The sequence below is a fragment of the Dyella sp. SG562 genome (assembly GCF_011759495.1).
Taxonomy (GTDB): domain Bacteria; phylum Pseudomonadota; class Gammaproteobacteria; order Xanthomonadales; family Rhodanobacteraceae; genus Dyella_D; species Dyella_D marensis.
The window spans coordinates 173,015-229,478 of record NZ_JAAOYS010000006.1; the positions used below are offsets into that span (position 1 = coordinate 173,015).

Genomic DNA, 56,464 nt, shown 5'->3' on the forward strand with positions numbered 1-56,464 from the left:
TCGAAATCGGGCCAAGCGCCACGGCTTGGCCGGCAGCGTTGAGAATTCGAAATCCCACTCCCGCGACACTGCTGGACTGGGTGTAGACATTGGTCATGTTCGGCACAGCGGTCGCCGTGCCGGAGAAAATCATGGCCATGTTGACTACGTTGCTCGACGTATCGAACGATCCGGCCTTGCAGGTTACTGTGATGTGTAAATTGGTGCGTCCGCCCGGCAATACCGAGCCGATCGGGATGTCCCGCAATGCCGTGATGGGGCCTTGTTGAGTGGTGCCGGGTAACGATCCCAATCCCGATGTCGTGCACAAATCGGTATTGCTGGCCTTGGTCGCCGATGCGATGCCCGGATGAGCTATGACCAGGATCATCAGAAGCCACATCGCCACGGCAGGCATCCATTTACTGGCTTGCATCTGAAAGCTGCCTCGTCTGGATGGGTGAGTCCAGCGATTCTGCGCAGAACCGACCCAGCCAACCACCAGAAATATCCAGGAAGATTCAAGGACTTGCCTCGCGACACATAGCCGAGCCGGCGACATTTCCGCTCACAGAGAGCAAGCGCAGCTGCCGGCGCGCACCTCAATTGCCCCCGTCTATCGGCCAGCAGCGAATCGCTTCCGGCGGCAGCGAAAGCATGGGCTCGGCCGGCAGCGCATATCCCTCTACCGGTTCGACCCAAAGCCGCGCCTGGCCGCAGCGCATGCCCAGATAGCTGCGGTGCGGCGCGGTCTGGCGCAGTTCGAACGCGGCGGGAATGGCATCCGCTGGCGCGACGGACTGATCGTGCAGCCGCACCGCCGCCGGCGCGATATGCCAATCGACCAAGGTGCCATCGGGCAACGGCGTCTCCAGCGGCAGGCTGGCTTCGGCTTCGGGCCAGGACAGGCGCTGCGCCCCGGGCGAGCCGACGACGCGGCCGCGCTGCACGTTGCGCAGCCCCAGCAGCCGCGCCACCGCGCCGCTCGCCGGTTGCGCATGCACCTCTTCGGGCGTGCCGATCTGCACGATGCGGCGGCCGTGCATCAGCACCAGGCGGTCGGCCACCGCGGCGAGCGCAGGATCGTGGCTCACTGCCAGGGCGGGAATGCCGGCCTCGTGCACTTCGGCGATCAGTTCGGCCAGCACTTCGTCGCGCGTGACCGGGTCCAGCGCCGAGGTGGGTTCGTCCAGCAGCAGCAGGCTCGGCTTGCGCGCGAGTGCGCGCGCCAAGGCCACGCGTTGCTGTTGCCCACCGGACAACGAAGCCGGCCAGCGTTCGGCCAGATCGGCCATGCCCACGCGCTCCAGCCACTGGAGCGCCTGCGCTCGCCGCTGCGCGCCGCGCAGGCTGAAAGCCACGTTCTCCCACGCGCGCAGGTGCGGAAACAGCGCGTGGCCCTGCGGCAGATAACCCACCGCACGCTGCTGCGGCGGCAGCCCGTCGAACGGTTCGCCACGCGCCGCGATCAGCCCCGCGATCGCCGACAGCAGCAAGGTCTTGCCCTCGCCGCTCGCACCCAGCAGCACGGTGAAGCCGGCCACCTCGAAGCTGGCGTGCAGCGCCACCGGCTGCTCGATGCGGTAATCGATGCGCATCACGCCAGGCGCCTGCGCACGGCCATGCCCAGCACCAGCGGCAAGGGCAGCGCCGCCAGGAAGAACACCCACAGCAGCGGATACACCGCATCCAGGCCGATGTCCTGCAGGTTCACCCACAGCTTCACCGGGATGCCCTGCGGGTAATACGCCACGATCAGCACCGCGCCGAACTCGCCCAGCGCGCGCACCCACGCCAAGGCCACCGCGGCGGCCAGCCCCAGCCGCGCCAGCGGCAGGCTGACGTGGACGAAGCTGCGCCAGGGCGAATAGCCCAGCGTGAGCGCGATCTGTTCCAGCTCGCGCGGCACGCCTTCGAAAGCGGTGCGCGCGGCCATCACGTAATACGGCAGCGCCGCGTAGAACTGCGCCAGGATGAAGGCCGGCGCCGAATTGGTCAGCAGCACGCCGGCGCGTTCCAGCAGATGGCCGGCCGGGCCATAAGGCCCGTACATCGACGCCAGCAGCAGGCCCATCGCCAGCGGCGGCGTCAGCAACGAGACCAGCAGCAGCGCATCGACCAGCCATTGCCCGCGCACGCGATGCCGCGCCAGCCACCACGCCAGCGGCGTGCCCAGCGCCACGATCGGCACCAGCGCGATCAGGCTGTAGCCCAGCGACACGCGCACCGCGCCGCCGTCGCCATGCGCGAAACCGAAATGCCGCCAGTCCGTGGCCAGCAGCAGGCCGACGAACGGCGTGGCCAGCAGCAGCAAGGCCAGCGCCGCCGGCAGCGCGGAAAGCCGCGGACGATAACGCGCCATGCCGGCCGCTGAGCTCACAGCGCCTCGCCGTGCGGCGGGTCGTAGCCGCGTTCGCGCAGCATCGCCTGCCCCGCGGCCGACTGCAGCAGCTGCACGAAGTCGGCGGCCAGCTGCGCCTGCTTCGCATCGGTCAGCACGGCGGCATAGAACACCAGCGGCTGCGCCTTCAGCACCTTGCGGTCGGCCAGGGTGAGATTGGCCTTGCCGTACCAGGCTTCCTGCAGGGACGGCTGCGCGAGGTTGATCTCGTCGGGCAGATCGATAGTCGGCAGATGATGCGAGAACGCCGCGCTGGCGTAGCCCACGGCGGCATCGATCTGGCCGGCCTCCAGGCGCGACATCAGCGAAGGCTCGGCGAAGATCTGCTGCGGGTTCTGCAGCTCGCCGGCGATGTCCTTCAGCAGACCGGGCTGGTGGTAATAGGTCTCGGCCAGCTGCAAGGTCAGCAAGGCGTTGGCGCCCTGCGGATCGACGGCGGGATCGGTGCGCCCGATGCGCAGTCCGGACTGGCGCAACACTTCGTACCAGGTCTTCCTGCCCTTGGCCGCCGCTTCGAAATCCTTGGCGAAACGGCTCTTGGGGCCATAGATCACCACCATGCGCGTACTCGCCACCGGCACCGCGCGCCCGGCGAGCCCCGCATCGCGCACCACCTTCATCGGCGGCGGCGTGATGGCGACGAACACGTCGGCCTGCATCTGCTTGCCGGCCAGCAGGCGTGCCAGCGCGAAAGAACCCTGCCCCACGCCTTCGAAGCGCGCGCCGTGCGCCTTGGCGAAGGCCGGGCCGAGCGACTGGTCCATCACCACGCCCATCGAACCGGCGTAGGCCACGCGCAGCACCGGCGCGTCCGTTGCCAGCACCGCCGCGGCGGACAGCAACAGCAGCGGCGACAGCCAGCGCGCCAGGAGACGATATCCGCGTTTCATGCCCCCTCCTCCTTCTTGCCGCGGCGCTGCCGCACGCTGTCGCGCACGTCCACGTCGAACAACAGTTGCAGCGGCTCGCCGCCGGGTACCGGCAAGGCAAGCTCCAGACCGTCGCGGCTGGGCAGGCGCGCGGCGAAGGCGCGCACGTCGGCGCCATTCAATGCCACCTGCCAACCGTCGGCATGGCGCTGCCAGCCATGGGCATCGCCCAGGATCAGTTGCTGGCTTTCCAGCCGGCCATCCGGCCAGCGCGTGCGATTGCCCACCGCGGCGCCGCCCAGCAGTTGCGCCAGCTCCGCTTCGTCGATGCGCAGGCGCAATGTCTGGCCCTGCAGCTGCACCTTCATCCGGCCACCTCGTTCCATTGGGTTTCGGTATTGCAGTCGGCCAGCTGCGCGGCTTCGCCGGCACCCAGCGCCAGCTCCACGTGGCCGAGCGCGGACTGCAGGGCGCGCAGCGAGCGCCGGCGCGGGTCGTCGCGCGACATCAGCTCCGCCAAAGCCTCGCGGCTGCGCGTATTCAGGCGCAAGCGCAGCGGCAGCACGTGGCCGGCAAAAGAGACACTGGATGCCTGCGGCTGCTCGCTCCGCAAGCGCTGCAGCAGGTTGGCTTGCAGCAGCGGCATGTCGACTGGAATCACCAGCAGGTCGGCATCGCCGATCACCGCCTGCGCGATGCCAGCCAAGCCGCCCAGTGGCCCCGCCTGCGGCGTGGCATCGGCGACACCCTGGTAATCCGGGCGCATGCCGCTGACGCGCGCTTCGTCCACACCGGCTTCGCGCAACACCTCGAGCTGATGCTCGATCAGCGGCCTGCCGCGCCAGGACAGCAGCGCCTTGTCCCGTCCCATCCGCGAGGACAGCCCGCCCGCCAGCACCACGCCCAGGCAGCGCGGCGGCTCAGTGGGCGTGCCCATGACCGCCATGCCCGGCCGTGTCGTGCGTTTCTTCCGCCGAGGCTTCGCACAGCGAGCAGCCTTCGCTCCAGGCGCTGTCGCCGTCGACGTAATGCTCCTGTTTCCAGATCGGCGCCTCGTGCTTGACCGCTTCGATCGCCAGCCGGCAGGCGCGGAACGCTTCGGCGCGATGCGGCGTGCCCGCGGCAACCACCACGGCGAGGTCGCCCAGGCCCAGGTCGCCCTTGGCGTGGGCGATGTACAGCTTCAGCGGCGCGCCCACCTCGGCGCGCGCGCGTTCGCCGATGGCCTGGAAGGTGCGCAGGGCCAGCGGCACGAACAGGTCGTAGCTGATGCCGACCACGTGGCGGCCGACATTGAAGTCGCGCACCTTGCCGACGAAGACCGCGATGCCGCCGAAGCGCGGGTCCGACACGAAGTCCAGCGCAGCGGCCACGTCCAGCGCGGCCTCGGCGCGTTCGACCACCGCCAGGTGCAGATCGTCCATCACGCTTTCCACGCTCAACCTCCGCTGACCGGCGGCAGCACCGCCAATTCGACACCCTCGGGCACCTCGCGGTGGTTGTGCAGTATCTCCTCCGCGCTGGCGAAGGCCGAGATGCGCACCAGCCCCGAATTCACCTGCGGCGCATGCTCGCGCAGATGCGCCGCCAGCAGCTCGCGCAGCTCGGCGATGCTGCTGCCGGGTGGCACGTCCAGTTCCAGATAGCCGCGAGCGTCCGCTTCGCGCAGCGCGCCGTACAGGGCGATCCGGGTTTTCATGCGCGACCCCACGACGGACTTTCCAGATGGCCCAGCCCATGGACCTCGACCAAGGTGCCAGCAGGCAGCTCGCCGGCATCGAGCGGGATATGCACCCAGGCATTGGCATCCGCCAGCGGGCGGATGCGGTACGACTCCTGGCCGTGCAGCGCGATGGCCGACAGCTGTCCGCGCTCGTCCACCGCCAGTTGCGACTTCAGATAGAAATGCAGGCGCGGCTTCTTGACGAAGGGCGCGGCCAGCGGCACCTGCCAGGGCTGCTCGCGCGCAAGGCCGAGCATCGCGCGCAGCGCCGGCTCCACGAAGAAGCGCAGGCCCACCGCTACCGCGACCGGATTGCCCGGCAGGCCGAAGAACAGCGTGCCGTCCGGCAGCCGCGCGAACAGCAGCGGCTTGCCGGGGCGGATCGCCACCTTGTGGAACAGCACCTGCGCGCCCAGCCGTTCCAGCGCCACCGGCACGAAGTCGTAGCGCCCCATCGACACGGCGCCGGTGGAAATGATGATGCGCGCGCCGGCCGCGCGGGCGCGGTCGACCGCATCGAGAAAGGCGTCGACGTCGTCGCCCACCGTCTCGGCGTGCGCCAGTTCGGCACCGGCCGCGGGTATGCGCGCGGCGAGGAAAGGGCCGTTGGAGTTGCGGATCTGCCCCGGCGCCAATGGCACGGCGGGGTCGTCGACCAGCTCGCGCCCGGTGCACAGCGCCGCTACCCGCGGACGCGCGGTGACGCTGAGCTTCGCCACGCCCAGCGAGGCGAGCAGCATCAGATGCTGCGGCCCCAGCAGCGTACCCGCGGCCAGCACGGTCTCGCCGATGGCGACGTCCGAACCGGCCAGGCGCACGTTCTGCCCCACCGCCACGTCGGCCAGCAGGCGCACGCGGTGGGGCGCTTCCAGCCGTTCGGTCTGCTCGACCGGGATCACGCGGTCCAGCCCCTCGGGCATCGCCGCGCCGGTCATGATTTCCCAGGCGCCGCGCGCGCGGCCGCGCATGGCATCGCCGGCCGCCTGCTCGCCTTCCACCAGCCATTCGCTGCCGGCCGACAAGGGTTCGGCGCCGCCGCCCAGCGCATAGCCGTCCATCGCGGAGTTGTCGAACGGCGGGACCGCGGCGCCGCTGACCACCGGCTCGCGCAGCACGCGCCCCAGCGCCAGTTCGCTCCAGCAATCTTCCGCCGGCGCCTGCGTGCAGTGTTCCAGGACGATGCGCACGGCCTCGTCCGGCTCGAGCAGCTGGTGGCTCATGCGTGGCCTCCGCCGGCCGCCATGTCCAGTGCGTGCTTGAGGATCGGCGCGAGAATGTCCATGCCTTCGGCCACCGCCTTGGCGCTGCCGGGCAGCGCGATCACCAGGGTGCCGCCTACCAGCACCGCGTCGGCGCGGCTCAGCCAGGCCATCGGCGTGTGGCGGCCGCTCTCGCTGCGGAACAGTTCGCCGATGCCGGCGATGTGGCGGTCGGCCACGCGCGCCAGCGCTTCGGGCGTGCGGTCGCGCGGCGCCAGGCCGGTGCCGCCGGTGCACAGCACCAGGCGCGTGCCATCGGCGGCGAGTTCGCGCAGGCGCGCGGCCAGGCCTTCTTCCTCGTCGGGACGCAGTTCGGCGGCGCCGACTTCGGCGCCGAGCGCGCGCAGGCGTTCCACCAGCAAGGGGCCGGAGACGTCTTCGTAATCGCCGCGGCTGGCGCGGTCGCTGAGCGTGATCACGGCAGCGGCTACGCCTTCAAGCCCGGCGGATGCGCGCGGACGATAGTGTTCGCGCTCGGCATCGCTCATGCCGTCCGGATGCAGCCACAGGCCTTTCTTGCCGCCTTCCTTGAACAGCAGGCGCGTGCCGCCCATCGACAAGGCCGGCTGCACCGGCTTGGTCAGGTCGTACAAGGTGAGCAGGGCCGCGCTGACGCCGGCCAGCGCTTCCATCTCCACGCCGGTGCGGGCGAAGGTGGCCACTTCGCAGTACACGCGGATGGACTGGCGTTCCGGCACGCGCTCGCAGCGCAGGTCGATGTATTCCAGCGGCAGCGGATGGCATAGCGGCATCAGCTGCGATGCGTTCTTCGCGCCTTGCAGGCCGGCGATCTGGGCCATGGCGATGGCGTCGCCCTTGGGCAGGCGGCCATGCGCGAGATCTTCATAGGCACTGCCTGCATACAACTCTCCGACAGCCACGGCGCGCCGCGCAGTGGCGCGCTTGCGGCGCACGTCGGCCATATGGAAATTACTCATAAGAGCGGGCACTCATAAGAGCGGGCACTCATAAGAGCGGGGTGACGCGCGTATCGCGTTCGAGCATGGATCAGCCTCCGGTGGATGCCAGATGAGGTGTGATGCCGGTGCGGCCTTCGTGCAGGTGGTGCGTCTCTTCCTTGCGCACCAGCTGGCCGCCGATCGCGCGCACCAGCGCTTCGAGCTGGTCGTCCTGCTGCAGCAGCGGACGCAGCGGAATGCCGAACTCGCCGAACAGGCACAGGCGCAGGTCGCCGGTGGCGGTGACGCGCAGGCGGTTGCAGCCGGCGCAGAAATCCTTGGAATACGGCGCGATGATGCCGATGCGGCCGGCGTAACCGGTGTGGCGGTATTCGCGCGCGGGGCCGGCATCGGCGGCGCGCGGCAGCAGTTCCCAGCCGGCGTCCTGCAGTTGCGTTTCCAGCGTTTCGGCGCGCACGTGGCGTTCGCGGAAGAAGGCCAGCGTGTCGCCGGTCTGCATCAATTCGATAAAGCGCAGGCCCACCGGGCGGTCGCGCAGATAGTCGAGCCACGCGGGCAGCTCATGGTCGTTGACGTCGCGCAGCAGCACGGCGTTGAGCTTCACCGACGGCAGGCCTGCCGCCACGGCCTGGTCGATGCCGGCGAGGATGTCGTCCAGGCGGTCGTGGCCGGTGATGCGCGCGAAACTGGCGCGGTCGAGGCTGTCCACGCTCACGTTGATGGCGTTGAGCCCCGCATCCATCCATTCGCCCAGCCGGCGCGACAGCAAGGTGCCATTGGTGGTCATCGCCAGCTTGCGCACGCCGGGAATGGCGGCGGCGGTACGCAGCACCTCGGTCAGGTCGTGCCGCACCGACGGCTCGCCGCCGGTGATGCGCAGCTTGTGCATGCCCACCGCGGCGAAGCCGCGCAGCAGGCGCGCGATTTCCGCCAAGGTCAGCGGTGCGGTGGCCGCCGGGTCGGCGTGGTAGCCGTTGGGCAGGCAGTAGGTGCAGCGGAAATTGCAGGCGGGGATGATCGACAGGCGCAGATAGGGGAAGTGGCGGCCATAGCGATCGGACAGCACGTTCATGACGCCGCTCCCGCGCCTCGCAAAAGCGCGCGCGTTTTCCCTCGCGGATGGCGCATGGAAGGCATCACGTTCAATTAACAATCATCCCGTCTGGACGCACGAGCCGCAGGCTTCGGCGGTGGCTGATGCACAGGTTGAAGTATGGGCGTTGGAAGGCTGCTACACCAAGCGTTTTATGTCCCGCGCCATGCCGGACGCGCCAGCGTAGGTTTGGGTGAGCCGAGAGGCGAACCCCAACGCAGCGCGCATGATCATCGTGGTGTTGGGGTTCGCCCTTGGCTCACCCCAACCTACGGCGTGCGGCGCTTTGCCACTTCGTCCGCCGTCAGCGTCGCCGGCTTGCCGCCGAAGTGCACCAGCACGAAGTTGCCCAGCGCGGCCACCTCCGCGTCGGTATAGGCCTGGCCGAAGGACGGCATCGAGGTCTCCCCATGCATGGTGCGCAAGGTCGAGCCCTGCAGGATCACCTGGGTGAGGTTGTGCGCTTCCGGATCGTTGGCCGCCTGTGTCCCCAGCAGCGCCGCCGCCTCGACCTGCCGCCCCTGCCCGTTCCACGCATGGCAAGCGGCGCAGGCGCCCTGGAACAGGTGCTGCCCCAGGCCGCCCTGCGCCAGCTCCTCCGCACCCGGAGCGTTGGCCGTCGACGCCAAGGCCAGGGCCGGGCGCTCGTTCACCTCCGCGCCCGCACTGCCCTGTTGCGGTTTTGCCTCGCGCAGATAGGTGACCAGCGCGGCGATGTCTTCCTGGCTGAGGTATTGCAGGCTGTTCTGCACCACTTCGCCCATCGGGCCGGAAGCGGTGCCGCGGCCGCTGGCATGGCCCTTGGACAGATAATCGGCCAGCTGCTGCTCGCTCCAGTTGCCGATGCCATAGGTCTTGTCGGGCGTGATGTTGTAGGCCTTCCAGCCTTGCAGCACTTCGCCGGACAAGGCCTGGCTGCTCTTCAGCGCGTACATGGCATTGCGCGGCGTATGGCATTCGTCGCAATGCCCCAGCGCCGTGGCCAGGTAGGCGCCGCGGTTCCATGCCTCGGATTTGCCCTGCACCGGCTGGAAGCGCTCCTTCTTCAGGAACAGCGCGTTCCACACGCTTAAGCCCCAGCGCTGGTTGAACGGGAACGACAGCTCGTTCGGCGTGGCCGGCGCATGCTTGGGCGGCAGGCTGAATAGATAAGCCTTGATGGCGAGCACGTCGTCGCGGCTGAGCGCCGTATACGAGGTGTACGGGAAAGCCGGATACAGCGGCTGGCCATCCTTGCGCACGCCAGCATGCAGCGCGCGCACGAACTCGTCGTCGCTCCAGTCGCCGATGCCGGTTTCCTTGTCGGCGGTGATATTGGTCGAGTAGATCGTGCCGAACGGCATCTTGAAGGCCAGGCCGCCGGTGAACGGCTGGCCGCCGGGCACGGTGTGGCAGGCCGCGCAATCGGCCGCGCGGGTAAGGTATTCGCCACGCGCGATCGGGTCGGTGATGCTGGCCGGCGCACCGGCAACCGCCGGTTGCGGTGCGCCGGTTTCCTTGCCGTCGCGCACGATGAACCAGGCGTAGGCGGTGAAGGCCACCGCGGCAACGATGACGATGGCGACCAGCGCCAATACAGCGCGCACGAGTTTCATACCTTGCCCTCCTGCGCCTGGCCATGATCGGACGCTTGGGTGACCACCGCCTTGAGCGCCTCGGCGCCCTGCACCAGCGCGGCGCGGTCGATGGGATAGCTGCGCAGCCGCACGCCGGTGGCGGCGAACACGGCATTGAACAGCGCGGGGAAAGCCATCACGGTGCCGGTCTCGCCGATGCCGCCGGGGGTTTCCTTGCTGTCGACCAGATGCACCTCGAGCGCGGGCGTCTCGTTGATGCGCATCATGCGGTAGTCGTTGAAATTGTGCTGCTGCACGGTGCCGTTCTTCAGCGTGATGCCGTTGTACAGCGCGGTGGTCCAGCCGAAGATCAGGCCGCCCTGGATCTGCGCCTCCACCGTATTGGGATTGACCGCGACGCCGCAGTCGACCGCGGCGACCGCGCGGCGCAGCTTCACATCGCCCTGCGGCGAGACCTCCGCCTCGACGATCACGCACAGGTAACTGCCGAACGGCGCCGCCACCGCCACGCCGCGGCCGACGCGCGCCGGCAGGCTGCCCTTGCCCCAGCCGGCTTTTTCGGCAGCCAGGTTCAGCACCGCCAGGGCGCGCGGGTTCTTCTGCAGCAGGTCGCGGCGATAGGCCAGCGGGTCCTTGTTCGCGGCATGCGCGAGCTCGTCGATAAAGCTCTCGATCACGAACACGTTGTGCACGGGACCGACGCCACGCCACCAGCCCAGGTGCAGGCCGTCCGGCGGGTCGTGCCGCACCCATTCCACTTTGACGTTGGGGAATTCGTACGGCAGGTCGGCGGCGCATTCGATCGCGTCCGAGTCCATGCCGTTCTTGGCCATCGCACCCGGCGCGAAGGTGGCGAGCACCGAGCCGCTGGTGATGCGGTGCGTCCACGCCAGCGGCTTGCCGTCGTCGCCGAGGGTGGCGGCGATGCGGTCGTAGTAGGCCGGGCGGAAGCGGTCGTGCGCGATGTCCTCCTCGCGCGTCCACACCACTTTCAGCGGATAGCTCACCTGGCGCGCGAAGGCCACGGCCTGCTCGACCGGATCCTCGAACAGGCGCCGCCCGAAGCCGCCGCCCATGTACTGGTTGTGCACCACGATGGTTTCCGGCTTCAGGCCGGTGAGCTTGGCGGCGACATCGACGCAGCGCGCCGGTACCTGGGTGCCGGTCCAGATATCGCAACCGTCGGGGCGCACGTGCACGATGGCGTTCTGCGGCTCCAGGGTGGCGTGCGCGAGTAAGGGCAATTGGTAGGTGGCTTCCAGCGCCTTGCCTTTGACGCCGTCGACGTTGCCGACCGACTTGCCGGGAATCGGCGTGCCGTTCTTCGAGGCCTCGGCCAGGTCCTTGAACAGCTGCTCGGTGGAGTAATGCGCGTTGGGGCCGTGGTCCCAGGTGATATCCAGCGCTTCCATCGCCTGCTTCGCGGCCCAGAAGTGCTCGCCCACCACGGCCACCGCATCGGCGATCTTTAGCACCGCCACGAAACCCGGTACCTGGCGCGCGCGGCTGTCGTCCACCGCCACCAGCTTGCCGCCGAAGGTGGGACAGGCCTTGACCGTGGCGATCTTCATGTCCGGCACGCGCAGGTCGATGCCGAACTGCAGCGAACCGTCGACCTTGCCGGCGGTGTCGACGCGGCGCAGCGGCTTGCCGATCAGGGCGAAGGCGGAGGGGTCTTTTTCCTGCACCTTTTCCGGCACCGGCAATTGCGCGGCGGCATTGGCCACTTCGCCGTAGCCCACGGTGCGCCCGCTCGCCTCGTGCCTGATCACGCCGCGCGCCACCGTGCATTGCGCGGGGTCCACTTTCCATTTGGCCGCGGCGGCGTTGACCAGCAGGGTGCGCGCGGCCGCGCCGGCCTGGCGCATTGTGGTCCAGCAGTAGCGGATGGTGGTGGAGCCGCCCGTGGCCTGCTCGCCCAGCAGGGGGTTGGCGTAAAGCTTGCGGTTGGCGGGCGCATGCTCCACCACGATCTGGTCCAGCCCCAGGTCCATCTCTTCGGCCAGCAAGGTGGCCTGGCCGGTGTACGCGCCCTGCCCCATTTCGATGCTCGGCATCACCAGATGCACCGAGCCATCCGCGCCGACGCGGATAAACGCATTCGGCGCGAACGCGGGATCGCCCGCCGCCACCGGCCCCTGCGCCACCGCGCGGCCCAGCACCTTGGCGCCGCCGCCCAGCCACAGGAAGGCGACCACGAGTCCGCCCAGCTTCAGCGCTTCGCGGCGCGAGGGGTTGTCGGGCCGGCCTTCGCCCAGGGGGTTGCCGAAGCGCGCGTTCATGCCACGTCCTCCACGCGAACGAAGGAAAGCAGCGCGGCGGCCGCGGCAGCCGGGCTGGCTGTTGGCGCTACGTTGGGAATGGTCTGCGGCGCCACCTTCTGGCCGGTCGCCACCTGCTTGATCGCTTCGCGGATGCGCACATAGGTGCCGCAGCGGCAGATATTGCCGGACATGGCCACGTCGATCTCCGCGTCGCTCGGTTCCGGCGTCGCCGCCAGCAGCGCGGTGGCGGACATGATCTGGCCCGACTGGCAGTAGCCGCATTGCACCACTTCGATATCCAGCCAGGCCTGCTGCACCTTCTTGCCCACCGCGCTGGCGCCGACGCCTTCGATGGTGGTGACGGCCTTGCTGCCCACGGCGGAAACGGGCAGCACGCAGGAGCGCACCGCCGCGCCATCCAGGTGCACTGTGCAGGCGCCGCACTGGGCGATGCCGCAGCCGAACTTGGTGCCGGTCAGGCCGATCACGTCGCGCAGCACCCATAGCAGGGGCATGTCGTCCGGGACGTCGACCGAGCGGGATTCACCGTTGATATTCAGGACGATCATGTTGCCTCCGCGTCTGTGCATGGGCGATGTCGGGGATACGGCTTCGGTCGGGCTATCCGCTGCCCGTGCGCCAACGTTCGTAGTCGTCCGGCGTGTCGATGTCGATACGGGCCTCGGGCATGGGCAGCGCCTGCACCTGGTCCGCATAAGCCATCAGCAGGCTGCGCGCGCCTTCCGGGCCGTGCAGCAGTTCCAGTTCGTGGAAGAAGCGCGCGGGGAACAGGCAGGGCACGCCGAGCACGCCGTCGCCGTAGTCCGCGGCGATGATGCGGTCGGCGGTGGCCGCGTTCGCCAAGGCTTGAAGCTGCGTTGCGCCGAGTGCCGGCTGGTCGCATAAGCACACCATCACGGCGGCCAGCTCCGGATGGCGTTCGCGCAGGCGTCCCAGGCCGAAGGCCAGCGAGCCGCCCATGCCGGAGGGCCAGCCGGCATGGAAGGCCGCATCGAGCGGCAGGCCATCGAGCGCGGCTTCGACGTCGTCTTTATAGGCGCCGACCACCACCGCGACCCGCGGCGACACCTGCAGCGCCGCGCGCGCCATGCGTCGCACCAGCGGCTCGCCGTCGATCGGCAGCAATTGCTTGGCCGAGCCGTAGCGCACCGCGCCGCCGGCGGCGAGCAGGACGATGCCGAGGGTGCGCGCGCCGGTCATGAATGAATCGGCCCGTCAGTGCGGCTGAGTCGCACGCCGGAACGCGCGCGCATCGCGGCCATGATTTCGGCGGCGACGGAGAGGGCGATTTCCTGCGCGGTTTCCGAACCGATATCGAGTCCCGCGGGGGCGTGGATGGCGGTGACGGAAGCGGATACGGCACGGTGGATGCGGGCGGCGCGCTCGCGCGAGCCGATCACGCCGAGATAGGCCAGCGGTACCTGGGCGAGCGCCTGGACGTAGGCCAGGTCGCGTTCGTAGTGATGCGTCATCACCACCACCGCGGTCTGGCGATCGAATGGCAACCGCTCGGGCAAGGTTTCGGGCGCGGCATGGAGCTGCGCACCGACACCTTCCAATGACCCGCGCACCGCGGCGACATGCTCGACCAGCGTGGTCTGCCAACCCAGGCCGTGCGCCAAACGTGACAACGCCAGCGCGCATTCGCTGTAGCCGATCACCACCAGCGCGGGCTTGGGCCGCCAGGCTTCCAGCAGCACGTCCATCTGCGCGCCGTCCATTTCGGCGCGTTCGAGCACGGCGCCGCCGTGGGCCGGCAGGCCGTCGGCCAGCGCATGGATGCGCCGGGCCAGCTGCGGCGCGGGGATATCGGTCCAATGCCCGGCGCCATGGCGGATCAGCCGCCACGGGCGCGGCGTGTGCACCGCGCCGTCGCGCGAGAACACGGTGGCGACGCTGGCCGGCGCGCGTTCGTCGTGCAGCCGGGCCAGCACGTCGAAGAACTGGAAATCGTCCGGCTGCACCAGCGGTTCGATCAGCACGTCCAGTTCGCCGCCGCAGCCGACTTCCATCAGCACGTCCAGATTGGATTCGCGGTTGTACGGCACCAGGGCGGGCGTGCGCTCGGCCATGGCGCGCTGGGCGCGCAGCACGATGTCGCGCTGGGGGCAGCCGCCGGCGAGCGCGCAGGTCACTTCGCCGTCGGCATGCACCAGCATGCGGGCGCCGGCCCTGCGAAAAGTGGAACCGCTGGTGCGGACAATGGTGGCCAGTGCGGCCGGCTCGGGCGTGCTGCGCGCGCGGAGTTGCTGGACCGCCGCAAAGAGTTGGGGGAACTCCTGCGAAGCATTCATGAGGTGTCGCCTGCCATGTCAGCCCGAGCATGCTAGTCGTCCGGTCTAATACTTGGCAACCCGAACGCGGCAAGCCTTGGCGGAGCTGGATCCGAACGATCGGCAACGCTTCGTGGACGCGTTTTGTTGATAATCATTCTCATTAAACCTATGCTTGCGCACCTTCCCACCGGACCTGGGTTCGCATGCCGCGCTCGATTGGACTCCTGCAATCCGTACCCAGCCCCTTGCTGTGCGAAATGCTGGGCCATGCCGGCTACGACTTCGTCCTGCTCGACCTGGAGCACCTGCTGGTCTCCCCCGACCAGCTGCAGCACGCCATCCGCGCCTGCGAGCTGGGCGGTTGCGCACCCTGGGTGCGCGTGCCGGAGGTGGACGAGAAGCTGATCGGCCGCGTGCTCGATGCCGGCGCCAGGGGCGTGGTGATCCCGCGCCTGGAAACGGTCGAGCAGGCCGAACGCGCCGTCGCCGCCGCGCGCTTCCCGCCGCTGGGCCGGCGCGGCATCACCGGCGGCCGCGTCACCGGCTTCGGCAAGACGCCGCTGCCCGATTACATCGAACAGGCCAACCGCGACATCCTGGTGGTGCCGATGATCGAGACCGACGCCGGCGTACGCGCCTTGCCGCGGATCCTCGCCGTCCCCGGCATCTCGCTGGTGATGGAAGGCGCGCTGGATCTCGCGCTCGACCTCGGCCTTGGACCGCAGCCGCTGCACGCCGAAGTGTGGCAACGCCTGCTGCGCATCGCCGAGTGCTGCGACGAAGCCGGCATTCCGTTCTGCCCCAACCCGCGCAACGACGAACAGCTGCGCCATTGGGCCCGCCGCGAAGTGCGCTGGATGCTCGCCGGCGAAGACCGCGGCCTGCTGCTCGCCGCCCTGCGCGAGCGCGCCAGCGCCCTGCGCGAACCCTGATCCCTCACTCCCCGCATTGGAATCGCTACGTGACCGGTCTTCCCCGCCTGCATCTCCTCGGCCTCGCCATCGCCTGCGCGCTGTGCGCCGCCGCCGCGCACGCCGATGACACCACCGCGCCGAACAAGCCGCGCGACCTCGAAGCCGTGCAGGTGCAGGGCAATGTGCTGGGCCAGTCGTCGAAGGAGAACGTGCGCACCTATGCCGGCAGCCGCAAGGTGATCGGCAGCGAGGAACTGGCCACCGGCGCCAACCGCTCGCTGGACGACGCCCTGCAGCAGGTGCCGGGCATCAAGATTTTCGACGAGACCGGCACCGGCGTGCTGCCGCAGATCATGCTGCGCGGCCTGTACGAAAGCCGCAGCGGCCGCGTGCAGGTGCTGGAGGACGGCATTCCGCTGTCGCTGGCGCCGTATGGCCAGACCAGCCTGTCGCTGTTCCCGGTGACCATGAACCAGGTCGACCGCATCGACATCGTGCGCGGCGGCGCGGCGGTGCAGTACGGGCCCAACAATGTGGGCGGCGTGATCAACCTGGTCAGCAAGCCGATCCCCGAGCGCTGGACCACCACGCTGGGCGAGAAGATCACCGCCGGCGGCGCGGGCCGTTACCTGCGCGACACCACGGTAAGCAGCGGCGGCTACCTCACGCCCGACTTCGGCCTGCAGCTGGATGCCGACTGGAACAAGGGCCAGTACTGGCGCGAGCACAGCGGCACCGACGTGAAGAACGTAAGGCTGCGCACCGAATGGTGGCTGGCCGACGACAAGCTGCTGAAGGCCGACGTGCAGCGCTACGTGGCGAACATGGACATGGCCGGCGCGCTGTCGGTGGCCGACTACGAGGAGAACCCGCGCCAGGCCACCCGTCCGCTGGACCGCTTCACCGGCCGCACCACGCGCGCCTCGCTTACCTACCAGCAGGATCTCGGCGCCTGGGGCCCGTTCGACCAGTCGCAGTTCACCTGGAGCAGCTTCAGCGCCAACAGCACACGCAACTTCATCGTGGGCATGCGCCGCCTCGCCAGCGAGACCTGGCGCCCCGACCTGGCGCCGCAGCTGCTGCAGAGCGCGCCGCGCGGCTTCAAGGTCTATGGCAGCGAGCCGCGCATTGCGCTGCATGTGGACTCCGGAAGCGTCACCCAGCAATGGACGGCCGGCGTGCGCGCGGTGCACGAGGACATCGATTTCCTGGTCGGCAACACGGGCCTGGATAATGGCGTCTACACCCTGGTGCGCAACTGGCAGTTCAAGGACCGCGCCTGGTCCGCCTACGTCAGTGACGCGGTCGGCCTGTTCAACGACCGCCTGACCATCACGCCCGGCCTGCGCTACGAGCATCTCGATTCCACCTACCTCAACCGCGCCAACGGCAGCACCACGCAGAACAACGTGCGCAATGCCCTGCCCGGCCTCACCGTCGGCTACAAGGCCAGCTCGCAGTGGTACGTCTATGCCGACGCACAGCGTTCCCTGCGCGCGCCGCAGGTGACGCAGATCATCTACGGCGACAATCTCGACTCCGAGCTGGCCTGGAACTACGAAGCCGGCGCGCGCTATACGCCGGCCGCAGGCACCAGCATCAACCTCGACGTGTACCGCATCGACTTCGACAAGCAGATCCAGCTCGACAACACCACGCGCACCTACGCCAACCTGGGCAAGACCCGCCACCAGGGCGCGGAACTGGAACTGGAATGGAGTCCGCCCGGCCTGCGCGCGCTCAAGCTCAGCGCCGGCTATGCCTATCTCGACGCCAGCCAGGCATCGGGCCAGTACGCCGGCCGGCGCGTGCCGTATACCTCGCGCAACCAGTTGAACCTGGGCGCCAGCTACGGCGCGGGCGACACCGTCGTCGCGCTCACCAGCTACTACTTCAGCCGCGCCTACAGCGATGCGGCGAACACGGTGCGCGAGAACGCCATCGCCTCCGTCGGCGAACTGCCGTCGTACTGGGTATGGAACATGCAGCTCACGCGCACGCTGATGCGCGCCGGCAGCAGCACGCTCAAGGGCACGCTGGCGGTGAACAACCTGTTCGACCGCCGCTACTGGTACCGCGGCATCGACACCAGCCCCTGGGGCCGCCAGCCGGCGCCGGGACGCACGGCGACGGCAGGCGTGGAACTGAGCTTCTGATGCAGCGTGATGCAGCGCACGCCCTTGCATCGTGTCTTGCATCTGCAACCGCGCGTTGACACCAAACTTACCTGCCGCCATGCACCATTGATCGGCCGCATCGGCCCAGGATTCCGGCAACTTCCTGCGCCGATGCAAGCACGGGGATGCGCCGAGCCAGAACCCGCCGCGAACGCACCAGCGCATTCGCGGCCCTGCCGGTAGCGGACCGCAGCACTACCGAGCCAGCCGGGCGTCCCGCCCGGCCCAGCCATCACAGTCGAAACGAGCGCTTCGGCAGACCGCCGAGGATGCCGTGTGGATGGCTTGCGCGCGTTCCCGCGCTTCGGCCATGACCGGCATCCGAGCAGTCCGCCACGCGCATACCTCTCACACGGATATCTTCATGACCGACAACCTGTCGCCCCTGGTGATCCTGACCCACGTATGCCACGCGGCGGTCACCGATGGTTTCCTTCCCGCCGCGCACCGCCTGGGCCTGACCGTGGTGCTGCTGACCGATCACCGGCTGGAGCACCTGGAGTATTTCGGCCGCGCGCCGGAACACGCGCCGCAGCAGGTGATCGAATGCGATGTGTTCAATCCGCTGAGCGTGATCGACGTGCTGCACGGCGCGGGTATCCGGCCGGCCGCGGTGTTCTCCAACAGCGATCACCTGCAGACTTCCACCGCCCTGGTCGCCGAAGCATTCGGCCTGCCGGGCAAACCGTGGCGCGTGTGCTATGCCGCGAAGAACAAGGCCGCGATGCGCGAACGCCTGCGTTCGCTCGGCCTGCCCGCGCCGTGGTTCGAAAGCCTGATGCCGGGCCAGGCCATCCCCGCGCATGCGCCGTGGCCGCTGATCGCCAAGCCGCGCGAGGGCGTAGCCAGCCTCGACGTGCAGCTGTGCGCCAACCCCGGCGAGCTGCAGCACTACCTGCAGGCGTTCTGGCAACGCCACCCGGGGCGCGCGGTGCTGCTGGAGGAATTCCTGCACGGTCCGCTGTTCACGCTGGAGACGCTGAGCGACCGGCGGCGCACGCAGGCCGTGGGCGGCTTCGACGTGACGCTGTCCGAGCCGCCGCATTTCATCGAACTGGAAGCGCGCTGGAATGGCCCCGCCGGCACGCAGCAGCGGCAGCAGGCGCTGGCCCAGGTGCTGGCCTTCGGCGTGGACTTCGGCGTCTGCCACAGCGAATTCATTCTTACCGAACGCGGCCCCGTGCTGGTCGAGATCAACTACCGCAGCATCGGCGACGGCCGCGAGTTCATGCTCGACCGCATGCATGGCGGGCGCTGGTTCGAGGCCATCCTGCGCCTGCACCTGGGCGAACCGCTCGTGCCGCTGCAGCCCGCCAGCCAGCACGCGCTGGTGCGCTATTACGTGGCCAGCGAGGAAGGCCGGCTGCTGCAGATCAGCGACGACCGCGCGCAGCAACACGAGCGTGCGCACGTGGCATACCGGCGGCTGCGGCAACAGGGCGACGAGATCCGCCTGAGCCGCTCCAACAAGGACTACCTGGGCACGCTGAGCATCGTGGCCCAGACCGAGCACGATCTCGGCCAGGCCTTGGAAGCGACCGAGCCGGGCTTGCAATGGCACATCGCCCAGGGAGCCGACGCATGAACCGCGGCGACAGCGGCTATATCGCCTGGCGCATCATCGACTGCTGCCTGCGCGAGGACCTGCGCGGGATCGTGCACCGCGGCAGCGAAGCGGCGCCCGCGCCGGCAGCGCGGCAGGCATGGCCGGAACATCGCTTCCCCGAACGCTGGTGGCGCATCGCCCACCTGCCCGGCGGCGTGCTGTGGCTGCCGGTGCAGGCCAGCGATTACATGCAGAGCCTGCGCGCGCTCGGCGACGGATGGCTGCGCGAGACGCCGCAGGGGCTGGCCTACGAACACGGCGCGGATGCGTGGCTGGCGCTGCTGGCGGAAGGATTGGACGAGGAGACCCGCCAGCTGCATCGCGACTACGCGGCGGAAGCCCGCTGCGCCGCCGAGCATCGCGCGCTGTCGCGCCAGGCCTATACAGAACGCACCGATGCGCTGGCCGGCGCCCTGGATGCCGCCGGCTGGGACGAGCGCGCCCTGCGCTGCGACCAGGTGGCGAGCTATCGCGACCATCCGTTCTATCCGACCGCGCGCGCCAAGTCCGGCTTCGGCGAAACGGATATGCGCGCCTATGCGCCGGAGTTCGATCCGAGCTTCGACCTGCGCTGGCTGGCGGTGCCGCGCCAGACGCTGCAGCTCACCACCGCGCAACCCTCGTTCTGGCCCCGCATGCGCGACGTAGGGCTGGACGAAACGCTGGCCGCGACGCATGCCCTGCTCCCCGTGCACCCGCTGACCTGGCCGCGACTGGACGAGGGCGACGCTTTCCCGCTGCCGCCGGATACGCATCGCGCGCCGCTGGCGTGGCTGCCGGTACGGCCTACGCTGTCGGTGCGCACCGTGATGCCGGTGAACCATCCCGGCAGCCACCTCAAATTGCCGCTGCTGATGCGCACCCTCGGCGCGCTCAACCTGCGCCTGATCAAGCCGTCGACGCTGTACGACGGCCACTGGTTCGCCCAGGCGCTCACCGCCATCGAAGCAGGCGACGACGCGCTGCGCAACCGCTACGTGCACGTGGACGAAGCGCACGGCGGCCACGTCGACGAGGCCAGGCACCTTGCCTATCTGGTCCGCCGTTATCCGCCATTGCCCGACGCCACCCTTGTCCCCGCTGCGGCGCTGAGCAGCACCATGCCCGACGGCCGTCCCTTCGCCGCGCATCTTGCCGACCGTTTCCACCAGGGCGACCTGCTCGCCTGGTGGCAATCGTACGTATCGCTGCTGAGCGAAGTGCACCTGCGCCTGTGGCTGGCCTACGGCGTGGCGCTGGAAGCCAACCAGCAGAACACCGTGCTGATCTACGCCCCAGGACAGGCGCCGCGCCTGCTGATGAAGGACAACGACTCCGCCCGCGTCCTGCTGCCGCGCCTGCGCGCGCGGCTGCCGGGGATCGAATCGCTGGGCGCCCTGCGCGACCCGCGCATTCCGGTCGACGACGATGCCGCCCTGGCGCGGATGTTCTGCACCATCATCCTGCAGCTGGATCTGCTGGCCGTGCTCGAAGGCGTGGCCGAATGGCAACCGGCGTGGCGCGGACCGATGTACGCGGTACTGCGCCGCACGCTGCGCGCCACGCTGGTCGAACTGCAACGCCAGGGCATCGACACGCAACCGGCCGAGCGCCTGCTGCAAGCGCCCTGGCTGCCGGTGAAATACCTGCTCAGCGCCGGCAGCCTGCTCAGCAAGCGCATCACCGGCGCCAGCGACATCAACAAGTTCTACGGCGACAGCGGCCCCAACTTCATGCTGGCGGACGAAACGGCGGCCGGCGCGCGCCACGCCGACGGAGCAGCTTGATGCGCACGCTCGCTTCCGTGCTGGCCGCCCACTACTTGGCGGCATTCACCGCGCTGGGGATGCCGGTGTTCATGCCGCGCGTGCTCGAAGGCCTGGCGCCCGGCGCGCCCGACTGGCTGAGCGGCCTGCTCTACGTGCTGCCCACCGTGTGCACGGCGCTGACGGCCACGGCCTGGGGACGGCTGGCCGACCGCTACGGCCGCAAGCTCTCGCTGATGCGCGCGCAGGCCGGACTGGTGCTGGGCTTTCTGATGGCGGGCTTCGCGCCGAACCTGGCCTGGTTCGTGTGCGCCCTGATCGTGCAGGGCACCTGCGGCGGTTCGCTGGCGGCGGCCAATGCCTACCTGGCGACGCAGGCGCAAGGCCAGTCGCTGACGCGCGCGCTGGACTGGACGCAGTTCTCGGCGCGCCTGGCGATGGTCACCGCGCCGGCCCTGCTCGGCCTGGCGACCGGCCTGGGCCTGGCGCAGACGCTGTACCGCTATCTGGCCGTGCTGCCGCTGCTGGCGTTGCTGCTGACCTGGCTGCTGCCGGCCGATACGGTGACCAGAAGTTCTTCCGCCAACGTAAAGCCGCAAGCCCCGGACGATCTGCGCGAACTGGCGCCGCTGCTGCTCGTGCAGTTTTTCTTCTACTTCGCCATGGTCGTGACCTTCCCCTATTTCATTTCCTACAGCGAAGCGCTGGGCGTGGGCAGCGACAGCCACGCCGGCCTGTACTACAGCCTGCCGCACCTGGTGTACCTGGTGCTGCTGCCCTGGCTGCGCGCACGCAGCTCCGCTCCGCAACGGCCGCTGCTGCTCGGACTGGGCCTGTTCTCGCTGGCCTGCCTGGGCCATGCGCTGCTCGCCGGCCCCGGCCTGCTCGCACCGGCGCGCGTGCTCTACGGCATCGGCATGCTGCTGGCCATCGGCGGACTCAATCGCGCGCTCAGCCAGCACGCCGGGCAAGGCGGTGCGGGACGGCTGTTCGGCCGCTTCGACGCCTGCGGCAAATGGGCCGGCGCGCTCGGCGGCGTGGCCGCCGGCGCGCTGGTGCATCGCTGGGGCCTGGCCACGCCATTCGTCGCCGCGGCGATGGCGGGCGCCATCGCGCTGATCTGCGCCGCGCGCAGCTATCTCTTCCTTCCATCGAGGCAAACCTATGTTTCAGCAAGCGATGCGTGAACAGTGGTATGCGGCCCAGGCCGATGCGCAGGCGATCGCCTGCTGGCTTAACTGCTATCTGCGCGAATTCGCGCTGCCGCGCGGCCAGGCCGATATGGATTACCGCGGACTGGACCGCCCGGCCGGCCTCGCGCTCGGCGAAGGCCCGCTGCTGCGCATCGGCTTCGCGCAATCGGGCTACGCGCTATGCGTGCGGCTGGGCCAGAGCAGCCGGCTCGGCCGCTGCACCTATACGTCGGCGCCATATCTGAAGGCCGCGGGCGAAGGCTGGCGCTGCGCCGATGCGCGCACCACCATCCACTTCCTGCTGGAACGCCTGGCGCCGGAATGCGGCTTCAACGCCGAGCTGCTGGCGCAATCCGCCAACAGCATCGAGATCACCCGCCATCTGCTGGAGCTCTCCGCTGATGCCATGCCCAGCGGCGACGCGCTGATCGACGCCGAGCAAAGCATGCTGTGGGGCCACGCGCTGCATCCCACCCCGAAGAGCCGCGAAGGCGTGCCGCTGGCGCAGGTGCTGGCCTGCTCGCCGGAAGCGCGGGTGCGGGTTCCGCTGTACTGGTTCCGCATCGATCCGGGACTGCTGCGCAGCCTGGGCCGCGATGCGCGCGCCACGCTGGCCAAGGTGGCCGGCGCGGAGCATCTCTACCCCTGCCATCCGTGGGAAGCCGAACGCCTGCTCGCCCATCCGCTGCTGCGGCAGGCGCGCGAACGCGGCCTGATCGAACCGCTGGGTCCATTGGGCATGGCGCTGCAGCCGACCTCGTCGGTGCGCACCATGTATCACGCGGAGCTCGACTACTTCCTCAAGATGTCGATCCACGTGCGCCTCACCAACTGCGTGCGCAAGAACGCCTGGTACGAACTGGAAAGCGCGGTGGCGATGACCGCGCTGCTGGAACCGGCATGGCGTGACGTGGGCGAGCGCGTGCCGGGCTTCGGCGTGATGCTGGAGCCGGCGGCGACCACGCTGGACTTCAGTGCGCTGGGCGGCGACGCCGAGGCGCACCGCGAGCTGGCCGAGAGCTTCGGCATCCTCTATCGCGACAATCCCGCCGCCCTGGTACGCGAGCGCTACCACCCGCAGGTGGCCGGCGCACTGTTCGCCACCGATCGCCACGGCGCCAGCATATGCAAGGCGATGCTGCGCCCGTCCGCTTCTTCCGCCGGCTATGCGCGCACCGCCATCGCCTGGTTCGAAGCCTATGCCGGCCTGCTGCTGGACGGCGTGTGGCTGGCCTTCTTCAAGCACGGCATCGTGCTCGAACCGCATCTGCAGAACACCGTGATCGGCTTCGACCGCGGCATGCCGACGCGCCTCTGGGTACGCGACCTGGAAGGCACCAAGCTGGTGCGCGAACGCTGGCCGGAAGCATCGCTGGCCGGCTTGTCGGAACGCGCGCGGCAGTCCGTGCATTACGGCCAGGAGCTAGGCTGGAAGCGCGTGGCCTACTGCGCCCTGGTCAACAACCTGGCCGAGGCGATCTTCCACCTGGCCGACGGCGACAGCGCACTCGAAGAGCGGCTGTGGTCGTGCATCGGCGCCATCGCGCAGCGCTGGCAGGAACGCCACGGCGCGCAGCCGCTGCTGCAAGGCCTGCTCGAAGGCGCGGCCCTGCCCAGCAAGAACAACCTGCGCACGCGCCTGTTCAAGCGCGCCGACCGCGACTCCGACTACACCTATCTGCCCAATCCGATCAGCCCGCCGGCCGCCGCGCGCCAGGTGGCTTGAATCCCGCTTCGACCAGGTATCCACGCATGACCCTGCATTGCCCACCCGAGCGCATCGAAGCGCAGATCGCCCAATGGCGCGCCGAATCGCCCGAACCGATCTGCGCCTACCTCTACGACCTGCAGGCGCTGCAGCAGCACGTGCGCTGGATGCGCGAAGCCCTGCCCGAGGGCTGCGAGCTTTACTACGCCGCCAAGGCCAACCCCGAGGCGCCGGTGCTGCAGACCGTGGCGCCGTGGGTGGACGGCTTCGAAGCGGCCTCCGGCGGCGAGCTGCGCTGGCTGCACCAGCAGCAAGCGGATCATCCCCTGCTGTTCGGCGGCCCCGGCAAGCTGGACAGCGAACTGGCCCTTGCCGCATCGCTGCCTTATTGCACGCTGCACGTGGAAAGCCTGGGCGAACTCGCCCGCCTCGCGTCCATCGCCGAGCGCGGCGGCAGGCCGGTGCCGATCTTCCTGCGCATGAATATCGCCGTGCCCGGCGTCGGCGACACGCGCCTGATGATGGGCGGCAAGCCCACGCCGTTCGGCATGGACGAGCAGGATCTGCCGCAGGCGGTGGCGATCCTGCGCGATCATCCCGCGCTGCGGCTGGAAGGCTTCCATTTCCATCTGATGTCGCACCAGAAGGACGCGCTGATGCAGCTCGCCCTGGTGCGCGCCTATCTCGAGATCGCGCAGCGCTGGAAAGCCGCCTACGGGCTCGATATCGGCACGGTCAATGCCGGCGGCGGCTTCGGCGTCGACTACGCCGAACCCTCGGCATCCTTCGACTGGCTGCGGTTCTGCACCGGCCTGCGCGAGGTGCTGCGCCAGCATGCGCATGGCCTGAAGCTGCGCTTCGAACCGGGCCGCTACGTCAGCGTCGCCTGCGGCTGGTATGCGATGGAAGTCATCGACATCAAGCGCAGCCACGGCGAGTACTTCGCCGTGGCGCGCGGCGGCACCCATCATTTCCGCACGCCGCCGGCGCAGGGCCACGACCATCCGTTCCGCATCCTGCGCGGCCAGCGCGCCGCGGCCATCGAGAACGAACGCGTCACCCTGGTCGGCCAGCTGTGCACGCCCAAGGACGTCCTGGCGCGTGCACAGCCGGTGGAGGCCCTGGCCATCGGCGATTGCCTGCTGTTTCCGCTGGCCGGCGCTTATGCCTGGAATATCTCGCACCAGAACTTCCTGATGCATCCGGCGCCGCGCATGGCGTTTCTCGAGGGACGGACGGCGCTGCACGCCGCCAACGCCGCCTGACGGAGCGGACAAGGCGCTACGCCTTCGCCGGCGGGCCGAACCAGGTGGCGAGCGCATCGGCCAGTCCGCTGTCGCCACCCTCGCCGACCCAGGCCACGTAGCCGTCGGGACGGATCAGCACCGCGGAAGGCGCCTCGACGCGGCCCAGCACGGGGAGTTCCCACGGACCTTCGCAACCCGCATCGACGCGGCGCAGGCGATCGGCCCACGGCCCGATCGCCGCATCGAGCACCCCGTGCGCGCCGAGGTTGAGCAGCAGCGGACGCGCTTCATGCAGCAGGCTGTAGACCCGCAACGGGCCGCCGGCGGTGAGCAGATCCAGGTCGGGCATGCGCCGCCCCAGCAGCGGATGCCCTTCGCCGAGGTCGTAGCGGATGCCCAGTCCGATCACCTCCGCCGCCATGCGCTTGCGCGGTTCGTCCATGGCGAGGAACTCGGTGAGGTATTCGTCCAGCGCCAGGCTGCGCTCGTCCCTGCGCTGCAGCGCGACGTGGGCCATGGTGTTGCGCAGTACGCGCGCGGCGACCGGGTGGCGTTCGGCTTGATAGGTATCGAGCAGGCTGTCCGGCGCGGTGCCCTTGATCACCTGCGCCAGCTTCCAGCCGAGATTGGCCGCATCCTGCACGCCCAGGTTGAGCCCCTGCCCGCCCATCGGCGGATGCACGTGCGCGGCGTCGCCGGCCAGCAGCACGCGCCGTTCGCGATAGGCCGCGGCCTGGCGGCTGAGATCGGTGAAGCGCGAAACCCAGCTGGCGTCGTGGATGCCGAAGTCGGTGCCGTACACGGTGGCCAGGGCCGCGCCGACTTCCTGCACCGTGGGATCGCCGGCCGAGCTCAGCCGCGCTTCGGTCAGCACGATGCGTGCGCGGCCGTCCTCGGCCTTGCCGATGGCGTGGGTGCCGATCGCATCGTGGCGGAAACCCCAGGCGGGCTCCTCGCGCATCGAGGCCTCGGCGATCAGCCAGCTCTTGGTGGCGTCCCAGCCGTCGAATGCGATGCCGGCCGTCTTGCGCACGATGCTGCGGCCGCCATCGCAACCGACCAGGTACGAAGCGCGCAGCGAGCCGCCACCGGCCAGCGCGACACTGACGCCGCGCTCGTCCTGCGCGAAGCCAGCCACCTCGCGCTCGCGATGGAACGTCACCGGCAGCGCGGCGACCCAGCTCGCCATGATGCGCTCGATATGCTTCTGCCACAGCCCCAGCGTGTAGTTGTGCCGCGTGGGAAAGTCGCTGATATCCAGCGCCACGTGGAAATACGCATGCGGATGCCGTGTCCCTTCCGCGATGAACCAGTCGGCGATGCCGCGCTGGTCGAACACCTCGAGCGTGCGCGCATGCAGGCCGCCCGCGCGCGAACCGGGCACATCCTGGTTGGCGCGCTTCTCGACGATCGCCACGTCGATCCCCGCCAGGGCCAGTTCACCGGCCAGCATCAAACCCGTCGGACCACCGCCGACGATCACCACATCGTGCTCTGCCATCGCATCGCTCCCAAGGCTGTCGATACCGACAAGGCCGGCGATGCTGCGCCTGGCCCCCGGCCTTACGGCAAGCCCGGGGGTGCGCTATACTCTGGAAGCGGCGGGGAATAGCACTATTCCCCGCTTTTTTTATGCCTGCGCGCCGGCGGCGAACACCGCCACGCCGAACTCGTCGATGGTTCTCTGGCTCAGGTCGGTGTTGTTGAGCAGCACCAGGGTGGCCTGGCCGTCGAGCCGGTGCGCCAGCAGCGAGCGGTAGCCGTCGGTGCGCCCCGTCTCCCACGCAAATGCCCGTGCCGCGCCATCGGCCTGCACGTCCTTGACGCGGCCGCCCAGCGCATACGATTCCGCCGGCACCAGGATCGTGCTCAGCGCCTTGCGCGAAGCCTCGCTCAGCAGCGAACCGCCATAAACACCCTCGGCCGCGCGCACGAGATCGGCCGCCGTGCCGCAATAGCCGCCCGACGCCACCATGTAAACCAGCTGCGGATTCATCTTGCGCACCGGCGGCTCGATCGTGGCGTAGCCGACGGCGACCTGGGCGCGCGCAGCGTCGGTGTAGCGCGGCAGCACGTGCTTGAGTCCCAGCGGCGCGAGCACGAGCGCATCGATGGCCTGCGCGAAATCCTGGCCGGTGACGTGTTCGACGATGCCCTTGACCAGGATCCAGTTGGTCAGGTCGTACGAGAACCGGCTGCCCGGCTCGAACGCCAGGTCGCCGGAACAGAACGCCTCGATCGCCTCGCCCGTGGTGTAGGGCTTGGTCCATATCGCCGGATCGGCCTTGACCCGCGGCGAAAACCCATTGGGAATGCCGCTGCAATTGGACAGCAGGTGCTTGAGCTTCACCTTGGCGCCGTTGTCGGCGCGGTAGCCGTCCAGGTAGTCGCCGATGGATCCGTCGAGCGCCAGCTTGCCCTGCTCGACCAGCCGCAAGACGGCCACCGAGACGAACCACTTGCTGATCGAGGCCAGGGGATAGAGCGTGTCGACCGTGGCGCGGCGCCCCGTTTCCACATCGGCCATGCCGAACGCTTCGGACAACACCACCCGCTGCCCGCGTACCAGATGGATGACGCCGTGAAAGCCGTTCGCCTTGACGAAATCGTCGACGACCGCCCTCACACTCTTGCCCGCGCCCATGTCCGCCCCGGCTTCCGCCGCCAGCAGCGAAGGCGCCAGCCATGCGCCGGCGAGCGCGCCCGCCACGCCTTGTACGAAACGACGCCTGCTCGCCATGCACCCACCTCCGCCTGGAGTGCGCGGCGCGCACTTGCCAGCCCCGACTTATCGGCGCAAGGCAGGCGAGGCGATAAGTGCCGGAAGTTGGCCCGCGTTGTTTACGGCTGGCGGCCGAAGCGGTATTGCGCGACCAGCCAAAGCTTGCGCTCGTCCACGCCATAGCCGCGTGCGCGGTAGTCGCCATACTGCATTTCCAGCGTCACGCCGCTGCCCACGTCGAACAGCACGCCGGCATCGAACTCGTTGCCCAGCGCCGGTCCGCCCAGTACCGGGGTGAAGTGGCGATAGACCACCTGCCAGCTCGCCTTGCGCGCGAGCGGCAGGCTGCCGAACGCGCCCGCGTAGCGGTCGCGCAATCCCGCCACCGGAATACGGAAGGCGCCCACCCAGCCATTGAACGCGCGCGCCGCGCCATAGGCCACGTTGAGCGGCGTGCGGCCATTGCCGTCCAGGCGCTCCTCGCCGGCCTTGAGCGAGAACGGCGCGAAGCCGTAGCTCACTTCGGCCAGGTGGTAGCCCAGGCTGAACTGCGCGGGGTTGTTGCCGTAGTCGTGCTGGCGGGCCACGTCGGCGATCCAGCCGAGGCTGGCGCCCTCGGGCCCGAGCTTGCGCGTACCGCTCCAGCGCAGGCCCAGCGTGCGCACCGAATTGACCGGCCGCGTGCTGTTGCGGATGAAATAGCCGTAGGCAGTGAGCTTGCCCAGCGGCAGTGCCTGATCCAGATGCAGCAGGTGCGCGCTGAGTTTCCAGCGGCGCTGCTGGCGGTCGGGGAAATCCTCGCCCACCGTGCGGTTGACCTGGTCCAGCCAGTGGTAGCGCAGCTCCGCGCCGTCCCACGCCTTCCAGGCCACGCCCACGCCGTCGAAGGACTGCGAGGTCTGCCGCCAGCCGTTGCTGCTGATGAAGCGGCCGCCGTCCATTACCACGTACTGGCGGCCGACGCGCACGCGCACGTCGTCGTTGCGGTATTCCAGCCAGGCATTGGTGAGGCCGGTCGATTTCGGATCGGCCTCGACGGGATACGGCAGGCGGCGGCCGGAGGTGTCGTCGTACTGGCGCCCGAACAGCGAGCGCACCGCGATGCCTTCGGCATAGGCGCTCCAGCCGTTGCCCAGCGCCCAGCGATAGCCGAACTGCAGGCGCACCGTATTGGCATGCCCGCGCAGCGGCGCCGACTGCGAATACAGATTGCTGTAGCGATAGCGCAGGTCGACGAAGGCGGCGCTTGCGGGCGCTTCGCCCGCCGCCGCCGACATGGCCGCCATGGTCCCCGCCAGGCCCAGGCAGGAACGCCGCCACGCCCTGGTGAGCGTGCGCCCCAGGCCTGCCGCACCGTCCCCGCGCGTTGCGAAACTTGTCCCGGCATCGGCGAGGAAGGGTGATTGTCGATTTGCCACTGGCCGTCGATCCTCTGGTAGACAAAGGTGTAGCGCGCCTGCACCTTCCGCGCCTTGCCGTTCTTGCTCAGCCTGAAAGTATAGACGCCCATGTCCACCGCGGCGGCGCCGGCGGCAAGTCATTGGAGGCCTCGCCGCGGGCGCGGGCGGCTGGGCGAAACGCTAGAATGGCGCGTTGTCTCAAAGCCCCGGGAGATCGAATCGCGGCCACCCAGGCGAACGCTGTGTTCCCGATGCAGGCCTGTCGGTTTCGCGGGGCGCGCCCTATACAACCCATCAGGGCGCGTTGAGCACTCACATGATCGTCCCCATCTATACACGCGGCCTCCCCCAAGCCTCGAGATCCTCTCCATGTCCTCTTCCTGCGTGCACGCCGTTCCGCTCGACAAGACGCCCAGCGTGCGCACCACCGCGCAGTTGCCGCTCCATCTCGCCGACGGGCGCGAGGCGGCCGGCCTGATGTACAGCTTCCACGGCCTGTCCGACGGCAAGGAGCATTTCGCCCTGCGCCTGGGCGCCGGCACGGCCGACGCGCCGCTGGTGCGCCTGCATTCGGAATGCACCACCGGCGACGTGCTCGGCTCGGCGCGCTGCGATTGCGGCCCGCAGCTGCAGGAGTCGCTGACGCGGCTGCACGAGGAAGGCGGCTATCTGCTCTACATGCGCCAGGAAGGCCGCGGCATCGGCCTGTACGCCAAGCTCGACGCCTACCGCCTGCAGGAACAGGGCCACGACACCTACGCCGCCAACCGCGCGCTGGGCCATGGCGACGACGAGCGCGACTACACCGCCGCCGCCGAGATGCTCAAGGCACTGGGCCTTACCCGCATCACCCTGATCACCAACAACCCCGACAAGCGCGCGCAACTGGAAGCGCTGGGCATCGAAGTGGCAGCCGTGCGCCCCACCGGCGTGTTTTCCGGCCGGCACAACCTGCGCTATCTGGAAGCCAAGGTGCGCCACACCCGCCACACCCTGCTGCTGCCGGCCGCCACGGAAGAAGCGTGAGCGCGCACGGCGGCACGCCGGGGCCATCCATGCAGGGTCCCATCACCGTTCTCGCCTACCCCACCGTCGCGCCGGACTGGCGCGAGCGTTTCCTGCAGGCCTTCGACGTGCTGGCGCGGCATACGCGGGCCGAACCGGGCTGCCTGGCGTTCCAGCTGCACGCGCACCCCACCGATGCGGGCAGGTTCGTGGTGCACGAAGTGTTCGCCGACAAGGCCGCGCTCGATGCGCACGCGGCGGCGCCGCATACGCGGGACTTCATCGACTTCATCCACATCACCGGCAGCACGCTGTCGTGCCAGCCGTGGTATCCGCTAGAACGGCCGGGCTGACTCGAAGCCTCAGCCCTCGGCCAGCTGCTGGCGTTCCAGCAGGATGTCCGCATCCAGCGTCATGCCCGGGATCAGCGGCTCGGTGCGGCCGTCGACGATCGAGCTCTGCTGGTCCAGCCACACCCTCACGCGAAAGCGCGGACCGTCCGTCGGACGCCCCAATAGCCGCGTGGCCCGGTGGGCCGAGATCGCCAGCAGCGAACGCGACAGCACGCGCCCGCTGTAGCGCCCGAAGCGCTGGTGCGGGAAGGCGCGGTAGCGGATGACCACCACGGCGCCCTTGCGCATGAAGTCCAGCGAGGGTTTGTCCACCCACAGTTCCGCCAACAGCCGCGAGGTGGAAACGGCAGGCACACCGGCCAGAGGCACATCCTGCAGGCACTCGCGCGGCAGCACGCTGGCCACCACGCCGGAGACCGGCGCGCGGACGATGCTGGCGCGCCGCATCGTGCTCTTCGGCACCGGCCTGGATGCGCCCTCCCATTCCAGCTGCCATTGCAGGCCGCTGCGCAGGATGTCGATGATCAATTGCGCCAGCCGGGCCAGCAGCTGGGTGCGCTGCTGCTGCAGCAGCTGGATGCGGTGCTGGCGCTTCTTGTGCTGCAGGCGCTCGAGCTGGTTGCGGCGCAGCTGCAGCCGCTTGAGCTGGTGGCGCTTGGCCGGTGGTCTTCTGGGTTGGAGCTGCTGCAAGTCCGTATCCTCAACCTGCGCGTTCCGTGGGGATCGTCCATGCGCTCAACGCGTCGACGCCGTGTCTGCCCGGCGCGGATGGCGCGTGGCCCCGCCGCCGGCGGTTCGATTCCGCGCCTCGCACCCTCGCCGCTGCGGTAACGACGGGTCATCCGGGCCGGTGCCGATTTTTCGCGCGGAGCATACGGGAACACACGGTCCGAAAGAGGACATTCGCCAGTCAAATAGGGCCAGTCTTATCAAACCGGGATGCAGTACCTGGGCCATCTGTGATGCGGATTCGCCTGTCACGACGCGCAGCACATGCCGGTTGCCATGCGCGGATGCCGATGACACCCGCGGCAAGGCTTTCCCACCGCCCCAAGCGGCGGAACTAACAGGACGGGACGGACCGCGCGGCGCTAGCGCGCGGACCAGAACGGAACCTCACTCCACCCGATCCACGTTCCACGGGTTCGCCGGCTGGCTGTCGTTCGCCACCCAGAATCGGCTCGCGTCGCTGATGGAGCCCTCCGCCCAGAACGTCCAACCGCCGCCTCCGTCATAGAACTCGGCCATGCGGAAGCCTTCGCCGAACTTGCCGGAACACAGGTTGTCCGCCACGGTCCGCGACGTCAGCGTGGCGCCCGCCACCGGCCCGGTCAGGCGGATCTCGCCCTGCGCCCATCCGCTGTATTTGTCCAAAGCGATCGACGATGGCGCCGCACGGCCATCCTGCCTCAGGCAAAGCACGGGCAGCGAGACATGCGGTCCGGTATCGCCGAACAGCGGATTGGAATGTTCGTGGTCGTCGAAACCGACGTGCGAAAACGAGCCCTGGGCGTCCAGCAACGTCCAGGTCATGCCTTTGTGAGTGGCCGGCGGAGGCGTCGCCGCCATGGCCAGCCCCACGCCCATGCAAGCCGGCGCAATGACGAGTCCGCGCCAGCGTCGCATCGCCCCCCGCAGGGACGGCGCGTGCTCTCGAAGCACCCTGCTGGCGCGAAGGTTGAAAACATGGCGGACTACCTGCTTGCGGATGCTCATGATCGCTCTCCCACGGATTGGACCGACTGCCACGGCAACTCCATGCCCACCGCCCTCGGCACGGCGCACCCATCACGCCGGCACCGGCGCCTCCATGGGAGAAAAAGATAGACCCCTCGTCCGGTGCGCAATGGCCGCCGCTGCGCAGCTACGGCCTGATCGGCGCTTCGCGGACAAGCTCCAGTCATTTCCATACCGCCCGCAAAAAAAGGTGCCATGCCGCAAGCATCCCGATGCTCGCGCCATGGCACCCCGACAAACGATGGAACTAGTACATCCGCTCCCGGATCAGTTCCACGGATTCGCCGGCTGGTCGTTGATCGCCACCCAGAACCGGCTGGCGCCGCTGATCACGCCCTGCGCCCACCAGGTCCAGCCGCCGCCGCCGTCATGGAACTCGCCCATGCGGAAACCGCTGCCGAAGGTGGAGGCGCACAGGTTGTCGGCCACCGCGCGCGAGGTGAGCGACAGGCCCTGCACCGGCGCGGTAAGGCGGATCTCGCCCTTCGCCCAGCCGTTGTTGTACGGGTCGAAGGTCATCCCCGGTGGTGCGGCGCGGCCGTCCTGGCGCAGGCACAGCACCGGCAGCGCGGTGGCCGGGTTGGTGTCGCCCTGGTACGGGTTGCTGGTGGAGTCGATGCCCACGTGCGAGTACGAGCCGTTGGTGCCCAGCAGCTTCCAGGTCAGGCCCAGGTGCACGTGCGCGTTGTTCACCGTCACCGTGCGCTGGGTGGCCTTGCCCAGGTTGCGGCCGTGCGCGTCGCTCAGCGCCGTCACGCGCAGCAGCGGCGAACCCGTCGCAGCCCAGGTGTGCGAGGCATTGACGCCGGTGGCGGCCGGACCGCTCACCGCCGACGCGGCGCTGCCGTCGCCCCAGTCCACCGAGAAGTTGACGTTGTCGGCATACGGCCAGCACGAGCGCATCTTCGCCGTATAGGTCTGCGCCGCGCCCGCCGGCACCGTGGCCGGACCGACCGCCATCGGCGTGACCGCGCGCGAACCGGCGCCGCCCAGCAGGTCCCAGAACTGCACGTGCCAGCGCGGCGAGGTGTAGATGTCCTTGCGCCATTCCTTGGTGATGAAGGTATCGGCCTGGCCGGTCACCTTCAGCTGCCAATCGAGGTCGAAGGTCAGCGCGTCGACGGTTTCGAACGTGCCGTCGCCGTCCGCATCGCCGCAGTTGTTGCCGTAGAAACCCCACAGGTCGCCCATGATGTACGGGCGGATGCCGACCTGCGCATAGGCGAAGCTGTCGCTGTACAGGTAACCGCGGAACGCCACCTGCGCATACAGCGAAGGCTGGAAGCGCCCGGAAACGCTGGCCGTCACCGGCTGCGTGCCCAGGTCCGTGGTATCCAGCGACTGGCTGCCCGTGCAACCCGAACTGGTGCAGTTGTAGTCGAAGTAGCCGGACACCATCCTGCGTCCGCTGTAGGTCACCGAGCCGGTCACCGTCGCGGTGATGCCCTTCTTGTCGAAGCCCGCGGTGATCGGCAGGTTGAAGCCGATATGCACCGGGATCGGGCCGGCCATGAAGTTGATCGAGAACAGGAACGGCTTGGCGATCTGCCACTCCCAGGCCTTGGGGTTGGCATAGGTGATGGAACCGCTCACCGTCGCGCCCTGGTCGATCTTGGCCGTGCCGTTCACCCGCGCGTAGCGGAACTTCACGCCGTACGGCACGCACACGAACCAGATGCCGGTGCGCTTGAGCGTGATCTGGATTTCGCCGGTGGCGTTGACGTTGGCGGTGCCGGACAAGGTCACGTTGCCGGTGAAGCCGCTGTTGGCATCGCCCAGGTTGTAGTTGCTGTTGATCGGCGAGCCCCAGTTGAAGGCCTTGTTCTTGGTGATGTCCTTGTCGCCGCAACCGAGGATGCCCATGCGGCTGACATTGCCCGACGCCATCATCGAGGCGGAATCCGCCTGCGCCGACAGATCGATCAGCCGCTGGGTGGGACTGCCCTGCATGGCCGACAGCGCCACTTCGTCGGCAATCGTCTTGCTCACCGAATAGCTCACCGCTTCGCCCGCGGGCGTGGCGGCGATATCGGCGGCGATCGCATCTTTGAGCTGCTGCGGCAGGGGCGAGGCATTCAAGCCGGCCGCGCCGTCCACCTGGTAGAACTGCTCGTTGAAGGCGGCGCCGGTGTCGTCCAGCGTGCCGGCCGTCTGCACCAGCTTCCAGCCCGCGCCGGTCTGCACGGTCTGCTGGTTGAAGTTGGGATCCTGCGGATCCACCGGCGGCGGATCGCCCGCCGAGTTCCACGGATTCGCCGGCTGGTCGTTGATGGCCACCCAGAAGCGCGTGTCGGTGGGCAGCTGCCCCGTGCCCCAGTACGACCAGCCGCCGCCGCCGTCGTGGAATTCCGCCATGCGCCAGCCGGCGCCGAGCTGGCTGGCGCAGATGCCGTCGGCCTGCGCTTGCGAGGTGAGCGCGCTGCCGGTGATCGGCGCGCTGAGCTGCAGCGCACCCTGCACCCAGCCGTTGCTGTAGTCGAAGCTGATGCCGCCCGGCGCCGCGCGGCCGTCCTTGTACAGGCACAGGATCGGCAGCATCTGGTCGACCGTGGTGTCGCCCTGGTAGGCATTGGTGATGTCGTCGCGGCCGACATGCACATAGGCGCCCTGCTGTTCCAGCACGCGCCAGGTCAGGCCGTGGCGGATCGCCGCCGAGGCGGGTTCGGCCATCGCCAGTCCCAGCAGGGTCAGGCAGGCCGGCGCGACGGCGAGCCTGCGCCACCAGCGCGGCGTTCGTGGACCGTTTCGAGCTACACCTTCATGCGTACCCTTACATGTACTCATGCAACTCTCCTTGTGTGTGGTGATGCGTTGTGGCTCGGGTGATGACGAACGGCGAAGCCCGGCCCCGGGCGCAGCTTCCTGCGGCGGGCACAGGCGCACCCGCGCGGGCGCACGTGCACGTGCCGCGATGGACATGCGACGAAAAACCATGCGCGAACGCGCACGGCTTCAGGGCCGAAGGCGCAGCAGGCCTACAGCAGCAGATGCGTGGTGCGCTTCATGACTCCCCCTGTCCGTGGAAACCCACGACATTGCGTACGTGGGCCGCAGGAATGTGCGCTTGGGGTTGTGATGAAGATGTCTAGGTGCTTCGGGAGCGAGTGTGGGCTGCGTCGCAGTTCGACATGGCAGCGCGCGCGGTCATCCCGGCGCAAACTTTCGCCAGGCCAGCACGGCTTGCGGAAACCTTGCCGTCATATCGATGCCGACGGCTTCGCATGCGTCCAGCACATACGCCAATGAGCGCGCGGCCTGTCGTGTGGACAACGCTTCGGGCACGTTGAACGTCTCGTACTCGATCGCTTCGAGCAGTTTGAGCGACAGGTCGTACAGCCGGTCCGACTGCGCGTCGAACATCTGCCTTACCCAGTCGCGCAGAACGTGCAACGGACATGCTTCGCGCTCGGCCACTTCGCGCAGGCGCGCGGTCACTTCCGGCTCGACGCCGCGCAACCATTCCGTGTACCCCGCCGCCTGGTCCGGCACGGCGAGCGGCGCGGGCGAGCGCTCCGGCGCATGCCGCAGCAGGATGTCGCGCTCGATCGCCCGCGCCTGCGCCACGCGCTCCACTTCCAGCAGCAGGCCGCGCTCCAGGTCGAAGTAATCGAAGAAGCGCGGGTGCAGCGTGCGCAAGCGCAGCAGCGGTTCGCGCGAGAAGCCGATCTTCAGCAGATCCTGGTCGCGGCACGGCAGCATATAGACGTAGCTGCGGCCACGGCCCAATGTGCGAGGCTGGATGAACTCTTCCATCCCCGCAGCATGCGCCAGTTGACAAGCGATGGCGAAGCGCCGCACATGCTATACAGGGCCGCCGCCTCGAACCGGAGCAGACCATGCGTGCCATTGCCGCCCTTCCCGCGCTGTTGCTTCCCGTGCTTCTGCTGGCGAGCGTGCCGGCCCGATCCGCGCAGAAGGACGACGTCCAGCAGATCCTCCAGGCCGAACGCGACATCTGCGCAGCCTTCGAGCGCGAGGACGCGAACTGGCTGGAGCAGCATCTGGACCCGACCTTCACCCTCACCAGCTCCACCGGCGAGGTCACCACGCGTGCCGACGAGGTCGCCGACCTGCGCGGCGGCACGAAGTACGACGTGTTCCGCAACCGCGATTCGAAGGTGCGCGTGTATGGCGATGCAGCGGTGGTCACCGGCATCACCCGCGTGGAAGGCAAGAGCGACGGCAAGCCTTATGCGCTGGATTTCCAGTTCACCGACACCTATGTGCGCAAGCCCGCGGGCTGGGTGATCGTGGCCAGCCATGCGTCGCGGTTGCCGCCGCCGAAGTAGCGGGCGGAAGCGAAACCGGCCGCGCACGGCCTCGCCGGCTAACGCTCGAAGAGCTTCCACTGTCCTTCGGAGACCAGCTCGACGGCACCATCCACCACCTTGATGGCGGTGTCGTCATCGAGCGCATACCCCGGCACCGGCAACCGCGCGGCCCATTTCACGGCATCGGCCATGGTGTTGTCCGGGCACATGGGGTTGTCCAGGTGCGGGAAGATCGAGAAGCCGACCAGGCCCAGCGCGCTGTCGCCGCCGGCGGGCGGCTTCCAGCCGATGAACTCCTCGCCGACCTGCGGCGCCACCACCATGCTGCCGGCGCTCAGTCCCACATAGACCGTCCGGCCCAGCGAAGGCAACAGCTCCGCCAGGCCGGACTCGCGCATCCAGTGGTGCAGATACAGCGCATCGCCGCCGCACACGAGCAAGGCATCGGTTTCCCGCACCAGCGGAACCCAGTTGTCCTTGTCGATGCTCGGCAGCGCGGTCAACTCGAGCATGCCGACGGATTTCCATCCCAGCTCGACCATCGGCGTGGGCGTCTGCCCGGCGATCTGCCGCCAGGTCATCACCGCGGTGCGCGGCAGCATGCCGTACATCGCGGTGGGGATGCACAGCGCGGTGGACTCGGCGATGGGCTTGCCCAGCAGGTCCTCGAGCGCTTGGCGGATACTCGGGTTGCTGACGCCGCCGGAGGTGAGCAGAAGCTTCATCGCCATTACTTCCAGCTATTTCCCACCCAGGCGCGCACCGTCTGCCAGTCGGCGGAGTGCTCGATGTAGTGCTGTGTCGCGCGGACCAGCTCGCCTACGTTCGCATAGTCGTCCAGCGCGAACGGCTGGTCCAGCGGCACATTGGCACGCATATAGTTGCCGCCCAGCATCTGGCCGGCCTGCACGGCCGCCAGCTCGGCGGTGGCGTCCATGGTGAGGTTGAGCAGCGCGGTGGCCGGCACCGTGCCGTCGCTGAAGGGCCACAGCCAATGGGTGACGCCCCAGTCCAGCGGATCGGAGACGGCGTTCATCGGCACGCCCACCGGGTTGGCGCCGGTGCCCAGCGACAGCATGACGATGTCCGACGTGCTGCTGGCGAAGCCCTGGTAGACCGCCTCGACGATCGCCGCCATCGACGGGTTGTTGGCAAAGGTGCCGCCGTCGGCGAAGTAGCCGAAGTCGCCCACCGCATACGGCGGGAAATAGGTCGGCGCGGCCGAGGTGGCGAGCGCGGCGTCCACCATGCTGATGTTGCGGAATGCGTTGTTCTTGCCGTTGGAGATGGTGCACGGCATCCAGCTGTTGGCGCTGGCGTCCCACAACTGCGCCGAGTTGACGGCCACGAAGCGGCTGGCCGACGACAGCGGGCCGGTGCCCACCAGCTTCTTGGCCACCGACTCCAAGCCGGTGTTGACGTACTGGCAGCTGAAGATGCCCGGGCCGCTGCCCAGCAGGTCTTCCGTGGCCTGCGCGGGCGCCTTGTCGCGCTGCCTGGCCTGTGCATCGAGCAGCCAGCCATTGGGCGTGAAGATGGTGGAGCCGTCGTGCTTGTAGAGGTCGACGATGCGGCCGATATCCACGTTGTTCACCAGCCCCAGCGAGATCAGCCCGCCGGTCGAGGTGCCGGCGAAGCCGTCGGCGTTCTTGATGATGTCGAAGCTCTTGTCCAGGTCCTGGATCAGCAGCGCCGTGATCACGCCGCGGATGCCGCCGCCGTCGCAGCAGAGAATCTTGAATGACATGGTGTTGCCCCCTGTGGTTGACGTCCGTGTTCGCGACCTTGCGCTCACGAAACCTTCGCAATCTGCGCTTGGGTTTGTGATGGGTATGTCTACGCGGGGGTGTTTTCGGGACGATGACGACCCTACATGTAGCCACCTCGCCTACACCGTCATTCCGGCGCAGGCCGGACGAGCGCGTAGCGCGAAGAACGCCCGAAGGGCGGCCCCGAAGGGGTGAGCGAAGCGAATCATCCAGTAACGACCATGTCCGATGGTCGCGACAAGGTCGATGCTCTGTTGACGAGATATCGGCACTAAGGCTCTGCCACAGACTGTCGCCACTGGATTCCGGCCTGCGCCGGAATGACGGTGGTGAGAGGGTGCCGCTTGACTTGAAAGCCATGCCAGGGATTCATGCAGCTCGCCCACCCGCCGGAGCCCGCCATGTTCGACCTGCCCACCCTCGGCACCTTCATCGCCGTCGTGCTCGGCCTGTTCCTGATCCCCGGCCCCGCCGTGCTGCTGGTGGTGAGCCGCACCCTGCAGGACGGCCGCAAGACCGGCGTGCTTACCGGCCTTGGCATTGCGGCAGGCGACTTCGGCCACACGCTGTTCGCGGCCGCGGGTTTCTCGGCGGTGCTGATGACCTCGGCGCTCGCATTCAATGCGGTGAAATACGTCGGCGCCGCGTATCTGATCTACCTCGGCATCCGCGCCTTCCTGGCCAGGCCCGGCAACCCTTCCCTGCCCGCCGTGGCGCCGATCGCGCCGGCCAAGGCCTTCCTGCAGGCGATTGCGGCCGAACTGCTCAATCCGAAGACCGCGCTGTTCTTCCTCGCCTTCATGCCGCAGTTCGTGCATCCCGAGCGCGGCTCCACCTTCCTGCAGTTCGCCGTGCTCGGCCTGATCTTCGTGGTGCTCAGCTCGCTCTATACGAGCTTGCTGGCGCTGTCGATCAAGCCGCTGGGCCGGCTGCTCGGCCGCCTTTCGTGGCTGGCGCGCTGGCAGGGCAAGATCGTCGGCGCCATCTTCATTTCGCTCGGCCTGCGCGTGGCGACGCAGCAACGTTGAGGGCCGGCTCGCCCGCAGCGGCGCCGTTCCAGCCGCCACCCAGAGCACGGAACACCGACACCGCCGCGCGCGCCTCGTCCGCATGGATGCGCGCGAGGCTGTCGCGGGCTTCCAGCAGCTGGCGGTCCTCGTCCAGCACTTCGATCAGGCTGACCGCGCCGCCGGTGTAGGCATCCTTGGCCGCATCGCGTGCGCGCACGTGCGCGTCGACCTCGCTGTCGAGCACGCCATGGCGCGCTTCCAGCTGCACCAGGTTGACGATGGCGTCTTCGACATCCTCGGTCGCGCGCAGCATGGAGCCGCGGTACACGGCCATCGCCTCCGCATTGGCGCCCTTGGCCCCGCTCACTTCCGCATCCACGCGACCGAAGTCGAACAAGCGCCAGTGCAGGCCCAGCGCGCCGCTGGATTGCACGGCCGAACCGGTAAACAGTTTTCCCGGCGCGATCGAACTCACACCCAGCAGCGCCGACAGCGAGAACGACGGGTAGTACTGCGCCACGGCCGCGCCGATCCGCGCATTGCTCGCCGCCAGGTGGCGCTCCGCCGCGATCACGTCCGGCCGGCGGCGCAGCAGCGAAGCCGGACCTTCGGCGGTATCGATCGACGGAATGGCGAACGGCGCATGCCCGGGCCGGATCTCTTCCGCATACGTGCCAGGCGCCGCGCCCATCAGCACGTCCAGCCGGTTCAGCTGCGTCTCCAGCTCGATCTTCAGCGGCGGCACCGTGGCCTGCGCCTGCAGCAGGAGCGCCTCGGCCTGCGCGGTTTCGCGCGCGGTGCCCAGGCCGTGCTGCTGGCGCAGGCGCACCAGGTCGAGCAGGCCCTGCTCGTTGCGGATCTGATCTTCGGCGATGGCGATGCGCGCCTGCGCGCCGCGCACGCGGAAATAGGCATCCGCCGCTTCGGCCGCCAGCGACACGCGCACGCCGGCATGGCTGGCTTCGGCCGCCTGGTATTCCGCATCCGCCGCTTCCGATTCGCGGCGCAGGCCGCCGGCCAGGTCCAGCTCCCAGCTCGCGCCCGCGCCGGCTTCTTCCAGCGTGTGATTGCGTTCGTAACCCGGCAAGGCACTGGCCACCCTGCCCAGCGGGCTCAGTTCCGACTGCCGCACGCGCGCGGCGCTGCCGTCGAGCGAGCCTTGCGGCAGGCGCTCGGCCTGGGCGTGGCGTGCGGCGGCGCGCGCCTGTTCCACGCGTGCCGCGGAGGCGGCCAGGTCGAGGTTCTGCGCCAGCACGCGCTCCACGATGCGCACCAGTTGCGCATCGCCGAAGCCGGTCCACCAGGTGTCCAGCGCCGGCGGCGCGGCCTTGGCCGGCGCCATCAGATCGCCGGTTTCATGGAACGCGCCGGCGGCGGGCAGCGCGGGTTTCACATAGTCGGGGCCGACGGTGCAACCGGCCAGGCCAAGAACGAGCAGGGAGGAAAGCAGCTTAGTGCGCATCGGCGGAGGGTCCGGTGGGAGGCTGCACCTTGCGCATCAACGGGACCATCACCGTCGCCACGGCAAAGCACAGCATGATGCAGAAGAAGGCGTCGGCGTAAGTCAGCGTCTGCGCCTCGCGGAAGGTCAGTTGCCACAGTTGTTTCAGGGCGGCGCTGGACGCTTCGGTAGCGCCGGCCAGGTCGCTCCAGGTGCTGTTCATCGCTTCGTTGGCCGGCGTCAGGTGCTCGGCCAGGCGGAAGAAATGCAGGTTGGTGCGGTCGTTGAGAATGGTGGCGCAGGCGGCGATGCCCATCGCGCCGCCCAGGTTGCGCATCAGGTTGAACAGGCCCGACGCGTGCTTCAGCCGCGCCGGCGCCAGGCCGCCCAGGGTCAAGGTCACCGTCGGCGGCACCGCCATCTGCTGGCCGATGCCGCGCAGCGCCTGCGGCAGCAGCAGTTCGGTGCTGCTCCAGTCGTGCGTGATCGGCATGAACTCGATCATCGAAGCGGTGAACAGGGCCAGGCCGAACATCAGCAGCCAGCGCAGGTCCACGCGGTTGGCAAGAAACGCGTACACCGGAATGCTGAGGATCTGGAACACACCGGTGGAGAACACCGCCTTGCCGATCTGGAACGCGCTGTAGCCTTCCACCCGTCCCAGGAACAGCGGCGTCAGGTAGATGGTGGCGAACAGGCCGATGCCGGTGACGAAGGAAAAGAAACAGCCCAGCGCGAAGTTGCGGTCCTTCAGCGCGCGCAGATCCACCACCGGATGCTCCGCGGTCAAGCCGCGCCATACGAACAGCACGCCGGCGACCAGGCTCACCCACGCGGTGGTGCGGATGGTGCCGTCTTCCAGCCAGTTCCAGCGCGGGCCTTCTTCCAGCGTGTATTCGAGGCAGCCGAGGAAGACGGCGATCAGCGTGATGCCGGCCCAGTCGCCCGACTTCAGCAGGGACAGGTCCGGCTCGTCGATCTTCACCAGCAAAGGCACGGCGATGGCGACGAACACACCGGGCACCAGGTTGATGAAGAACAGCCAGTGCCAGGAATAGTGGTCGGTGATCCAGCCACCCAGGGTCGGCCCCAGCGTCGGCGCCAGCGAGGCGATGGCGCCGATGGTGGCGGCGGCGATCACGCGCTGCTTGCCTTCGAAGAACACGAAGGCGGTGGTGAACACGGTGGGGATCATCGAGCCGCCGAGAAAACCCTGCGCGGCGCGGAACACGATCATGCTCTGGATATCCCAGGCCGCGCCGCACAGCAGACTGGTGAGGGTGAAGCCGGCCGCCGAGGCGGCGAACAGCCAGCGCGTGGAGAACACGCGCGACAGCCAGCCCGAGAGCGGAATCACCACGATCTCGGCGATCAGGTAGGCAGTCTGGATCCATGCCACGTCGTCCGCGCCCGCCGACAGTCCGCCGCCGATATCGCGCAGCGAGGCCGACACGATCTGGATATCCAGCAGCGCGATGAACATCCCCAGGCACATGCTGGCGAAGGCGAATACCTTCTGCCCCGGGCTGAGGTGGGCGACCGGGCTCATGGCGCCTTGGTATCGATGCGTGCCGTGACCGACAGGCCCGGGCGCAGCACGCCCAGGTCGCCGTCCGTGCCGTTGAGTTCGACGCGCACCGGCACGCGCTGCACGATCTTGGTGAAGTTACCGGTGGCGTTTTCCGGCGGCAGCACGCTGAATTGCGCACCCGTGGCCGGCGCCAGGCTAGCGACGTGGCCCTGGAACACGCGGCCGGGCATCACGTCTGCGCGCACTTCCACCGCCTGGCCCACGCGCATGCGCTTGAGCTGGTCCTCCTTGAAGTTGGCGTCCACCCACAGGCCGTGTGCCGGCACCACCGCCAGCAGTTGGCTGCCCGCGGCAGCATAGGTGCCGACGCGGGCGCGGCGGTTGCCGACCACGCCGTCCACCGGCGCGCGCAATTCGGTGTAGCCGAGATTGAGCCGCGCCAGTTCGGCTTCGGCCCTGGCCTGCAGCAGCGCGGCTTCGACCTGGCGCTTCTGCGAGTCGATCACCTCCAGCTGCCGCTGCGCCGCCTGCACCGCGGCGACGGCGCGCTGCGTGGCGGCGGCGGCGGTGGCGAAGGTGGCTTCGGCGCGCTGCGCGCTTTCCACCGAAACGGCGGCGCGGCCGGCCAGTTCGCGGTAGCGCGCGTCGTCCAGCTTCGAGCGCTTCGCTTCGGCATTCGCGGCGGACAGCGCGGCCTGTGCCTGCGCGATCACGCTCTCCTGCAGATGCTTCTGCGCATCGAGGTTGCCCAGCGCGGCCTGCTGCGCGGCGACCGCGGCTTCCGCCCTGGCCACCGCGGCGCGGTAGTCGCGGTCGTCGATCTTCACCAGCAGCTCGCCCTTGTGCACGGCCTGGTTGTCGGTCACCGCCACCGCCTGCACATAGCCCGGCACCTTGGCGCCGATCGCGGTGGTGTCGCCGCCGACATAGGCGTCGTCGGTGTCTTCGACAAAGCGGCCGGCGGTCCACCAGTGGATGCCGTAGAAGGCCAGGCCGGCCGCGACCACGGCGCCGGCCAGGGGCTTGAGGATGTTCAGGCGGGGCCGGGCGGCCACCTGCTCGGGAATGGCGGACATCGGAAGGAATCTCCACAACGCCGGCGGGTAGGCGGCGAGTGGCGCTAGTTGTAAGCCGAAGCGGTTTCGGCTTAAATGTCGCTGATGCCACCTTTTATGCCATGCGGGAGGTCCGCCATGCAGCGCATCGGTTTCGTGCTTTTCCCCGGCTTCCAGATCATGACCCTGGCCGCGGCCTCGGTCTTCGAGTTCGCCAACCTCACCGTGCAGCGGACCAATTACGAAATCCACCTGCTGTCCGAACGCGGCGGCCCGGTGCGCAACACGCTCGGCATGGACGTGCAGACCGAGGCCATCGGCGCACACGCCTTCGACACCTTGCTGATCGGCGGCGGCGTGGGCCTGCCCGCGCCGTCCGCACCGCTGATCGAAGCGATCCGCGCCGCGCCGCAGACCACCCGCCGCGTCGCCGCCATCTGCACCGGCGCCTTCCTGCTGGCGCAGGCCGGCCTGCTCGACGGCCGCCGCGCCACCACGCACTGGGCCTTCGCGCGGCAGCTCAAGCTGCGCCATCCCAAGGTCAACGTGGAAGAGGACCGCATCTTCATCATCGACGGCGATATCTGGACCTCCGCCGGCATGACGGCGGGCATCGACCTTGCGCTGGCGATGGTGGAGAAAGACCTCGGCGTGGAAGTCGCGCGCAAGGTCGCGCAGAAACTGGTGGTCTATCACCGCCGCGCCGGCGGCCAGTCGCAGTTCTCCGCGCTGCTGGAGCTGGAGCCGAAATCCGATCGCATCCAGAACGCGCTCACCTATGCCAAGAGCCATCTGGGCTCGACGCTTTCGGTGGAGGAACTGGCCGCCGCCGCCAGCTTGAGCCCGCGCCAGTTCAGCCGCGCCTTCACCGCGGAGACCGGCCAGTCGCCGGCCAAGGCGGTGGAGCACCTGCGCGTGGAAGCGGCGCGGCTGATGATGGAGCAGACGCGCCATCCGATCGAAGTGATCGCGCGCGAAGTGGGCTTCGCCGATCGCGAACGCATGCGCCGCGCCTTCCTGCGCGCATTCGGGCAATCGCCGCAGGCGATGCGGCGGCATGTGGCCGGACAGGAAGGCGAAAGCATGGACGGCGAGGCAACGCAGGCAGCCTGAGCGCGGCCGCCGGCGCAAGGTGACCAACGGCGGTTTAAACAGCGGACAGGGCTGGCGCATCCTAGCCGTACTTCCGAATGGACGCCGCCCGTGGACCTCAAGCGCTACCCCGTCGCCCTGTACCTCGCTCTCGTCGTCCTGCTCAGCACGCCCTACTACGTCCTGCTCGCCCGCAGCGGCTCGATGGACATGGGCCGCGGCTTCGTCGTCCATTCGCTGATGTGGGCGCCCGGCATCGCTGGCCTGCTGTCCGCGTGGCTGCGCCATCGCTCGGTGGCGATGCTCGGCCTGGGCTGGGGCCGCACGCGCTATGTCGCGGCCGGCTATGTGCTGCCGATTCTCTACAGCCTGCTCGCCTATGTCCCGCTATGGCTCAGCGGCCTCGCACCGGCGGCTTTCGGCGAGTTCGCGCGCGACTGCGCCACGCGCCTGCACTGGCAGAACGCCGGCCTGCTCGCCCCCGCCCTGCTGCAGATATTCCTCACGCTTACCTTCGGCGCGATCCAGAGCGCGGCGTCCGCCGCGGGCGAGGAAATCGGCTGGCGCGGCTACCTGGTGCCCGCGCTGCGCGAGAAATACGGCATGGGCGCGACCGTGCTGCTCAGCGGCCTGATCTGGGCCGCCTGGCATATGCCGGTGATCTTCTTCGCCGACTACCACAGCGCCGCGCCGCAAGCCTACGCCGTGGCCTGCTTCACCCTGATGGTGCTGATCACCGGCGGCATCGCCGCCTGGCTGCGCCTGCGTTCCGGTTCGGTGTGGCCGGCCATCGCGCTGCACGCGGTGCACAACGCCTTCATCCAATGGCTGCTCGATCCGATGACCGACGCCAGCGGCAACGGCGCCTGGTACGCCGGGGAATTCGGCGTGGCGCTGGTGATCGCCGCGGGCATCGCCGCGGCGTCGCTGTTCGCACACTCGCCGCGCCCTGCATCCCCCGCCCTCCCCTGACCTGCTCACGCCCTGAGATGCATACCACCTCACCCTGATCTTTAAGGCTTCACCGAACTTTTGAGCCTTTGCGTGTGAGGCACGACAAACCTTACGCTCCTCCCGCCCCCTCACCCTGCCCTCTCCCCGGAGGGGAGAGGGGTGAAGTCGTGAGGCAGGCAGGAACGAAGAACAGAAGCTGGCCTCGATCACTGAAAGTCCTCTCGGCCACGGCACGTTGAAGCACCCGCTACGTAAACGCACTGCCGTTTCGTGTAGACCCAGGTTAATCAAGTTACCGCAGCCGCCCACCGCTCCTTCTAGTCGCGTCGCGAGCAGTGGCTCTTAGGCCATTCTCTCTTTGGTTACTTTCTCTTTGGGCCAGCAAAGAGAAAGTGACTCGGGCGCCGGCAGGCGTCCGAAATGCCCGCTGCATAAGCGGCCAGTTAGCGGCCACGCGACAACCGAGCGATACCGCCACTGGATCCCGGCCTACGCCGCAATAACAAGCCTCAACGTCAATGAAGATGCCCCAACTTATCCGGATTGCGCATCACATAGATCGCCGCCACGCGCCCCCCCTCCACCAACAAAGCCGTCGTCTGCAACTCCCCATCCGCCTCCAGCGTCACAAACCCCGGCAACCCATTGACAAACCCCAACCGCACCAACCGCGAAGGCCGCTCATGCAGAAACGCGGCGACGCGCTCATAGATCGCCAGCACCGCCGTGCACCCAAGCGCCGGCTCCACGAACGCGGGACGCTTCCCGCCCCCATCCGCATAGGCGCGCACATCCTCGGTCAGCAAGGCGCCGAGCGCCCGCACATCGCCACTGCGCGTGGCCTGGAAGAACGCCTCCGCCAGTTCCAGCGCGCGCTGGCGCTCCACCTTGAAGCGAGGCCTCGCCTCGCGCACATGCACGCGCGCCCGCGTGGCCAGCTGGCGGCATGCAGCGGCGTCGCGCTGGATCGCATCAGAGATCTCCGTGAACTCCAGGCCGAACACGTCGTGCAGCAGGAAGGCCGCGCGCTCCAGCGGCGACAGGCGCTCCAGCGCCAGCATCAGCGGCAGGGTGACGTCTTCCACGGCGTCTTCTTCAACGACGGGATCGGGCAGCCACGGCCCGATATAGGTCTCGCGCTGGCGGTGCGCGGACTTGAGCAGGTCCAGGCTCAGGCGCGTGACGGTGCGGCAGAGATAGGCCTCCGGTTCGCGCACCTCCTCGCGGTCGGCCTTCATCCAGCGGATGAAGGCCTCCTGCACCACGTCCTCCGCATCCGGCACCGAGCCGAGCATGTGATAGGCCACGCGCAGCAGCTTCGGGCGCAGAGGCTCGAAGCTGCCGGAGGCCGGTGGCGCCTCGTCCGTCACGCGGCAGCCGCCGCGCGTGCGGATGCCTTGACCTCGGCCGCCTCGGCGAACACGCCGAAGCCGACCGCGAGGCGGTTCCAGCCGCCGATGATGTTGATCGTCACGCTGAGCTTCACCTGTTCCTCGTCGGTGAAGTGTTCCTTCAAGGCCTGGTAGGCAGCCTCGTGGTCGGCGCCTTCGGACAGCCGCGCCAGCGCCTCGGCCCAGCCCAGCGCCGCGCGTTCGCGCCCGGTATAGCAAGGCGCATCGCGCCAGGTGGAGAGCAGGAACAGGCGCTGCTCGCTCTCGCCCTGCTCACGCGCTTCGGCCAGATGCAGGTTGAGGCAGTGCGCGCAGCCGTTGATCTGCGAGACGCGGATCTGCACGAGCTCGGACAGGCCGGGTTCCAGCCCGGCGGACGCGGCCAGCGCGATCATGGCCTTCTGGTATTCCTTCAGCAGCACCGGCGCCGCGGTGACGAGGTTGAGCCTGGGAGTCTTGCTGGACATGGGCGGGTTCTCCTGTGTTGGTCCCGATGCAAGGACGAGACAGGAACCGCCGGCGTGACATGCGGCCGCTAGCGGGTGGTCCGCTTCTTCGCTGCCTTGGCGGCCGCCGGTTTGGCCGGCTTGGCCTTGCGCGTGCGTGCGGCGCCCTGCTTCGCCGCCACCTTCTGCGCCGGCGCGGCCTTCCTGGCTGCCGCAGCCCTTGTCGCGGGCACGGCCTGGAGCTTTACGCCCAGCGCGCCGAGCAGCCTGGTCACGGTGGCGAAACCCGGACGCGCGCCGGGCTTGATGGTCTTGTAGAGACTTTCGCGGCCGAGGCCGCTGTCCTGGGACACGCGGGTCATGCTGCGCGCCTTGACCACGTCGGCGACCGCCAGCAGGAACACGTTGGGGTCGCCGTCTTCGAGGGCGTCCTGGAGATAGGCCGCGATCACCTCTTCGCTGTCGAGATAGTCGGCGGCATCGAATTCTTTGACCTTGGTGTTCATTGCACTGTCTCCCGCTTTCCTTTGATGGCTGCCCACAAGGCCTTGGATCGCTCGATATCCGCCGGCTGGGAGGCCTTGTCGCCGCCGTTGAGCAGCAGATAGACCGTCTTGCCCGCCCTGGCGAAGTAGACCCGGTAGCCCGGACCCGCATCGATGCGCAGCTCGCCAATGCCGCCGAAGTACTTCACGTCGCCCAAATGCCCGAGCCTTGCCCTGGTGATGCGGCCTAGGATCCTGGCGCGGCCGGACAGATCCTTGAGCCCGGCGATCCATTGAGCGAACACTTCCGTCTGCTTGATTTTATTCATCGCAACTGTATCCAATAGGATACTAAACTGCAATACCCTGGATGGGCTGCTCCGTGTCCGGATTCCGCGCGGCGCACGATGCGATCCGGCCAGGACCCACCGCGATGATAGGGAAGGCCAAGGCAGCAGTGTTCTGAATCTGCGCTTCCTTCGCTGTGTGCCGGCGCTGTGTATCGGAATGCATCAATCACTCTTTCGTACACATTGCCATGCCCTCGCGCACCGCGCGGGACACATCGCAGATACGCGCAAGGAGTTTCCTGTGCACACCGGCTGATCGCAGCCATCGCATTCACTACGCAGGAGTCTCGCCATGCGCACTTCCCTTCTTTCCTTCCCCGTCCGTCTCGCTGCCGCGGCGTTGACGCTGGGCATGGCCATCGTGGCCCAGGCCACCGATACGCCAACGACGCCCGCGGCCGACCATGCGATGCACATCGGCCAGCCTGCCGCAGAGAGCGACAGCGCCGACCGCATCGACTGGAACATCGACTATCCGTCGCAGCTGGGTCCGGAAGGTCCGCAAGCTGGCAGCAACACTCATTCCGTGGACAACCGTCTCGTCATCCGGAAACCGTCTGACCGCTGATCCGCGCGCCTCCGCCGCGCGCCGCGAAACAGGCAAAGAACGACAGGATGAAATCGATCGGCGATTGCCGGATGCAAGCATGCGGCGCAGGCTGCTGGCCATCATTCCAGCGGCCACGCTCTCGTTGCAGAAGGAATGCATGCCATGACCAAGCATCGCTTATCCCTGGTTCTCGCCGTCTGTGCCTCCCTGCCGTGCGCGAACGCGGAGCAGACGTCACACCGGACTAGGAAACCAGCCATTTCAGCGCTCGACGTCGTCCCTCTGGCGAATGACGTCGCGATCCTGAAACTCAGCGAAGTTCATCCACTGCTGGCCACTTCGACCATCGATACGGCCCGCAAGCGATTGACCAGGGCATCGGTGGGCAATCCACACGACGCGATCATGGCGCACGGCGACCGCGATATCGCCTTCGTCGATGTGCGGCGGCTCGACGACGACAGAGTGCTGGAGAAAGCCCGCATTCTGTTCGATGGCGGCATGCCGGTGGCGGTATACGCCCCTGCGCAGCTGCCGGCCCATGACCGGCATGGAGCATCCAGGCTGTTTGGCGTCGCCTCCACCGCCGACCTGGCGATCTACACGATCAAGGAAGGCGGCGGCATCAAGGTCTTCTCGACCCAGGTCGACAGAAACCTCAGCCAACCGGTGGCCGCTGCTCAGGCGGGGCGCTTCCAGCGGATGGTTGCCGGATACCTCGACTCCGAATCATACGCGGGCACGAAGAAACTGACGCGCTCAGCGCAAACCCGGCAAAGCTCGACAGGCAACAGCTACGCGGAACACGTGCCGATCATCGAAGCGAGCGAAACCACGACCGATTCGTCATCAGGAAGCTTCCTCACCCGCGAAATCACCATCGTCCGCGATTCGAACTCCAGCAAGGACAATTTCAATGTCTCGCTGGCGACCTCGGGAACGATCGTAGGCGGCGCCCGCAACTGCAACGACAATCCCTATTGCGACTACTGGCTTACCGAGTCGTACGAGGTCGTGGGCATGCTTGGCCTTGACGACAGCGTCCGGCCGACGACCCTTCGCACTTATCCGGAAAGCTCAGGCCTGACCGATATGTCTTACGAAAAGACGGAATCCAGCACGACCAACTTCGGTTTCAATCTCGGCGCCGAAGCCGAGGCCGGCCTGCAGGGGAAGGTGCCAAGCGCCTCGGTCAAGCAGAGTTTCAGTTTCAATTTCAGCAAAAGCCACACGACGTCAAAGACCATCAGTTTCAGCACGAAAGACTACTCCCTGGCCGTAACAGCCAAAGAAGCCAGCGACACCGATTCCACGCCCGAAAACTGGTTCATCAACCAATGGAAGTACAAGATTTCGCAGACCGCGCTCGATGCGTTCTATAACCACGGCACCATTACGCCGGCGATGGAGAACCTCACGCCGAAGTCCTACAGCCTGTGGACGTTCCCGGCCACGGCGAAGGGAAAGGCCTATGTCTATGCCAAGACATACACCACCACCAAGCACCGCAGGAAAGCCAGCGAATTGAATCCGGCGATACCTTCGACCGTTTGGATCGTTGACCTCGGCTCTCCTTATCTGCATCGAGAGCCCGTCGTCATCCTGCGCTCGAGCAAAGGTTCCGGCGGTTGCCTCATCAACGACGGCAATGGCGCCGTCAAGCTCGGCACCTGCGATAAGACCGTCGGCAAGAAAGCCGGGCACTGGTACCTCGATTCCAGCAGCCGATACGTGAGCCGGCTGGACGGGCGTTGCCTGGCGGTCCACGCCAGCAACGAACAGCAGGTGGAAATGGCCGACTGCAATACGGACAACGAGCAGAAATGGTATTGGACCGCCGATCGCATCCACTCCGAGTACGACGGCCGCAGCCAGGGATGGCGGCTTTACGTCGACAACGATACGGTCAAGGCGCGTACCGACGGCGAGAAGCACCAGAAGATTCCCGACAACCCCAACCATATCCTGCTCCATCCCTGGTCCACTTATCCCGGCGCTCCGTTGGCCGGAGCAACCGTTCCGACGCTCGGCGAACAAAAGCAACCGGCGATCCCCGCCGAATGGACCAGCACGCTCAAGGAAGTGCCGCCAGAGGAACGCTGGTCGCTGGAAGTATTGCGCCAGTTCTAGCCGCCCGCTCCCCGCAGGGCCGGCCTTCGCGCCGCCGCCCTTTGTATCGAAAGGTATCCGGCCCCGGCCGGGATACCTTTCGATGCCCCGGCCCGCCCTAGTCCACATACCCCGGATACACGCAAGGCGTCTCCTATGCATGCCGGCCGGCGATCGGCCACCCTGCCCCCAAGGAGCCCTGCCATGCGTTTCTCCCTCCGCTCGTGGATCGAATCCCATCAGTCGCGCACCGCCGGTGCCGGCGCCGATGCGAACGCCGCGCCCGCTTCCATCGACAGCCAGCGGCGCAGGCTGCTCGGCGCCGCCGCGCTGGGCTTGGCCAGCGCGCCGCTGGCGGGACTGGCTTTCGCAGCGCCGGCTGGCAGTACCGCTGCTCCGGTAAAGAAGCCCACCACCACCGCCGGCCGTACCTCCTTCGCCCGCATGAAGCGCATCCGCGCCGGCGTGCTCGACGTGGCCTACGCCGAGGACGGCCCGGCCGACGGCACGCCGGTGTTGCTGCTGCACGGCTGGCCGTACGACATCTACAGCTATGTCGACGTCGCACCGATCCTCGCCGCGGCCGGCTATCGCGTGATCGTTCCCTACCTGCGCGGCTACGGCGACACGCGCTTCGTTTCGGCCGACACACCGCGCAACGGCCAGCAGGCCGCGCTGGCCGCCGATGGACTGGCCCTGCTCGACGCGCTGAATATCAAGCAGGCCATCGTCGCCGGCTACGACTGGGGCGCGCGCACCGCCGAAATCATGGCCGCGCTGTGGCCGGAGCGCTGCAAGGCGCTGGTCTCGGTCAGCGGCTATCTGATCGGCAGCCAGGCGCTCAACCACGACCCGCTGCCGCCCAAGGCCGAGCAGCAGTGGTGGTACCAGTTCTACTTCGCCACCGAGCGCGGCGCGGCGGGCTATGCGAAGTACACGCACGATTTCGCCCGGCTGATCTGGGAAACCGCCTCGCCGCAGTGGGCCTTCGACGACGCCACCTTCGCGCGCTCCGCCGCCGCGCTGGACAACCTCGACCACGTCGCCATCACGCTGCACAACTACCGCTGGCGCCTGGGTCTGGTCGAAGGCGAGGCGCAATACGACGCATGGGAGAAGAAGCTCGCCGAGCTGCCGCCGATCACGGTGCCGGCCATCACGCTGGAAGGCGACGCCAACGGCGCGCCGCATCCGGAACCGGCCGCCTACGCCAGGCGTTTTGCCGCCAGGTACGAGCACCGCACCATCAAGGGCGGCATCGGCCACAACCTGCCGCAGGAAGCACCGCAGGCTTTCGCGCAGGCCGTGCTCGACGTCGCGCGCTTCTGACCGGCCACCACGAGGGAATCGCCACGATGAACACCTTGCACGCCCTCGCCTGCATGGGCGCACTGCTGGCCGCCGGCACTTTCGTCGCCGCGCATCCGGATACGCGCAAGGCCTTGCCCGCGGCCTCGCCCATCTACGGCGTCACCTTGCCCGAGGGCTATCGCCAATGGGAGCTGATCGCTCCCGCGCTGGAGGCGGCGCCGCTCGACGAGATCCGCGCGGTGCTCGGCAACAAGACCGCCGTCGACGCCTACCGCCGTGGCGCGCAGCCTTTCCCGGACGGCACCGTGCTGGTCAAGCTGGCGTGGAAGCAGCAGGCTTCCGCCGAATTCGCCGCCGCCACCGTACCGGGCGCGCCGACCACCGTGCAGGTGATGGTGAAGGACTCGAAGAAATATGCGGCGACCGGCGGCTGGGGCTACGGACGCTTCGTGGACGGCAAGCCGGTGGACGAAGCGCAGCATCGGACCTGCTTTGCCTGCCACGAGGCGCGGGCCAAAGCGCACGACGATGTATTCACCCGCTATGCGCCTTAAGCACGGCGCGGCGGGAAAAGCATACCGCGCCGTGCGGCAAAGGCCGGGCAACGGGGCAAGACTTTCTGGCTACATGGGAATTGCCGGGTAAGCGGCCAGGACGCAGGCTGAAGGCCAATGGACGCAAGCCAGCGCCGTCCTCCACCCACCACCCTGGGAAGCCTGCCCATGCGCGGATACCGCCTCAGCCTGATGCTCGCCGCCTGCACCTGCGGAGCGGGATCGACGCATGCCGGACAGACGCTCCGTTCCGATCCCCATCCGCAGGCGGCGGCCCGGCAACCGCCTTCATTGACGCCGAAGCCGCGCACGGCGGCATTCGATCCCCTGCCGCTCAGCTCCGGACCGGTGATCGTGGACCTTACCGAAATCTATTCCTTGCTCACGACCGAGCCGGCGAATGCAGCCCGAGCGCGGCTGGCGAGGCGCGCGGTCGACAGCTCGCGCGCCGTGCCGGCCATCGAGAGTCCGCTCGACGTCGCCCTGGTCGATGCGCGGCGGCTCGGCGATACCAAGGTGCGCGACGAGACGCGCGCGCTGTTCGACGCCGGCATGCCCGTCGCTGTTTTCACGCCGCCGGCGACGGCTGCCGAGGAACGAAGCCACGCCTCCGGCTTGTTCGGCATCGCCTCCGAAGCCGATCTGGCCATCTATACGAAGAAGCCCGATCGCGGCGTACGGGTGTTCTCCACCCACCTTGATGCACACCCGGGACGCTCTCCCAAAGCCGCCAGGATCCTGCGCTTCGAGCAGACCATCGCCGAATACCTGGCCGCCATGGCCGATCCGCGTACGAGCACCGTACTGCAACGGCAGGTCCGCCAGGCCGGCGGGCCGGGACATCCCGACCACCTTCCGCTCATCGAACTGGCCGACACCCATTTCGGCGACAGTGGCCAGTACCTGACCCGCGAGGTCGCGGTCATTCGCGATTCGACGGCAAGCAGGGACCAGTTCCAGGTCACCGTGAAAACCTCGGGCCTGATCCAGGGCGGCAGCGACCAGGTCTCGCAGCAATGCCACGCGGCGGTGCGGAAATGCGCATTCACCTCCGCCTACATGGTGCACGTCCTGCTCGACTATGGCGGCAACAAGCAGCCGGCCATGCTGCAGGCCTTCCCGGAAACCACCGGCCTGACCAGCATCAGCCATAACCAGAATCTGTCCAGGACCACCAGCTACGGATTCAACCTGGACGTCGCCGCCGAAGCCGCGCTCTCGGCCACGCCCAGCGCCACCGTCAAGACCAGCTTCGGCTACCGGCACGGCAAGGAGTACGCGAAGTCGACCGCGATCAGCTTCGACGTGAAGGACTACGCCACCGTGCAGGAAGCTTCGCAGCTGCCGGAAAACCACGTGCTGCAGAACACCTGGTCGTACCGGATCGAAGAGAAGGCGATCCAGGCCCTGGTCGGCGACGGCACCACCACGCCCGCGATGCGGCAGTTCGCACCGCAGTCCTACAGCCTGTGGACGTTGAATGCGGCGCGCGCGAAAGGCGATATCCGGATTTTCGCGAAGACCTCGGTGTACCAGCGCAACCTGCACGCGTTCTCTTCCGTGCATGCGTTCAGGGTATCGGCGCCGGCCCTGCGCATCGACCTGGACTCGCCCTACCTGCACCGCGAACCCGTGGTGATCCTGCAGTCCAAGGAAAATGCCGGCCGCTGCCTGGTCAACGACGGCAACGGCGCGGCACTGCCCGGCGCATGCAGCCGCGCTCCCGGCGACAAGGCCGGACAGTGGTACCTCGATGCCTTCGACCGCTATGTGAGCCGCCTCGACCAGCGCTGCCTGACGGTGCACGAACAGGGCGAGCTCCAGGTGGGACTGGCTGACTGCGGCAACGGTGCGCATCAGAAATGGTACTGGGCGGCAGACCGCATCAACTCCAAGTACAACGGAGGCGACAGCGGATGGCGGCTGTTCGTCGACGGGGACACGGTGAAAGCGCGCATCGATCCGCAACGGCAGCAGGTTCTCCCCAACAACCCCAACCACGCGCTGCTCGATCCCTGGTCCACCTATCCCGGCGCACCCGTCGCCGGCGCGACCATCGCAACGCTCAGCGGCATCCAGCCGCAGGTGCCGGATGCTTGGGTCCGCACCTATCGGGACGTTCCATCGACCGAGCGCTGGGAGCCGCTGGCGCTGCGGCAATACAAAGAGCCTTAGCGCTTTATCCGGACACCGGCTCAGGCCAGGCGGGAACCGCGGCGCAGCGGACGCGTGCGCAGGCCGCAGGCATGAGATGCGCCGCGTACCGGCGGGTGTCGTTCCACTCCAACCTCAGGAACCAGCTCATGTCCAGATATCGCCTGCCTTTGATTCTCATCGCCTGTACCACAGGCGCGGGATCTGTCCTCGCCTGGCAAGAACCCAGGCTCGATTCGTCAACGGCTGCCTACAGCAAGCAGCCGCTGGCGGATCGTCCCGCCATGGTGAATCTGACCGAGATCTATACCCTGCTCACCGCCACCACCGAGGCGGATGCCCGCGCGCGACTAAGCAAGCAGACCGTCAAGAGTTCGCGGCGCGCCGCATCCGTCGCCGGCTCGCACCAGGTGGCTTTCATCGACGCACGCCGGCTCGCGGACGACAAGGTCATGGAGGAAACGCGGGCGCTGTTCGACGCGGGCATTCCCGTCGCCGTCTTTGCGCAGCCTGGACTGCCCGCGGCGGAGCGGAGCCAGGCCGCCCGGCTGTTCGGAGCGGCCTCCGGCGCCGACCTGGCCATCTATGCAAGACAGGTGGGCGACGGCGTGCGGACCTTCTCCACAGACATCGGCAAAAGCCTGCACTACCCCGACAAGGCCAGGCACATCCAACGCTTCCAGCAAGCGGCGGCGAACCATCTCGACAGCCTTCCCGCACTTGACCGCGCACCCGCACGATCGAGCAGGACCTCGACCACCAGCAACGGAAGCTCGGCGCATCTGCCGATCTACGAATTCACCGACACCACCTATGGCAAAGACAACCAGTACCTTACGCGCGAGATCACCGTCGTGCGCGATTCGACGGCGAGCAAGGACGAATTCAACGTCATCATGAAGACCTCCGGACTCATCAACGGAGGGAACGACCTGGTTGCGTCGGGCGGCTACACGGCGACCTACCACGTCGATGCCGAGCTCCATCATCTTAAGGATGCGAAACCGACCACGCTGCGCGCCTATCCGGAAACCACCGGCGTCACCGACATCAACTTCAACCGCGACGAATCCAGGGCCACGAACTACGGCTTCAACATGGAGGCGTCGGCGGAAGCCACCTTCTCGCTGACGCCAAGTGCGACGGTCAAGACCAGCTTCGGCTTCAACTACAGCAAGAACCACTCCAAATCGACGTCGATCGCCTTCAGCGTCCAGGACTATTCCACTACCCTGGGGGCCAGTTCCTCGTCGAGAAAAACCGCCTATTCGTGGAAATTCGATCTCTCCGAACAGGCCCTGGCGTCTTTCAGGAAGAACGGCGCGACGCCTGCCATGAAACAGCTGGCGCCGCAGACTTACAGCGTATGGACGCTCAAGGCGTCGGAGGTCCAGCGATCGACCATCTCTCTCGTCGCGCGGTCCGGCGTCACCCAGAAGGGATCGTCCATACACAAGGCCGATCGCGTGATCACCGACAGCATCACGGTCAATCTGGACTCGCCCTACCTGCATCGCGAGCCTGTCGTCCTGCTGCGTTCCCAGGCCGACGCCGGCTACTGCCTGGTCAACCGGCTCGACGACAAGCTGGTACTCGGTGCATGCACGACGGTACCGGAGCGCAAGGTCCAGCAGTGGTACATGGATGCCGCTGGCAGATACGTCAACCGCAGCAATGGCAAGTGCCTGACCGTCCAGGCGGATGGCGACGAACACGTCAAGCTGGCCGACTGCAAGAGCGATGCGACCCAGAAGTGGTACTGGTCGGCCGACCGCATCAACTCCAAGTACAACGGCGGCGAC

Annotated in this window: 50 protein-coding genes and 2 pseudogenes (2 of these 52 cut by a window edge); 19 read left to right on the forward strand and 33 right to left on the reverse strand. The window is 68.1% G+C overall.

The window, feature by feature from the left end; all coding sequences use genetic code 11:
• The 16 genes and pseudogenes from FHW84_RS13125 to FHW84_RS13200 form a co-directional block, all read right to left on the reverse strand.
• Positions 1-415: the 5' end (the start) of a type 1 fimbrial protein gene (locus tag FHW84_RS13125; RefSeq protein ID WP_167256188.1), read on the reverse strand. It extends 653 nt beyond the left edge of the window; only the first 415 of its 1,068 coding nucleotides appear in the window; the start codon lies at positions 413-415; its stop codon lies off the left edge, out of view.
• A 166-nt stretch (positions 416-581) separates the two neighbouring features.
• Entirely contained in the window at positions 582-1,577 is a 996-nt protein-coding gene (locus FHW84_RS13130) for an ABC transporter ATP-binding protein (RefSeq protein WP_167256189.1), read from the reverse strand.
• The gene (locus tag FHW84_RS13135; protein WP_167256190.1) at positions 1,577-2,341 is read right to left on the reverse strand and encodes an ABC transporter permease subunit; all 765 of its coding nucleotides are present in this window, start codon (positions 2,339-2,341) and stop codon (positions 1,577-1,579) included. Before FHW84_RS13135 ends, FHW84_RS13130 begins: the two co-directional genes overlap by 1 nt.
• A 14-nt stretch (positions 2,342-2,355) precedes the next feature.
• Positions 2,356-3,270, reverse strand: a complete 915-nt coding sequence (locus FHW84_RS13140; RefSeq protein ID WP_167256191.1) for an extracellular solute-binding protein — start codon at positions 3,268-3,270, stop codon at positions 2,356-2,358.
• The gene (locus tag FHW84_RS13145; RefSeq protein ID WP_167256192.1) at positions 3,267-3,617 is read right to left on the reverse strand and encodes a hypothetical protein; all 351 of its coding nucleotides are present in this window, start codon (positions 3,615-3,617) and stop codon (positions 3,267-3,269) included. Before FHW84_RS13145 ends, FHW84_RS13140 begins: the two co-directional genes overlap by 4 nt.
• Positions 3,614-4,186 (reverse strand): molybdenum cofactor guanylyltransferase, encoded by a 573-nt coding sequence (locus FHW84_RS13150; protein WP_167256193.1) that lies wholly within the window; start codon positions 4,184-4,186, stop codon positions 3,614-3,616. The genes FHW84_RS13145 and FHW84_RS13150 overlap by 4 nt, the downstream gene beginning before the upstream one ends.
• Positions 4,170-4,673: a molybdenum cofactor biosynthesis protein MoaE gene (locus tag FHW84_RS13155; protein WP_167256194.1), complete on the reverse strand. Its 504-nt coding sequence runs from the start codon at positions 4,671-4,673 to the stop codon at positions 4,170-4,172. Before FHW84_RS13155 ends, FHW84_RS13150 begins: the two co-directional genes overlap by 17 nt.
• Before the next feature lie 14 nt (positions 4,674-4,687).
• Positions 4,688-4,948: a MoaD/ThiS family protein gene (locus FHW84_RS13160; protein ID WP_167256196.1), complete on the reverse strand. Its 261-nt coding sequence runs from the start codon at positions 4,946-4,948 to the stop codon at positions 4,688-4,690.
• The gene (glp, locus tag FHW84_RS13165) at positions 4,945-6,192 is read right to left on the reverse strand and encodes a gephyrin-like molybdotransferase Glp (RefSeq protein WP_243868097.1); all 1,248 of its coding nucleotides are present in this window, start codon (positions 6,190-6,192) and stop codon (positions 4,945-4,947) included. Before glp ends, FHW84_RS13160 begins: the two co-directional genes overlap by 4 nt.
• Positions 6,189-7,169, reverse strand: coding sequence for a bifunctional molybdenum cofactor biosynthesis protein MoaC/MoaB (gene moaCB, locus FHW84_RS13170; RefSeq protein WP_243868098.1), 981 nt, complete (start codon positions 7,167-7,169; stop codon positions 6,189-6,191). The genes glp and moaCB overlap by 4 nt, the downstream gene beginning before the upstream one ends.
• Before the next feature lie 70 nt (positions 7,170-7,239).
• Entirely contained in the window at positions 7,240-8,223 is a 984-nt protein-coding gene (gene moaA / locus FHW84_RS13175) for a GTP 3',8-cyclase MoaA (protein ID WP_167256198.1), read from the reverse strand.
• Positions 8,224-8,513: 290 nt separating this feature from the next.
• Positions 8,514-9,839: a cytochrome c gene (locus tag FHW84_RS13180; protein WP_167256200.1), complete on the reverse strand. Its 1,326-nt coding sequence runs from the start codon at positions 9,837-9,839 to the stop codon at positions 8,514-8,516.
• Positions 9,836-12,103 (reverse strand): xanthine dehydrogenase family protein molybdopterin-binding subunit, encoded by a 2,268-nt coding sequence (locus FHW84_RS13185; protein WP_167256202.1) that lies wholly within the window; start codon positions 12,101-12,103, stop codon positions 9,836-9,838. The genes FHW84_RS13180 and FHW84_RS13185 overlap by 4 nt, the downstream gene beginning before the upstream one ends.
• 107 nt (positions 12,104-12,210) lie before the next feature.
• Positions 12,211-12,654: pseudogene (locus FHW84_RS13190) on the reverse strand ((2Fe-2S)-binding protein); the annotation flags it as partial.
• A 52-nt stretch (positions 12,655-12,706) separates the two neighbouring features.
• The gene (locus tag FHW84_RS13195; protein WP_167256206.1) at positions 12,707-13,306 is read right to left on the reverse strand and encodes a nucleotidyltransferase family protein; all 600 of its coding nucleotides are present in this window, start codon (positions 13,304-13,306) and stop codon (positions 12,707-12,709) included.
• Positions 13,303-14,400: an XdhC/CoxI family protein gene (locus FHW84_RS13200; protein ID WP_167256208.1), complete on the reverse strand. Its 1,098-nt coding sequence runs from the start codon at positions 14,398-14,400 to the stop codon at positions 13,303-13,305. Before FHW84_RS13200 ends, FHW84_RS13195 begins: the two co-directional genes overlap by 4 nt.
• A 185-nt stretch (positions 14,401-14,585) precedes the next feature.
• Between FHW84_RS13200 and FHW84_RS13205 the strand changes: the two genes are divergently transcribed.
• From FHW84_RS13205 to FHW84_RS13235, 7 genes are all read left to right on the forward strand, one after another.
• Positions 14,586-15,314, forward strand: coding sequence for an aldolase/citrate lyase family protein (locus tag FHW84_RS13205; protein ID WP_167256210.1), 729 nt, complete (start codon positions 14,586-14,588; stop codon positions 15,312-15,314).
• 80 nt (positions 15,315-15,394) lie between these two features.
• On the forward strand, positions 15,395-17,452 hold the full coding sequence (locus FHW84_RS13210; RefSeq protein ID WP_243868110.1) for a TonB-dependent siderophore receptor: 2,058 nt from the start codon (positions 15,395-15,397) through the stop codon (positions 17,450-17,452).
• A 385-nt stretch (positions 17,453-17,837) separates the two neighbouring features.
• On the forward strand, positions 17,838-19,058 hold the full coding sequence (locus FHW84_RS13215; protein ID WP_167256214.1) for a siderophore biosynthesis protein PvsA: 1,221 nt from the start codon (positions 17,838-17,840) through the stop codon (positions 19,056-19,058).
• Complete coding sequence (locus FHW84_RS13220; RefSeq protein ID WP_208399780.1) at positions 19,055-20,845, forward strand: IucA/IucC family siderophore biosynthesis protein; 1,791 nt, start codon at positions 19,055-19,057, stop codon at positions 20,843-20,845. Before FHW84_RS13215 ends, FHW84_RS13220 begins: the two co-directional genes overlap by 4 nt.
• The gene (locus FHW84_RS13225; protein WP_167256218.1) at positions 20,845-22,011 is read left to right on the forward strand and encodes an MFS transporter; all 1,167 of its coding nucleotides are present in this window, start codon (positions 20,845-20,847) and stop codon (positions 22,009-22,011) included. The genes FHW84_RS13220 and FHW84_RS13225 overlap by 1 nt, the downstream gene beginning before the upstream one ends.
• Positions 21,989-23,743 (forward strand): IucA/IucC family protein, encoded by a 1,755-nt coding sequence (locus tag FHW84_RS13230; protein WP_167256220.1) that lies wholly within the window; start codon positions 21,989-21,991, stop codon positions 23,741-23,743. Before FHW84_RS13225 ends, FHW84_RS13230 begins: the two co-directional genes overlap by 23 nt.
• 26 nt (positions 23,744-23,769) lie before the next feature.
• Positions 23,770-24,990: a type III PLP-dependent enzyme gene (locus FHW84_RS13235; RefSeq protein WP_167256223.1), complete on the forward strand. Its 1,221-nt coding sequence runs from the start codon at positions 23,770-23,772 to the stop codon at positions 24,988-24,990.
• A gap of 16 nt (positions 24,991-25,006) precedes the next feature.
• On the opposite strand, the gene FHW84_RS13240 is transcribed toward FHW84_RS13235, so the two are convergent.
• From FHW84_RS13240 to FHW84_RS13255, 4 genes and pseudogenes are all read right to left on the reverse strand, one after another.
• Positions 25,007-26,473 carry an FAD-dependent monooxygenase gene (locus tag FHW84_RS13240; RefSeq protein ID WP_167256225.1) on the reverse strand — a complete coding sequence of 489 codons (1,467 nt, stop codon included), beginning with the start codon at positions 26,471-26,473 and terminating at the stop codon, positions 25,007-25,009.
• Positions 26,474-26,602: 129 nt separating this feature from the next.
• Positions 26,603-27,712 (reverse strand): serine hydrolase domain-containing protein, encoded by a 1,110-nt coding sequence (locus FHW84_RS13245; RefSeq protein ID WP_167256227.1) that lies wholly within the window; start codon positions 27,710-27,712, stop codon positions 26,603-26,605.
• 101 nt (positions 27,713-27,813) lie between these two features.
• Positions 27,814-28,980: an alginate export family protein gene (locus FHW84_RS13250; RefSeq protein WP_243868099.1), complete on the reverse strand. Its 1,167-nt coding sequence runs from the start codon at positions 28,978-28,980 to the stop codon at positions 27,814-27,816.
• A gap of 56 nt (positions 28,981-29,036) precedes the next feature.
• A pseudogene (locus tag FHW84_RS13255) lies at positions 29,037-29,216 on the reverse strand (DUF4440 domain-containing protein); the annotation flags it as partial.
• A 247-nt stretch (positions 29,217-29,463) separates the two neighbouring features.
• On the opposite strand from FHW84_RS13255, the gene ribA reads away from it, so the two are divergent.
• Both ribA and FHW84_RS13265 read left to right on the forward strand, forming a co-directional pair.
• Complete coding sequence (gene ribA / locus FHW84_RS23270; RefSeq protein ID WP_167256231.1) at positions 29,464-30,120, forward strand: GTP cyclohydrolase II; 657 nt, start codon at positions 29,464-29,466, stop codon at positions 30,118-30,120.
• Entirely contained in the window at positions 30,117-30,452 is a 336-nt protein-coding gene (locus tag FHW84_RS13265; RefSeq protein WP_208399782.1) for a putative quinol monooxygenase, read from the forward strand. The genes ribA and FHW84_RS13265 overlap by 4 nt, the downstream gene beginning before the upstream one ends.
• A gap of 9 nt (positions 30,453-30,461) precedes the next feature.
• Here the strand turns inward: FHW84_RS13265 and FHW84_RS13270 are convergent, their stop codons facing one another.
• The 4 genes from FHW84_RS13270 to FHW84_RS13285 form a co-directional block, all read right to left on the reverse strand.
• Positions 30,462-31,142 (reverse strand): hypothetical protein, encoded by a 681-nt coding sequence (locus FHW84_RS13270; RefSeq protein WP_167256233.1) that lies wholly within the window; start codon positions 31,140-31,142, stop codon positions 30,462-30,464.
• 426 nt (positions 31,143-31,568) lie between these two features.
• Positions 31,569-32,168, reverse strand: coding sequence for a flagellar hook-length control protein (locus FHW84_RS13275; RefSeq protein ID WP_167256235.1), 600 nt, complete (start codon positions 32,166-32,168; stop codon positions 31,569-31,571).
• Between the two features lie 288 nt (positions 32,169-32,456).
• On the reverse strand, positions 32,457-34,973 hold the full coding sequence (locus tag FHW84_RS13280) for a hypothetical protein (protein ID WP_167256237.1): 2,517 nt from the start codon (positions 34,971-34,973) through the stop codon (positions 32,457-32,459).
• Between the two features lie 360 nt (positions 34,974-35,333).
• Positions 35,334-35,942: a hypothetical protein gene (locus FHW84_RS13285; protein ID WP_167256239.1), complete on the reverse strand. Its 609-nt coding sequence runs from the start codon at positions 35,940-35,942 to the stop codon at positions 35,334-35,336.
• A gap of 83 nt (positions 35,943-36,025) precedes the next feature.
• Here FHW84_RS13285 and FHW84_RS13290 point away from each other — a divergent pair, with 83 nt between their 5' ends.
• Positions 36,026-36,478: a nuclear transport factor 2 family protein gene (locus FHW84_RS13290; protein WP_167256241.1), complete on the forward strand. Its 453-nt coding sequence runs from the start codon at positions 36,026-36,028 to the stop codon at positions 36,476-36,478.
• A 38-nt stretch (positions 36,479-36,516) separates the two neighbouring features.
• Here the strand turns inward: FHW84_RS13290 and FHW84_RS13295 are convergent, their stop codons facing one another.
• Both FHW84_RS13295 and FHW84_RS13300 read right to left on the reverse strand, forming a co-directional pair.
• Complete coding sequence (locus FHW84_RS13295; protein ID WP_167256243.1) at positions 36,517-37,185, reverse strand: Type 1 glutamine amidotransferase-like domain-containing protein; 669 nt, start codon at positions 37,183-37,185, stop codon at positions 36,517-36,519.
• Positions 37,186-37,190: 5 nt separating this feature from the next.
• The gene (locus FHW84_RS13300) at positions 37,191-38,207 is read right to left on the reverse strand and encodes a patatin-like phospholipase family protein (RefSeq protein ID WP_167256245.1); all 1,017 of its coding nucleotides are present in this window, start codon (positions 38,205-38,207) and stop codon (positions 37,191-37,193) included.
• Positions 38,208-38,630: 423 nt separating this feature from the next.
• Here FHW84_RS13300 and FHW84_RS13305 point away from each other — a divergent pair, with 423 nt between their 5' ends.
• Entirely contained in the window at positions 38,631-39,257 is a 627-nt protein-coding gene (locus tag FHW84_RS13305) for a LysE family translocator (RefSeq protein WP_167256367.1), read from the forward strand.
• On the opposite strand, the gene FHW84_RS13310 is transcribed toward FHW84_RS13305, so the two are convergent.
• Genes FHW84_RS13310 through FHW84_RS13320 form a run of 3 tightly spaced genes read right to left on the reverse strand, consistent with a single transcriptional unit; the run spans position 39,217 to position 43,287 of the window.
• Positions 39,217-40,701 (reverse strand): efflux transporter outer membrane subunit, encoded by a 1,485-nt coding sequence (locus FHW84_RS13310; protein WP_167256247.1) that lies wholly within the window; start codon positions 40,699-40,701, stop codon positions 39,217-39,219. The two genes, FHW84_RS13305 and FHW84_RS13310, sit on opposite strands and share 41 nt — an antisense overlap.
• Entirely contained in the window at positions 40,691-42,229 is a 1,539-nt protein-coding gene (locus FHW84_RS13315; protein ID WP_167256249.1) for a DHA2 family efflux MFS transporter permease subunit, read from the reverse strand. Before FHW84_RS13315 ends, FHW84_RS13310 begins: the two co-directional genes overlap by 11 nt.
• Positions 42,226-43,287: an HlyD family secretion protein gene (locus tag FHW84_RS13320; protein WP_167256251.1), complete on the reverse strand. Its 1,062-nt coding sequence runs from the start codon at positions 43,285-43,287 to the stop codon at positions 42,226-42,228. The genes FHW84_RS13315 and FHW84_RS13320 overlap by 4 nt, the downstream gene beginning before the upstream one ends.
• 117 nt (positions 43,288-43,404) lie before the next feature.
• Between FHW84_RS13320 and FHW84_RS13325 the strand changes: the two genes are divergently transcribed.
• On the forward strand, positions 43,405-44,379 hold the full coding sequence (locus tag FHW84_RS13325; RefSeq protein ID WP_167256253.1) for a GlxA family transcriptional regulator: 975 nt from the start codon (positions 43,405-43,407) through the stop codon (positions 44,377-44,379).
• A 90-nt stretch (positions 44,380-44,469) separates the two neighbouring features.
• Positions 44,470-45,330, forward strand: coding sequence for a CPBP family intramembrane glutamic endopeptidase (locus FHW84_RS13330; protein ID WP_167256255.1), 861 nt, complete (start codon positions 44,470-44,472; stop codon positions 45,328-45,330).
• 497 nt (positions 45,331-45,827) lie between these two features.
• Here the strand turns inward: FHW84_RS13330 and FHW84_RS13335 are convergent, their stop codons facing one another.
• The 4 genes from FHW84_RS13335 to FHW84_RS13350 form a co-directional block, all read right to left on the reverse strand.
• Positions 45,828-46,682 (reverse strand): sigma-70 family RNA polymerase sigma factor, encoded by an 855-nt coding sequence (locus tag FHW84_RS13335; protein WP_208399783.1) that lies wholly within the window; start codon positions 46,680-46,682, stop codon positions 45,828-45,830.
• The gene (locus tag FHW84_RS13340; RefSeq protein ID WP_167256257.1) at positions 46,679-47,170 is read right to left on the reverse strand and encodes a carboxymuconolactone decarboxylase family protein; all 492 of its coding nucleotides are present in this window, start codon (positions 47,168-47,170) and stop codon (positions 46,679-46,681) included. Before FHW84_RS13340 ends, FHW84_RS13335 begins: the two co-directional genes overlap by 4 nt.
• Before the next feature lie 68 nt (positions 47,171-47,238).
• On the reverse strand, positions 47,239-47,655 hold the full coding sequence (locus tag FHW84_RS13345; protein WP_167256259.1) for an addiction module antidote protein: 417 nt from the start codon (positions 47,653-47,655) through the stop codon (positions 47,239-47,241).
• Positions 47,652-47,963, reverse strand: coding sequence for a type II toxin-antitoxin system RelE/ParE family toxin (locus tag FHW84_RS13350; protein ID WP_167256261.1), 312 nt, complete (start codon positions 47,961-47,963; stop codon positions 47,652-47,654). Before FHW84_RS13350 ends, FHW84_RS13345 begins: the two co-directional genes overlap by 4 nt.
• Positions 47,964-48,276: 313 nt before the next feature.
• On the opposite strand from FHW84_RS13350, the gene FHW84_RS13355 reads away from it, so the two are divergent.
• The 6 genes from FHW84_RS13355 to FHW84_RS13380 all read left to right on the forward strand — a co-directional run.
• Positions 48,277-48,552, forward strand: coding sequence for a hypothetical protein (locus FHW84_RS13355; protein WP_167256263.1), 276 nt, complete (start codon positions 48,277-48,279; stop codon positions 48,550-48,552).
• Between the two features lie 144 nt (positions 48,553-48,696).
• Positions 48,697-50,664, forward strand: coding sequence for a ricin-type beta-trefoil lectin domain protein (locus FHW84_RS13360; RefSeq protein ID WP_167256265.1), 1,968 nt, complete (start codon positions 48,697-48,699; stop codon positions 50,662-50,664).
• Positions 50,665-50,847: 183 nt separating this feature from the next.
• On the forward strand, positions 50,848-51,972 hold the full coding sequence (locus tag FHW84_RS13365) for an alpha/beta hydrolase (protein ID WP_167256267.1): 1,125 nt from the start codon (positions 50,848-50,850) through the stop codon (positions 51,970-51,972).
• 26 nt (positions 51,973-51,998) lie between these two features.
• Positions 51,999-52,508 (forward strand): cytochrome P460 family protein, encoded by a 510-nt coding sequence (locus tag FHW84_RS13370; protein WP_167256269.1) that lies wholly within the window; start codon positions 51,999-52,001, stop codon positions 52,506-52,508.
• Between the two features lie 117 nt (positions 52,509-52,625).
• Positions 52,626-54,683 carry an RICIN domain-containing protein gene (locus FHW84_RS13375; protein WP_167256271.1) on the forward strand — a complete coding sequence of 686 codons (2,058 nt, stop codon included), beginning with the start codon at positions 52,626-52,628 and terminating at the stop codon, positions 54,681-54,683.
• A gap of 128 nt (positions 54,684-54,811) precedes the next feature.
• Positions 54,812-56,464, forward strand: the 5' portion of a protein-coding gene (locus FHW84_RS13380) for an RICIN domain-containing protein (protein ID WP_167256272.1). It continues 279 nt past the right edge of the window; the window shows 1,653 of its 1,932 coding nt (coding positions 1-1,653); its start codon is at positions 54,812-54,814; its stop codon lies off the right edge, out of view.

What these genes read in the sequence shown, in the direction of transcription:
- FHW84_RS13140 (WP_167256191.1), bottom strand. Translation starts at nt 3,270, where the DNA reads ATGAAACGCGGATATCGTCTCCTGGCGCGCTGGCTGTCGCCGCTGCTG.
- moaCB (WP_243868098.1), bottom strand. Translation starts at nt 7,169, where the DNA reads ATGAGTAATTTCCATATGGCCGACGTGCGCCGCAAGCGCGCCACTGCG.
- FHW84_RS13250 (WP_243868099.1), bottom strand. Translation starts at nt 28,980, where the DNA reads ATGGCGGCCATGTCGGCGGCGGCGGGCGAAGCGCCCGCAAGCGCCGCC.
- FHW84_RS13370 (WP_167256269.1), top strand. Translation starts at nt 51,999, where the DNA reads ATGAACACCTTGCACGCCCTCGCCTGCATGGGCGCACTGCTGGCCGCC.
- FHW84_RS13275 (WP_167256235.1), bottom strand. Translation starts at nt 32,168, where the DNA reads ATGAGCATCCGCAAGCAGGTAGTCCGCCATGTTTTCAACCTTCGCGCC.
- FHW84_RS13160 (WP_167256196.1), bottom strand. Translation starts at nt 4,948, where the DNA reads ATGAAAACCCGGATCGCCCTGTACGGCGCGCTGCGCGAAGCGGACGCT.
- FHW84_RS13325 (WP_167256253.1), top strand. Translation starts at nt 43,405, where the DNA reads ATGCAGCGCATCGGTTTCGTGCTTTTCCCCGGCTTCCAGATCATGACC.
- FHW84_RS13280 (WP_167256237.1), bottom strand. Translation starts at nt 34,973, where the DNA reads ATGAGTACATGTAAGGGTACGCATGAAGGTGTAGCTCGAAACGGTCCA.
- FHW84_RS13225 (WP_167256218.1), top strand. Translation starts at nt 20,845, where the DNA reads ATGCGCACGCTCGCTTCCGTGCTGGCCGCCCACTACTTGGCGGCATTC.
- FHW84_RS13355 (WP_167256263.1), top strand. Translation starts at nt 48,277, where the DNA reads ATGCGCACTTCCCTTCTTTCCTTCCCCGTCCGTCTCGCTGCCGCGGCG.
- FHW84_RS13350 (WP_167256261.1), bottom strand. Translation starts at nt 47,963, where the DNA reads ATGAATAAAATCAAGCAGACGGAAGTGTTCGCTCAATGGATCGCCGGG.
- FHW84_RS13150 (WP_167256193.1), bottom strand. Translation starts at nt 4,186, where the DNA reads ATGGGCACGCCCACTGAGCCGCCGCGCTGCCTGGGCGTGGTGCTGGCG.
- FHW84_RS13305 (WP_167256367.1), top strand. Translation starts at nt 38,631, where the DNA reads ATGTTCGACCTGCCCACCCTCGGCACCTTCATCGCCGTCGTGCTCGGC.
- FHW84_RS13245 (WP_167256227.1), bottom strand. Translation starts at nt 27,712, where the DNA reads ATGGCGAGCAGGCGTCGTTTCGTACAAGGCGTGGCGGGCGCGCTCGCC.
- FHW84_RS13130 (WP_167256189.1), bottom strand. Translation starts at nt 1,577, where the DNA reads ATGCGCATCGATTACCGCATCGAGCAGCCGGTGGCGCTGCACGCCAGC.
- FHW84_RS13240 (WP_167256225.1), bottom strand. Translation starts at nt 26,473, where the DNA reads ATGGCAGAGCACGATGTGGTGATCGTCGGCGGTGGTCCGACGGGTTTG.
- FHW84_RS13205 (WP_167256210.1), top strand. Translation starts at nt 14,586, where the DNA reads ATGCCGCGCTCGATTGGACTCCTGCAATCCGTACCCAGCCCCTTGCTG.
- FHW84_RS13230 (WP_167256220.1), top strand. Translation starts at nt 21,989, where the DNA reads ATGTTTCAGCAAGCGATGCGTGAACAGTGGTATGCGGCCCAGGCCGAT.
- FHW84_RS13195 (WP_167256206.1), bottom strand. Translation starts at nt 13,306, where the DNA reads ATGACCGGCGCGCGCACCCTCGGCATCGTCCTGCTCGCCGCCGGCGGC.
- FHW84_RS13315 (WP_167256249.1), bottom strand. Translation starts at nt 42,229, where the DNA reads ATGAGCCCGGTCGCCCACCTCAGCCCGGGGCAGAAGGTATTCGCCTTC.
- FHW84_RS13300 (WP_167256245.1), bottom strand. Translation starts at nt 38,207, where the DNA reads ATGTCATTCAAGATTCTCTGCTGCGACGGCGGCGGCATCCGCGGCGTG.
- FHW84_RS13365 (WP_167256267.1), top strand. Translation starts at nt 50,848, where the DNA reads ATGCGTTTCTCCCTCCGCTCGTGGATCGAATCCCATCAGTCGCGCACC.
- FHW84_RS13200 (WP_167256208.1), bottom strand. Translation starts at nt 14,400, where the DNA reads ATGAATGCTTCGCAGGAGTTCCCCCAACTCTTTGCGGCGGTCCAGCAA.
- FHW84_RS13180 (WP_167256200.1), bottom strand. Translation starts at nt 9,839, where the DNA reads ATGAAACTCGTGCGCGCTGTATTGGCGCTGGTCGCCATCGTCATCGTT.
- ribA (WP_167256231.1), top strand. Translation starts at nt 29,464, where the DNA reads ATGTCCTCTTCCTGCGTGCACGCCGTTCCGCTCGACAAGACGCCCAGC.
- glp (WP_243868097.1), bottom strand. Translation starts at nt 6,192, where the DNA reads ATGAGCCACCAGCTGCTCGAGCCGGACGAGGCCGTGCGCATCGTCCTG.
- FHW84_RS13340 (WP_167256257.1), bottom strand. Translation starts at nt 47,170, where the DNA reads ATGTCCAGCAAGACTCCCAGGCTCAACCTCGTCACCGCGGCGCCGGTG.
- FHW84_RS13135 (WP_167256190.1), bottom strand. Translation starts at nt 2,341, where the DNA reads ATGGCGCGTTATCGTCCGCGGCTTTCCGCGCTGCCGGCGGCGCTGGCC.
- FHW84_RS13290 (WP_167256241.1), top strand. Translation starts at nt 36,026, where the DNA reads ATGCGTGCCATTGCCGCCCTTCCCGCGCTGTTGCTTCCCGTGCTTCTG.
- FHW84_RS13215 (WP_167256214.1), top strand. Translation starts at nt 17,838, where the DNA reads ATGACCGACAACCTGTCGCCCCTGGTGATCCTGACCCACGTATGCCAC.
- FHW84_RS13145 (WP_167256192.1), bottom strand. Translation starts at nt 3,617, where the DNA reads ATGAAGGTGCAGCTGCAGGGCCAGACATTGCGCCTGCGCATCGACGAA.
- FHW84_RS13155 (WP_167256194.1), bottom strand. Translation starts at nt 4,673, where the DNA reads ATGGACGATCTGCACCTGGCGGTGGTCGAACGCGCCGAGGCCGCGCTG.
- FHW84_RS13185 (WP_167256202.1), bottom strand. Translation starts at nt 12,103, where the DNA reads ATGAACGCGCGCTTCGGCAACCCCCTGGGCGAAGGCCGGCCCGACAAC.
- FHW84_RS13285 (WP_167256239.1), bottom strand. Translation starts at nt 35,942, where the DNA reads ATGGAAGAGTTCATCCAGCCTCGCACATTGGGCCGTGGCCGCAGCTAC.
- FHW84_RS13235 (WP_167256223.1), top strand. Translation starts at nt 23,770, where the DNA reads ATGACCCTGCATTGCCCACCCGAGCGCATCGAAGCGCAGATCGCCCAA.
- FHW84_RS13310 (WP_167256247.1), bottom strand. Translation starts at nt 40,701, where the DNA reads ATGCGCACTAAGCTGCTTTCCTCCCTGCTCGTTCTTGGCCTGGCCGGT.
- FHW84_RS13295 (WP_167256243.1), bottom strand. Translation starts at nt 37,185, where the DNA reads ATGAAGCTTCTGCTCACCTCCGGCGGCGTCAGCAACCCGAGTATCCGC.
- moaA (WP_167256198.1), bottom strand. Translation starts at nt 8,223, where the DNA reads ATGAACGTGCTGTCCGATCGCTATGGCCGCCACTTCCCCTATCTGCGC.
- FHW84_RS13360 (WP_167256265.1), top strand. Translation starts at nt 48,697, where the DNA reads ATGACCAAGCATCGCTTATCCCTGGTTCTCGCCGTCTGTGCCTCCCTG.
- FHW84_RS13320 (WP_167256251.1), bottom strand. Translation starts at nt 43,287, where the DNA reads ATGTCCGCCATTCCCGAGCAGGTGGCCGCCCGGCCCCGCCTGAACATC.
- FHW84_RS13345 (WP_167256259.1), bottom strand. Translation starts at nt 47,655, where the DNA reads ATGAACACCAAGGTCAAAGAATTCGATGCCGCCGACTATCTCGACAGC.
- FHW84_RS13375 (WP_167256271.1), top strand. Translation starts at nt 52,626, where the DNA reads ATGGACGCAAGCCAGCGCCGTCCTCCACCCACCACCCTGGGAAGCCTG.
- FHW84_RS13220 (WP_208399780.1), top strand. Translation starts at nt 19,055, where the DNA reads ATGAACCGCGGCGACAGCGGCTATATCGCCTGGCGCATCATCGACTGC.